The organism is Flavobacterium sp. ZT3R18, from assembly GCF_007097385.1.
Lineage (GTDB): Bacteria > Bacteroidota > Bacteroidia > Flavobacteriales > Flavobacteriaceae > Flavobacterium.
Genome location: NZ_VJZS01000006.1, coordinates 1 through 57671, shown reverse-complemented (window position 1 = coordinate 57671; position 57671 = coordinate 1). Strand labels below are relative to the sequence as shown.

Genomic DNA, 57671 nt, shown 5'->3' with positions numbered 1-57671 from the left:
ACTAAAATGACCATTCATTTTTTTACGAAAGTATTTATCTTTTAAATCAACCAACACTATTTCTGGCAAACTTACACTCCCAAAACGTTCTGAAATTTCGACGAAACCATATTTATCCGATGTTGCATTAAAATAGGTTTCTATACTTGGTGTTGCAGAACCTAGCAACACTTTGGCTTGATGTCCATTTGCCAAAACTACAGCTGCATCACGTGCATGGTAGCGAGGTGCAGGATCTGATTGCTTAAAAGTTTGTTCGTGCTCCTCATCAATAATGATAAAACCTAAATCATAAAATGGCAAAAACAAGGCTGATCTTGCTCCTATTACAATTTGAGCTTTATCCGCATTTCGCAAAACTTGATTCCAAACTTCTACCCTTTCATTATTATTATATTTAGAATGAAAAACAGCCACTTTATTTCCAAAATGAGCTCTTAATCTAGAAACCAATTGAGTGGTCAAGGCAATTTCTGGCAACAAATACAAGACTTGTTTTCCTGTTGCCAAATATTCCTCTATCAGTTTAATGTAAATTTCAGTCTTGCCACTTGATGTAATTCCATGCAAAAGACAAACTGCTTTATGTTCGAAATTTTCTTTAATGGAATCAAACGCCTTTTGTTGGGCTGTACTTAATAGAAGCTCCCCTTCTCTACTATTTCCTGCAAAATTGATTCGGTCTTCTTGCAAAAAATATTCTTCGAAAATTTCTTTTTCAATTAATACTTTAACTATTGCCGCTGAAGAATTAGCCGCTTCAATGAGTTTTTTAACTGTAATTGGTTTTTTTTCAGTAGCACTTAATTGAAAATAATTAAGGACTATTTCCTTTTGTTTGTTGGCACTTTTTAGAATATCAAGTAATTCTTTTAACCCGTCATTAGTATCATATTTTGTATGCAAACGAACGTACCGTACTAATTTAGGTTTGTAAGTTTCCTGAACTTCTTCCTGAAGCACCAGAATATTTTTATCCACCAATTTTTGAATAACGGGGAAAATATTATTTCTGTTTAAAATAGCAATAATATCTTGTACTTTTAGAGAACTTTGTTGTTGCAAAGCTTCATAAACCAAAAATTCATCATCCGAAAGCAAACTTTCATCTACAAACAAATCATTCAATTTTGTAATTATAGTTTCACTTTCCAGCAACAATGCGCTAGGCATGGCACCACGGTACACATCTCCAATAGCGCACATATAGTAGTCCGCGATCCAAAGCCAATGATTGATTTGGGATTCGGTTACTATAGGAGATTCGTCTAATATTTGATGAATTTCTTTGGCATCGTACAACGTCGGTTTGTTATTGTGTATTTCAATTACTAAAGCCGTATAGATTTTACTTTTACCGAAAGGTACAGCCACTCTCATCCCTTTTTTCATAAAAAGAAACTCAGCTTCCGAAACACTGTAGGTAAAGGTTTTGGCAAGAGAAAGTGGTAAAACAACTTCGACGAAATACATTAAATAAGTTTAGATTTTAGATTTTAGATTGCAGATTTTAGATTTACATTCTAAAATCTATTTTATCCTAGACCAGTATTGAGTGCGTCCAAACAAAGAAACACCAATATAACCTCTTAGTTTTAATTTATCATTTCCTTCAAGCGTGATGACACATTTGTATGATTTTCCGTTTTTGGGATCCAAAATTTGTCCGTCATTATACTCATTACCCTCTTTACGCAATCCTTTTATAATTGTCATTCCAAGAATTGGTTTGTTTTTATCTTCTCCCGAACATTCAGAACAAACTTTATTCTTCTTATCTGCTTCAAGAATATCAACTATTTTACCATAAATTTTTCCAGACTTCTCATAGATTTCAACTACTGATTTGGGCTTACCCGTTTCATCGTCAACTGTTTTCCATTTCCCGATTACACTTTGGCTTTGAACATTGCAAATTATTGCAAAAAAGACAACTAAACTAAATACGGCACTTTTTTTCATTTCTTTTTAACTTATTAATTTATATTTATAAAATCAGATCACAGTTACTACTTGCGTCGGGGGAGTTGAGTACGAATACGAAATTCATTTTTTATACTCTTATTCGTTAACTAAACTTTTTTATTATGATTATTCTTTTTTCGCAGTTTATGAATTGTTGCATTCAATTCGAATCCCAATAACAAAATCATGCAGTTTATCCAGATGTAGAACATCATAATCAGCAATGTCCCAATAGATCCGTAAAGCTCATTATACTTCGAAAAGCGTATTACCCATATTCCGAAAAAGTAGGACGAAATTATAATTAATATCGTCGTAAATACAGAACCAATACTTATAAAAGGAGGCTTATGCGATTGTTTTGTTCCATATCGCAATAATACAGAAGAAGTTATCAAAATCATTAATATCACAAATATATAGCGCCCTAGAATAATCAACGGAATCCGATCACTCAATACGTCTTGAATGATTGTTTTTTGAATAAAAACCTCAAAAACAACAATAATAGCAACCGTTAAAAGCAAAAGAATAGAAAGCAACAATGATATCCCTAATGCCACAAAATATTGATGTAAAAACCCCCTTTTTTCTAAAACATGTCGAGAGGATTCAAAACCACCAAGAATTCCATTTATACCATTTGCCATCAAGAAAATAGACAGCAAAAAACCCGAAGACATTAATCCTGAATGGCTATTGTTAAGAATGTCATTTATAATATTTGCAATAGCATCGTAGGTATTTGGCGGCACTCCTTCTTTTACAAATTGAAGGAAATCTTCTTGAAAACCTTCAATTGGAATAAAAGGAATTAAGTTTAAAATAAACAAAGCAAAAGGAAACAACGCCATAAAAAAGCTAAACGCAACTGCACTAGCGTGGTACGAAAAGGCTCCATCTACTATTCCTTCAATATACATTTCGAGTAAATCATAAAAAGACAAACCTCCAAAACCAGGTATTTTTATCCTTTTCAAAACGTGCATCAAGTTCCTAATTACAGGGATTTTTTCGAGTTTTTCTTCTATAATTAGACTCATCGTATTAAATTGCTTTTAAACTCAAATCCATATTATAAACTGAATGCGTTAATGCTCCAGACGAAATATAATTCACTCCACAGTCCGCATAATTTCGCATCGTGCTTTCATTGATATTCCCTGAAGATTCAGTTTGGCATTTGGTTCCAATTAAGACCACTGCTTTACGAGTATCCTCATAATTAAAATTGTCAATCAAGATTCTATATACCCCTTCGCATTTCAAAATCTCAATAATTTCTTTTAAATCCCTTGCCTCAACAATGATTTTTAAATCCAGATTATTTTCTTTTAGATACGCTTGAGTTTTGGCTATTGCCAAAGTAATACCACCTGCAAAATCGATATGATTGTCTTTTAACATCACCATGTCATATAAAGCGAAACGGTGATTTTCTCCCCCTCCAATTTTTACAGCCCATTTCTCGGCAGCGCGAAAACCGGGAGTTGTTTTACGAGTATCTAGTATTTTTGTTTTTGTACCTTCTAATAATTGCACAAAACTGTTTGTTTTCGTAGCTATGGCACTCATTCGTTGCATGGAATTCAGCACTACTCTTTCGGCTTTCAAAATCGATTGAGAACTTCCGGAAACATGAAAAACTACATCGCCAAACTTTACAGGAGTTCCGTCCTCAATAAAAGTTTCTATTTGCAAAGTAGGATCTACATATTCGAAAATCATTTTGGCCAAAGCCACACCTGCAATAATACCGTCTTCTTTTACCAGTAACTTCGCTTTTCCCAAAGCAGCTGCAGGAATACAGGCTAATGAACTATAATCTCCAGAGCCCACATCTTCTCTAATGGCATTTGCAATCAGTATTTGTAACTCCTTTTGAAACTGTGCTTCACTTATCATTTTCAGTATTTTTTTAAAGAATGCTAAAGTAGGATTTATTTTGTGGATTTAAAAGTTAAGAAAGTTTTAAAATTTAGAATTCCTACTTTATTACAACTAAGTACGCTCGTTATCCAATTTTTAGCACAATTACGGTCAATTTTGAATACTCATTAAATACTAAAAACTCATTCAATATCAATTCATTTCATCTATTTCAAACAACACAACTTCTTTAAAATAAAAAAAACCTAAACCGGCTAAAATTGATATTTCAGTAGGTTTAGGTTGTTTCTAAATTATATGCTATTGTAATTACCTTTTTTAAGGATTTTGCTTTACAATCCCGTTTTGGTCTATCATGTATAACAAAGCAGCCATAGTTCCAGCACCAAGTTCTAATTCTCTTTTATCAACAGCGTCAAATGTATCATTTGCGGCATGGTGGTAATCAAAATAACGTTGTGAATCCGGTTTCAAGCCTGCTTTTACAAGTGTTTGCCCCGTTAATGGCCCGATGTCTGATCCTGCATGTCCTTTCACAAAACTATGAATCAAATAAGGCTCAAATACATTTTTCCAACCTGCAATTTTAGCAAAATTCGCATCGTCACATTCTAAAGAAAAGCCCCTAGGGGTAAATCCTCCTGAATCACTTTCTAAAGCAAAAATGTGATTTTCTTTATTCGCTAAAGACAACTCTTCGTATTTACTTCCGCCTCTTAACCCATTTTCTTCATTCATAAAAAGAACAACACGAAGCGTATTTTTGGGTTTATAATTTATGTTATTAAAAGTATTCATCACCTCCATACTTTGTACCACTCCTGCACCATCATCATGAGAACCATCAGCTAAGTCCCATGAATCCAGATGTCCGCCTACTACCATTATATTTTCAGGATGTTCGCTCCCTTTGATTTCCCCTACCACATTATAAGACAAAACATCATCAAATTGCAGACAACTTTGCTTAAAATAAAATTTCAATTTTGGATTGCTTTTTAAAGTCTTGCTTAATAATTCGGCTCCATTGGTACTGATTGCAGCCGTTGGAATGTATTGTGATTTTGGAATATCGCCATAACTTTGTGCTCCTGTATGTGGAAAGTCATCTAATCGCAAGTTCATAGAACGAACAATTGTGGCTACAGCTCCCATTTTTGAAGCTTCTTTTGCTCCTGCATATCTTTGGTTATTCGCTCCTGAATAGGCTTCAAAAGATTCAATTGCGGCATTATCCATCGGACGATTATAAAAAACAATCTTTCCTTTAATTTTATCAACACCCAAAGTTTTCAGTTCTTCAAAACTGTGAACCTCTATTACTTCGGCAGTTAAACCATTTTTGGGTGTGGCAATTGAACCACCCAAAGCACAAATTGGCACTTTTATTTTAGTTGAATTATCTTGAATATAGGCTGTTTCTTTCTCGCCACGAACCCATTTAGGCACCATTACTTCTTGTAAATATACTTTATCAAAACCCAATGTTTCCATTTGTTGTTTGGTATATTGAACCGCTTTTTCAGCACCAGCTGAACCCGACAATCTAGATCCAATATCGTTAGAAAGATGATCTAACCACGAATAACATTTAGAATTTGTAAGTGCTGATTTGTAAATTTCCTTAAAAATTTGCTCGTCTTTCGCTTGGGCAAATACAGCAACACTATTTATAAAAAGCAGGGAAAGCAATAGATTCTTTTTCATTTTTGATTTAGTCTAAAATTAATTTTGGTTTATTGGTGCTGCAATTTCGGCATTCTAAAATAAAATCAAAGTTAAAAACAAAAAAAATCCTGTTCATTTTTGAATGCTTGCAAGATCTAATTGAATAATAGTGTTCATTTGAGTTACTGTGACTGTTTGTGTATTAGCTTAAGCCTTTAAGCCACATATTGTTTGAAAAAACACAATAGTTAAGGAGTCTAAGTAAAAACTTAAATATCACTAAAAGTGGGTATTGTTTTGTATTATTAAACGAGTTAGGTTTGTAAAAAATAAATTATATAGTTTAATATTAAAACAATACTTAACCTACAAGCCTATGAGTAATTTTGCGCAGCAAGTCCATTTAGATATTAGCGGTTTCGCTCATAATGTCGTTTATTATGATTTGAAGTTAGAACAAAAGATGGCAGACCACCATCATTTTTCGTTTGTATGGCAATACACCGCCTCACCTATTATAGAACCTAGCGCACAAGCCCAAGCCATAAGTGATTATCATGGTAATGAGGTAATCTTTACTTTCACAGGTCTTGATGGAAATAAGCTAATGGCTAAAGGTGTTATCAACACGTTAAAATCGGTTGATTTGCATGGTTGTCCAGCGGGATTGCACGTAACAGGAATAAGTCACACGATTTTTCTTGATGATATGAAACGTTCACGAACTTTTATGGAGCAAGATCTCGAAACCATTGTTAAGAAAGTACTTGCCGAAGGCCCAACAGATTTTTTTAACCGTGATGCCATCGTTCCTACCTACGACCCCAACCTAGATTATATGCCGCAATTCAACGAAACCAATTTTAAATTCCTAAAACGACTTGCCAAGCGTTACGGACAATGGTTTTACTCGGATGGTATGCGCATGCAATTTGGACAGCTAAAACCCAGTAAAATAAAACTAATAAACGGCGGGTCATTGCATCATTTTAAAATAGAAACCTCGATATTCTCGCACAAAGAATCATTGGGTGGTTATGACTATAATAGTGCATCCCAGATCAAGAATTCATCATTAAAAACCACCACAGGCAGTGGCGATAGGTTTGCAACAATAGTAGGCTACAGACAAGGCGCAGTAAGACAACCCGACCTAGAAGTAGGAGCCTATACGGCACAAGCCCCCGATTCTAGCACCCTTGCCGAAATGGTCAAACTACAAACCAATGGCAAAGATGCCAAGAGTGTTATTTACAGCGGTTTGTCCTATCTTCCGCTTGGAATTGGTCAAAAATTCACCATAGAAAACAAAACCGTAGAACACAACTTGGTCGTTATAGAAGTTACACATAACTCCGAAGTTCACGGGAATTACAGTTGCAATTTTAGAGCCATTCCTTCGGATGTTGGCGCGCCACATTACACCAATGTACACGCTTATGCGAAAGCTAAATCTCAATCTGCCAAAGTAATAGACAACAACGACCCCGAGGGTATGGGGCGTGTAAAAGTAGAATTTCACTGGGCTGGTGGCAACATGAAGAGCGACTGGATGCGACAACTGCAACCCTACGCGGGGGAGGGAAGAGGATTTTATATGACTCCAGAAATAGGAGACGAAGTCCTAGTAGATTTTGTAGGCGGCAGTGCCGAGAGACCGTATGTTGTGGGATCGCATTATAATGGAAAGAACAAAAGCGGGTACGACACGGCAAAGAATGATATGAAAGTCATACATACCCGAAGCGGAAACCGTATTATTTCTAATGATGACACAGGCGATATTACCATAGAAAGCCAAAAAGGAAAAACAATAGCCGTAGTTCATGGTGATGGAAACATAAGATTTAAAGCGCCCAAGAATATAGAATTTGAAGCTGGGGAGGATATTGTTTTCAGTGCTGGAAAAGACATTAGGACTACTGCTGTAATGAATATTGTAGAAAGTGCAGGAGTTGATAAATCTACCACTGTTGGAGCAATACTCCATACAACTGTAGGTGGAGATAGTATGCTGAATGTGACAGGGAAATTACATGAAATTATTGAGGGTGATGTACATAGTGAGAGTAAACAAGGACACACAACCATTAGTGAGAAAAAAGTAAGTAATCATAGCGAAGACAACCATGAGTTTCATTCTAAAACAGAGTTGAAAAATAATAGCGCAGAGAAAACAAAACAAAATTAAGACAAAAGTCTGTTAGTAAAACGGCAACTGCTTGAGAGTATAGTTTTTGCCGTTCGCGATTGCTGAATTGCAAACGAAAATATCTTTCACTACTAAATAACCAAATATAAAAATGACAAAACTTAGATATGTAAAAGGAAATATTGTCAATATTGTTGGAGGAAAAACGAAAATCTTTGCCAATGAAATAGAAATTAGCTCCAATAAAAATATTATTTATAATGCCCCAAAACACTCCCATGGAGAGCCCGAAGATCCGCCAAAGAAAGTGTCAAAAACCAGAGTAAAAGAAATTGAACTCTTAACCTCACTCGATGATGGCTCTAAAAATGACAAAAGCGGAGGATTGCAAAAAGGATTTGTTTTTGATAAAACCTACGAGTTTAAAGTTAAGAGTTATTCAAATGGCGCACCTGTAGCTACTAGTTTGATAAAATGGTTGATAAAATACCATAGCCCCGCACAAAACAAATGGATAGAAACACCTTTAAACGTAAAAGGAGATAACGTAAAAATAACACTGAATGAAAAAGAGATGTGTGGGCGTATTGTTTCTGTAAGAGCCTACATAGATGATCCAGAAACCGAAGGAGAATTAAAAAAATGGAAACATAATAGGTTTAGATGGTTTGATAGAATGCTAGTTGAGGATGAAATAAATGAAAGGACAGATAATAGAAAACCATGGTTGGTAAACCAATCCGGTACTTCGCTTTGTGGCATGGCTTGTATCTTTTATTTATTTGCAAAAGATCAACCAAAAGCATATAGTAAATTTGCAAAAGAACTTTTTAGAAAGGGAGAAGCTACTTTTAATAAATATACCGTTAAGCCAAGTATTGAAGTTTTGGAGAAAAATATTGGAACATTAAAGAAAAAAGTGGTTGCCATAAATACGGGCGGTATGCCATTGGTTGATTTTCTAACAATGGCAGGAACTAGAAATACAGACAATCCTAAATATAAAGGAGGAGAGGAAGAATTTCAAGCTATAAACTGGCCTCCATTAATGACTGATTTATGTGAAAAATTATTGGGTTATAAAGATGTTTCATCTAAAGGAATTTATAATCCTGTGAAATCATTAGTATATACGGATTTTGATATTGAATCCAAAATTGAAGACATTAATAAACAGATAGTAAATGGTTATAAACTTATTTTGATGATAGATTCTGATTTAATTGCTGACCATTGGGATGTTTCCTCATTAGATTTACACTGGGTAGTTTTAGAAAGTGAAATCAAAGAAGTTGAAATGTTAGATGAAAATGGGAGAACGGTTCATCGATTAGATTTTAGAGTTTATTCTTGGGGGACAAATCCAAATGGCGATAAAGCATTAATTTTAAACACTAAAACAGGTAAAATGGAAGAGAATGTAGAATATCGTTATTTGAAAAGGCCAATTACTAAAACACATTTTATGAATAATTATAATGGGTATATTAAAATAAAGTAAAATGAGACAAAAAACTAAAAGCTATTTCATTATTTTTTTTATATTTTTTTTAATAATTATATTAGTTATTGGATGGTTTTATTATAAAATGACTACTAGTCGAGAGAGGCAAAATAATGATATCAACGAATGTGAAAAAACAATAGTGATTACCGAGAAGCCTTCATTTTGTTTGAAAAAGGAATCAAATGGAAAAATATTAGAACTAAATATTTATTTGCTAAGAAATAATAAAAAAATAAAAGATACCATACTGGTAAATAATATCCAAAATACAAATGAATATTTTATTTTTAATATCCCTTTTGATGAATTTTTTAAAACAGATATTGTAATAGTAAAAGCTAAAAATTTAACCTATAAAATTTCTGATTTTGGGTATTCTTCAGATGGTGGACACTGGGGAATGTTTGGGTATTTAGGAGATAATAATTGTTATCTTGATTATGATGAAATAAGAATAAATGGCAAAAAATACGAAGGAATTAAATAAAAACCCGCTCAAAACAAATGGATAGAAACACCTTTAAAAGTAAAAGGAGATAACGTAAAAATAACACTGAATGAAAAAGAGATGTGTGGTCGTTTTGTTTCTGTAAAAGCCTACATAGATGATTCAGAAACCGAAGGTGTACTTAAAATATGGAAACATAATCGATTTAGATGGTTTGATAGAATGCTTGTTGAGGAAGAAATAAAAGAGCGAACAGATGACAAGAAACCTTGGCGTGTAAACCAATCAGGGACTTCGCTCTGCGGCATGACCTGTATCTTTTATTTATTTGCAAAAGATCAACCTCAAGCATATAAAAAATTCGCAAAAGAACTTTTTAGAACGGGCGAAGCTACTTTTAATAAATATACCGTTAAACCTAGTATTGAAGTTTTGGAGAAAAAACCTAATACAAAAGGATTTCCAATTAATGGTGGTATTTACATGCCATTAGTTGATTATATCACAATGGCTGGAACAAGAAATACTGATAATCCAAGCTACAAAGGAGGAGAAGAGGAGTTTCAAGCCATAAACTGGCCTCCGTTAATGACTAGTTTATCGGAAGATTTATTAGGCTATAAAGAAGTATCATCAAAAGGAGTGTATACCCCCATTTCACCTATTGTTTATACAAGTATAGAAACACAAAATAAAATTGAAGATATAAATAAACAAATAAGGGCTGGTTATAAATTGATATTAATGATTGACTCCGACTTAATAGAAAATGTTTGGGATGTTAATAGCTTAGATTTGCACTGGATTGTTTTAGAAAGTGAAATAATAGAAGTTAAAATGCTTAATCAAAAAGGTCAAACAGAAGAATTATTAGATTTTAGAGTTTATTCTTACGGCACAAATCCTTTTGATACTTCTAGGTATTTAAAAAGACCTATAAATGTAAATCATTTCATGAATAATTATAATGGTTATGTCAAAGTTAAATAAAAAAAATATAACCGTATTAATTTTAATATTAATAGGTGCCTTATCTGTGATGTATTTGGGGCTTTATAGACAAAATCAAAAAGACATTATTGACAATGCAGAGTGTGAAAATAGTCCTTTTCTAGCTAAGAAATACTTTAAAATATTGCTTTATCAATATACTTTAAAGGAATTAATAAATTTACAAGTAAATATTATTCGTAAAGGAAAAACTATAAAAACATTCAACAAGGAAGATAACAAAGAAGATTATTTTTCTTTCGAATATGATAATTTAATGAAATCGGATTCTATGGAGGTAAACATTAAAAATGATGTTTATTATATTCATAGTTTTGAAAATGATTATTGGCTAAAATGTAAACCATATCAATGTTATTTGAGTGCATATAAGATAAATAACACTACTATTTCGGGCCCACAGCAAGAAGGTTTTTTTCTAAAAAAAGAGGATTTAAATTAACGGTATAGATATTACTTTTTAGCTGTACGTTTTACTTTTGCTTATATCCCGATAGCGCGGATTTGCAATCCATGCCCACACAGTAAATCGATAAAGTGAGAAAGGAATAAAAAAAATAAATTGGGTTTGATAATTGGAATGGGCACGGGTTTTTCTTTTTGACATTCTATATAAATTAAAAAAATCATGGTTAAAACAACCTCAGAAATAACAATTATAGACAACGATGTAACCTTAATGCTCCATAATAAAAAAAATAAAGCATTATACACTTGCAATAAAGAGCAAAACAGAATAAGTTTCAGTGATTCAAACGGGAATAAAACATTCAATTACTCCGTTACTGCTAGAGTTAATTTCGAGATGTTTGAATTGTCTCAAATAGGAGAAACTATAAATTTTAAGGATGGTAAAATAATTGCTTATTTATCTACAAAGGACGTACAAGAACTAGCGCAAAAAACATTCTATGAAGATGGACAAACCCGTATTTATGACTTTATCGACCAAACATTTACTATAGAATTATGAAAATCAAAAGAACTAATGACGTAGTTATATCGAAAGATATTATAGAGAGTTGTGTGTGCTAAAAAAAAATCCTGCACATTTTTAAATGTATGCAGGATTTAATTCAACCTTAATTAGAATCTTTACTTAATCGGTTCAAAACTAATGGCCGTTCCTCCGCCTGGAGCCAAAGCCAGGTTTATTTTTGATTTACTGGTAACCTCGACTGTTTTTATCTTGTACGCCATTGGGTTGTTTTTCCAATCGGCATCTTTGGCATCTTCATAAATAATGGCTTTGTACTTTTGCCCTTTGGTAAGAAAATCTAATTTTATTTCTGATTTTCTGGCACTTTCATCTGTGATTGCCCCTAGAAACCACAATTCCTTTCCTTTTGCTTTTCTGACAATGGTTAAATAATCCCCAGGCTCTGCTTCCAGAATTTTAGTGTCATCCCAATCTAAAGCCACATCTTTTATAAATTGAAAAGCATCAGCACGTTTTTCATAATTCTCTAATAAATCTGCAGCCATTTGCAAAGGAGAGTACATCGTTACATACAATGCCAATTGTTTGGTCAGTGTAGTATGAACTTGTTCTTTTTTGCTTTTGTCATAATAGCTCATTTTGATTTCAAAAATTCCCGGTGTATAATCCATTGGTCCACCAAGAAGTCTCGTAAACGGTAATATTGTTTCGTGGCTTGGCGGATTCCCAACACTCCAAGCGTTGAATTCGTTACCACGAGCGGCTTCGGCAGCTATGTAGTTCGGATACGTACGGCTGTACCCAGTAGGACGGGAAGATTCGTGTGAATTGATCATTATTTTATAATCGGCAGCACGTCTTGCTACAAAGTTGAAATGATTTACCATCGTTTGTCCGTCATGAAACTCGCCCCGTGGAATAATTTTCCCCACGTAACCCGATTTTACGGCTGAATAATCGTATTTTTTCATCAAATCGAAAGCACGATCCAAATGACGCTCGTAATTGGCAACAGATCCTGAAGTTTCATGATGCATGATCATTTTCACGTTTTTTTCTTTGGCGTAAGCCGAAACTTCGGCAATATTAAAGTCTGAATAAGGAGTTGTAAAATCAAAAACTTCTTCTTTCCAATTGCCAAACCAATCTTCCCAACCAGTATTCCATCCTTCTACCAAAACGCCATCAAAACCATTTTTAGCAGCAAAATCAATGTATCTTTTGGTGTTTTCTGTAGTTGCTCCGTGCGGTTTTTTGCCCTCACTCTTTTGGGAAGCATCTTGTGTTCCGCTTAAATCCCAAGTTGATTTCCCTACGTGCATTTCCCACCAAATTCCAACATATTTCATTGGTTTTATATACGAAACATCATCTATTTTACAAGGTTCGTTTAAGTTCAAAATCATTTGTGAACCCACAATATCTCTGGCATCATCACTAATCATAATGGTTCTCCAAGGCGATACGCAAGGTGTTTGCAAATATGCTTTATCCCCTATTGCATTTGGAACCAATTGAGAAGATAATTTAAAATTGGCTCTATCAACATTCAAATGCATTACGGGATAATTGACTACCGCAGCTTCAAAAATATTGACATATAAAGCTGTTGGTGATTTCATCATCAATGGTGATTGAACCGCATATTTACTAGGAATAGATTTTACTCCTATTCCGTTATTTAAGTCCAATTTAGAATTGTCAATTTCAGAAAGTTTGGTCTCATTATACACATATTCGTTACTGTCAAAATCGCCAGGAATCCAAAATGTTTTATAATCCTCGGTTAAATTAAATTGAGACACCTCATCCGAAATAATGAAATAATTTAGATTTTCTTGTTTTGGAAAATCATATCTAAAAGCAATTCCTTCATTATACAATTTAAAAATGACATTCATTTTTACATTCGTTTCCTTTTGCTGTAAAGAAATCGTAAGCTCATTATACTGATTTAGAATATTGGCTTTTTCCCCTAAAACGGGTTTCCAAGACTCACTAAAAACAGTTACTTTTGAAGATAGGATTTCAAAATTAGCATCTAAGGCTGGTTTCTCTTTGAGTTTTATACCCAAAGCACTTTCTAGAATAACGGGTTTACCATTATAATTTACCGTATAAGATGGTTGTCCACTCGGTAGTAATTTAAAATTTACTACAATTTTATTGGAAGGAGATTGTGCGCTCTGTGCATGGAGCAATGCCGTCGCAAAAACGAAAAAAATAGAAAATAAATACTTCATTTGGTTATTTGTTAATTTATTAAATCAAAACTAATTATTAATCTAATACTATTTTATTAAAAAAAAACTACAACCTTGTAGTTGTAATAAATTGTTTTTAATTTCAAGAATTAACTTATTAAAACATTAATTTAATCGCATAAAAAAAGCTCCTCACTGAAGGAGCTCTCAAATATATTGTTCTAGTTTTAACTCAAAAGCAACTCATACACCTGATTCGCAATTTCTATTTCTTCGTTGGTAGGAATCACTAAAATCTTAGTTTTTGAATTTGGAGTGTTTATTTCTCGTATTTCTTTGGAACGAATTTCATTTTTGGCTTGATCCAATTCCAAACCAAAATAATCCATATCGGTACACACTAATTTTCTGATGTAGGACGAATTCTCTCCTATTCCCGCTGTAAAAACAATAGCATCCAAACCATTCAGTACCGCTGTATAAGAGCCTATATATTTCTTAATTCGGTACGCATTCATGGCTAAAGCCAACTGACATTCGGTATTTCCTTTCTCAGCATTGGCTTCTATATCCCTCAAATCACTATAACCGGTCAGGCCAAGCATGCCACTTTGCTTTTGCAACATGGTATTGACTTCATCTACTGTATAACCTAAAGTTTTTACAAGATAGAAAATTACTGATTGATCTACATCTCCACAACGAGTTCCCATAATCAATCCATTCATAGGACCAAATCCAAGAGTATGATCAATACTTTTTCCATCTTTTACGGCAGTCATACTGCAACCATTCCCAAGATGTATGGTAATGATTTTTGAAGACGTATTTAACGAATTGGTTTTTAAAAATTGAATCGCATTCTCCGACACGTATTTATGGCTGGTTCCATGAAAACCATACAAGCGTATTTTATTTTCTGTCAAAAGGTAATTGGGCAAGGCATATTTGTGGGCCACAACCGGTATAGTTTGATGAAAAGCGGTATCAAAAACAGCGATTTGTTGAGCCGCATTAAAAATTTCTTCGGCAACCTTTATCCCTTCCAAGTTGGCAGGATTATGCAAAGGAGCCAATTCAAATAGTTCTTTAATTTTAGCTTTTACCTCTTGGTTAATAATAACCGTATCCGTAAAAGCGCTTCCGCCATGTACCACGCGATGGCCTACGGCTTCTATTTCTTGTGTACTTTTGATAACCCCAACTTTTTCATCCATTAGCAATTGGGCTATTTTTTCCAGCCCAATTTTATGGTTTGCAATAGGCAATGATTCTTCCAGCTTAACCAAATTCGTCACATAACTAAGATTTGAAATCTCTAGGCCTATTCTATCGATCATACCACTACAAATTACTTCATTGGCAGGCATATCAATCAATTGATATTTTATGGATGAGCTTCCCGAGTTTATTATTACTATTTTCATTTATTTTGTGGATTTTGCTCTCCCCGACCCTCTCCAAAGGAGAGGGAGACTGGACGGATATGCTTTGTGTTTATTTTTTTTACCTCTTTTAAGCTTAAACTTTTAAACCTCTAAACATCCTAAACTTTTAAACTTTTAAACTTTTAAACTTCCTTTACAATCCCTGTGCTTGAATCGCCGTAATCACAACTGTGTTAATAATATCGTCAACGGTACAACCACGACTTAAGTCATTTACGGGCTTATTTAGACCTTGCAACATTGGACCTATAGCCAATGCTCCCGTTTCTCTTTGAACCGCTTTGTAGGTATTATTTCCCGTATTTAAATCCGGGAAAATCAAAACACTGGCATGACCTGCTACTTCAGAATTTGGCATTTTACTTTGTCCGACTTCCAAATCAACTGCTGCATCGTACTGTATAGGTCCCTCGATTTTAAGGTCAGGGCGTTTTTGTTTCACTATTTCGGTCGCCGCTCTCACTTTATCTACTTCATCTCCTTTTCCGGACGAACCCGAAGAATAAGAAAGCATGGCTATTTTTGGTTCTATTCCGAAAGCTAAACTTGAATCGGCTGATGATATAGCAATTTCTGCCAATTGTTCTGCGGTAGGATTAGGATTAATGGCACAATCTCCGAAAACAGAAACTCTATCCTCTAAACACATAAAAAATACGGATGACACAACAGAGCAATTGGGTTTGGTTTTAATGAACTGCAAAGCGGGCAAAATAGTATGTTGGGTAGTGTGTGCCGCTCCCGAAACCATTCCGTCAGCATGTCCTTTATACACCATCATAGTCCCAAAATAAGAGACATCTTCCATTAGATCTTTGGCCATTCCTAGCGTTACGTTTTTGGCTTTTCGTAATTCATAATAGGTGTTTACATAATCATCATAATGCTCCGAATCTATAGGACTAATAATAGGCACTTTAGAAAAATCAAAATCCAGACCTAATTCGGCTACTTTATTTTCAATTTGTTTTTTATTTCCGATTATTGAAATATCAACTACGTCCATTGCTAGTAAACGGGAGGCTGCAATAATGATTCTTTCATCACTGCCTTCGGGTAAAACGATATGCTTTCTATGTTCTTTGGCTCTTTTTACCAAATTGTATTGAAACATTTTAGGAGTCATTCCTTCCGCTTCAAAAGCGTTAAATTTATTTGTTAATGCGTCAATATCAACGTATTTATCGAACGTATTTATTGAAGTTTCAATTTTTTGCAAATTAGTGGCATATATTTTTGATTTTATACTTCCAATTTTATTTGCAATATGATAGGTTCCACCTTCTACTGTAATTATGGGAACTACAGTGGAAAGACCTTCAATTAATTTTAAGATACTATCCTCTGGAATTATATCTCCTGTTAAAACAATTCCTGAAACCGAAGGATAATTAGCGGATTCATTGGCTTGTAATGCTCCAAGAATAATATCGGCTCTATCTCCCGGGGTAATGATAAGTCCATTCTCTTTTAGATGCAACAAATAGTTACACAATTGCATCGCACCAATACTATAACTACCCGTTTGATTGTTTAAATATCCATGTCCAAATAGAACTTTGGCATCCAACACTTCTACAATTTCTTGAATCGTTGGATTATTCAAGCTAGGAATTAAAGGAATTGAATTGATCAGAATGGATTCTGGTAAGTTTTTTTGTAATCCAGTCGTTACCAAATCTAAATTTTCTGGTTGCACTTTATTGGCTATTACGGCTAATACTTCGACCTCTTTTACTTTAAATGAATTATACGCTAAACTTAAATTATCTATTAATTCGTCTAAGGTTTTCCCCACTCCTGAACCCAGAATAATTGTCGGTATCCCTAGGTTTTTGGCAATAAGCACATTCATATCTAGTTCGATAACAGTACCCTCGCCCGAAAAACTGGTTCCTTCAACCAAAACAAAATCAAAGCGTTCCTCTAATTTTTTGAACTTTTCAATAATTAAATCGATTACCTCTCCTAGTTTTCCTTTATTCTTTTTCTTGATTAACTTACTTTTTGTAATAGCATAAGCATCTTCATATTGAATATCTAGACCAAAATGCGAAATTACCATATCGATATGAGTATCCTTTCTCCCCTCTTCTACATCCTCTATTATTGGTCTAAAATAACCTACTTTGGCAGTTTTTCCCAAAAGCGTACTCATTAAACCCAAAGTAATTATTGTTTTACCGCAATTTCCTTCAATAGTTGCAATATATATAGCTTTATTCATATGTACCCTTTTAAAATTTAATCACTCATACTTTTTATGCAAAATTATATATTTAATTTTCTTTTAAATATGACCAAAATCAGCTTAGAAAATAAACTTGCTTTTATACTTCTAAAAATCAAAACCATCTTCGCCTTTTAAAATAAAAAACCATCCCAATTACCACCAAAAACATAATTGCCACTACAGTATAATATCCATTTTTATACCTCAGTTCAGGCATATTATCAAAATTCATTCCGTAAACTCCCACAATAAAAGTAAGTGGAATGAATATAACCGAAATAATGGTCAGCGTTTTCATAATCTCATTCATCTTATGCGTTTGCGCCGCAAAAAAGAAATTAGACGCACTTTCCAGAGAACCCATATCCGATTCTATTTGTTCCAAAAGCTCTAAACATTTTTGATGCAAACGGGTAAAAAAACTAAAATTATCCGATTCTATTTCATTAAACACATCATCCTCTTTTATACTTTTGATGTCATATAAAGAATCCCGAAGCGGAATGATAGAACGTTTTAAGAAATTAAAATTATCCCTATGTTTTTCTATTTTCTCCAAAATAATGGGATCGGCACTATTTTTGGTGAAATCTATCAATTCTTCTATTTTATCCTCCTCGTTTTCAAGTGTTATATAAAAATTACCAATAATTGCATCTAGCAAAATATACAATAGATAATCTGCTTTCTTGGTTCTTACAATTCCAGAATTAGTTCGAATACGTTCGCGTATGTGGGTAAAAAAATCACTCCTTTTTTCTTGAAACGAAATTAAAATTCCTTTTTTTATCAAAAAACTAATTTGCTCGACCTTGATATCATCGGAGTTTTCAGCAGGCAGCATTGATTTTATATTAAAAAACAGAACGTCTTTTTCCTCTTCGAGTTTGGTTCTCTTGGTGGTATTTAAAATATCAGCCAACATAAAATTGTCAATATTAAAATGGCTTGCCACTTCTTTAAGCAAATCAAGGTCATTCAATCCGTGAATGTTTAACCAATTGGTCTTTTCTAAATCTATATGTTTTTCTAGATTTGCAATAGAACCATTCTCATGCTCAATGACCGTATAATTATCATATACAAACAATTGCATTTCAATTTCTTTGTTTCTATGCAAACCTGTATATTCTAAACTATAAGGCTGTAATCGTTTCCCTTTCTTGTATTTAATCTTTCTCATAAAATAATTTGTACAGTAATATTACGAAAAATTTATTATTTTAGACCTGTCGGGTTTTAAAAACCCGACAGGTCTAAAATAATAAATTAGAACCCATGCAAATAATCGAACCTTTAGAATTTGGAAATTATTACCACATCTATAACCGTGGTAACAATAGCGAAACTGTTTTCAAAGAAACCCGAAACTATGAACATTTTCTAAATCTATACAGTACTCATATAGAACCAATCACTGACACTTATGCTTGGAGCTTGATGAAAAACCATTTCCATCTATTGGTCCGAATCAAAACTATTGAGGAAATAGTCTTGCTTCAAGAATCCAAAAATCCTCCTGTAACAAAGAAAATAATTGCACCACATCAATCATTTGGCAATTTGTTCAATGCCTATTCCAAAGCAATAAATAAAGGATATGACCGACATGGAGCTCTTTTTGAGAGACCTTTCAAAAGAAAATTGATTGATAATAACACCTATTTACAGAACGTCATAAAATACATTCACTACAATCCTGTTAAACACGGTATCTGTGACCATCCCATAGAATACCCTTGGAGTTCCTATCTGACATGTGTCTCTCATAAGCCTACCAAATTGAGAAGGAATGAAGTGATTTCTATTTTTGGTAATTTAGAAAACTTCAAACAGGTTCATAGTCAGAATGAGGATTTTTCTGATTTAGAGAAATCCTTAAACCTATAAGCGTGTTTCATTTTAGACCTGTCGGTTTTTAAAAACCCGACAGGTCTAAAATGAAAAAACCGAGCCATTGCTAGCTCGGATTTTCATTTATTATGTTGTAGAGACGCGATAAATCGCGTCTGTACGAGAAATAATTATTTTACTTCTTCGAATTCAACGTCTTCAACATTGTCTCCTTGCGCTTGAGCTTGTGGCTCAGCAGCTTGTTGACCTTGTTCTCCTTGAGAGTACATTGCTTCAGTAGCTGTTTTCCAAGCTGCATTGATGTTGTCAAGAGCAGTTTGAATTGCAGGAATGTCTTGAGATTGGTGAGCCATTCTCAATTCAGTTAATGCATATTCTACAGCAACTTTATGATCATCAGCTAATTTAGCTCCAAGTTCTTTCAATTGAGTTTCAGTTTGGAAGATCATTCCGTCTGCTTCGTTCAATTTTTCAGCTCTTTCTTTAGCTATTTTGTCGTACTCAGCATTAGCTTCAGCATCTTTAATCATTCTTTCGATTTCTTCAGAAGTCAATCCAGAAGAAGCTTCGATACGAATATCGTGAGATTTACCAGTTCCTTTATCAGTTGCAGAAACTTTGATGATACCATTAGCATCAATATCAAAAGTTACTTCAATTTGTGGAACACCTCTTGGTGCTGGTGGAATACCGTCTAAGTTGAAACGACCGATAGTTTTGTTATCAGCAGCCATTGCTCTAGCACCTTGTAAAACGTGTAGTTCAACAGTTGGTTGAGAATCAGCAGCTGTAGAGAAAACTTGAGATTTTTTTGTTGGGATAGTTGTGTTAGACTCAATTAATGTAGTCATAACTCCACCCATAGTTTCGATACCTAAAGATAAAGGTGTAACGTCAAGTAACAATACATCTTTTACATCTCCAGAAAGAACTCCACCTTGAATAGCTGCTCCAATTGCAACAACCTCATCAGGGTTAACTCCTTTAGACGCTTTTTTACCAAAGAATTTCTCCACTTCGTCAGCAATTCTTGGCATACGAGTAGAACCTCCTACAAGGATCACTTCGTCAATATCATTTACAGTTAAACCTGCATCTTTCAACGCTTTAGCAACTGGTGCCATAGAACGTTTTACTAAAGAGTCAGTTAATTTTTCAAATTGAGCTCTCGTTAATTTTTTAACTAAGTGTTTTGGTCCTGAAGCTGTAGCAGTTACGTAAGGTAAGTTGATTTCAGTTTCAGCAGAAGAAGACAATTCAATTTTTGCTTTCTCAGCAGCTTCTTTCAAACGTTGCAATGACATTGGGTCAAGACGCAAGTCAATACCTTCTTCAGCTTTGAATTCGTCAGCTAACCAGTCAATAATTTCGTGGTCAAAATCATCTCCACCTAAGTGAGTATCTCCATTTGTAGATAATACTTCAAAAACTCCGTCTCCTAATTCAAGAACAGAGATATCAAAAGTACCTCCACCTAAATCGTAAACAGCAATTTTTTGATCAGTACCTTTTTTATCCAAACCATAAGCCAAAGCCGCAGCTGTTGGTTCGTTGATAATACGCATTACTTTAAGACCTGCAATTTCTCCAGCTTCTTTTGTAGCTTGACGTTGTGCATCATTAAAGTAAGCAGGAACAGTAATAACCGCTTCTGTAACAGTTTGACCTAAATAGTCTTCAGCTGTTTTTTTCATTTTTTGAAGTGTCATAGCTGACAATTCTTGAGCAGAGTATAAACGACCGTCAATATCCACACGTGGTGTATTGTTGTCCCCTTTTACTACTGAATAAGAAACTCTTTTTGCTTCATTTGTAATTTCAGCAAAAGAATGACCCATAAAACGTTTGATAGAAGCAATAGTCTTAGTTGGATTAGTTACCGCTTGTCTTTTTGCAGGATCTCCTACTTTAATTTCTCCACCTTCAACAAAAGCGATGATAGATGGTGTTGTTCTTTTTCCTTCAGCATTAGGGATTACTACTGCTTCATTACCTTCCATTACAGAAACACAAGAGTTTGTTGTACCTAAATCAATTCCGATTATTTTACCCATTTTTAATATATTTAATTTTATTGTATACTTGTTTTAACGACTCGAAGACTCTAAGGCAATCTTTGTGCCAATACAAAAAACCGAGTAAATTGTCAGTTTCCGTTATAATTGGCACAAAATAATATGACAAACTGACATTTTAGGATGTCATTTAGATTTTAGATTGCAATTTTGGTATAGAATGGCTACTTTTAAACCTTAAAAACAATTCCTTTTGAACAAAACCCTACAAAAAATCATAAGCTTTTTTAGATGGACAGTAGCTACCATGATAGTTTTGTTGATACTGTTACTAATTCTTGTTCATATTCCCAGCGTTCAAAATTTCACTAAAGAAAAAGTAGTCAACTATTTACAGGATAAAATTCAAACCAAAGTTTCTATTGACTCCCTTTCCTTTGGAATCACAAAAAAAATAATACTCAAGGGCGTTTACTTTGAAGACCGAAAAAAAGACACCTTATTATCTTCCGAAAAACTGGCTATTGACATTAGTTTATTGCAATTGCTAAATAACAAAATTGAGATTAATTCGGTAGAGCTGGAAGGCGCCACTGCAACTATAAAGAAGGACAAAAACGCTGTTTATAATTTTGATTACATTATTAAAGCTTTCGATACGGGTGAAAAACCAAAAGATGACAGTAAGCCAATGGTATTTTCTCTCGAAGAAATAGACCTCAACCGCATCCATTTAAAATACTCCGATGCAATAGCACAAAATGATGTTTCTTTTGGGTTAAAACATTTGGGTACCCATATAACAAACTTTGATTTGGAGCAAATGAGCTTTGAAATTCCAAAAATAAAAGTGAATGGATTGCAATTGAAAATCAAACAAGGAATAGCTAAGACCCCAATTAAAACCAACAAAACTACTTCTGTAAACCCAACAACACCAGACTTAAAACTAAAACTAGGAGAAATTGATCTCTCAAAATTACTGATTGATTATACCGCCGAAAATTCAAAAGTGGTCTCTTCTCTTTCGATGAAAAAAATGCTTGTAAAGTTTAATGCCATTAATCTAAGCAGTCATTTCATAGCTATAGAGAATCTTGATTTGAGCGACACTAAAGGCGCGTTGACTTTAGGCAAAATCACAAAAACAACAACCAAAAAAGCAACGGTGGCTAGCACGCCAAACAATTGGGAAGTAAAAATAAACAAAACATATATCAAAGAGGTCGGTTTTAAATTTGACAACAATAATGTAGTTCATTTGACAAAAGGAATTGATTACAATCACTTAAACGTAGAACATTTCAATCTACGCGCCGAAACACTCAATTACACTCCTGAATCTACGGCTGTCACTATTCTTTCATTATCTACAAAAGAACAAAGCGGTTTGAATATTGAATCTTTCAAAACTGATTTCTTTTACGGTCAAAAAGTGACGTTCCTTAAAAATTTGTATTTAAAAACACCGCAAACTTTAATCAAAGACAAACTTATTTTAGAATATCCTTCTATTTCATCGATTACTGAAAATCCAGGGGAAGTGAACATCAAGACATCTTTAAAACAAAGCCGATTGGGATTCAAAGATATACTGCTTTTTGCCCCAACCTTAGCAAATAGCAATCCTTTCAAAAGTAATCCCAATGCAATACTACTAATCAACAGTAAAATTTCAGGGAAATTAAAAAATATTGAAATCCCAAATTTAGAAGTCAGTGGATTGGGAAAAACAAAGATTCATGCCAGTGGAAAAATTGTCGGTTTACCTGACATGAAGAAAGCTCGTTTTGATATAAAGCTAAAAGAATTTAAATCAAGTTCAAAAGACATCAATTCGTTTGTGCCAAAAGGAACGATTCCAAATTCGTTTGTGATACCTTCTCAATTAAGCGCTAGTGGAACTTTTAAAGGAACACTGACGAATTTCTATACCAATGTAAATCTATTGAGTAGTTTGGGCAATGCCAAAGTCAAAGCCTCTTTTGACCAGACCCGAAAAAACAGGGAGAAATATGACGCTCAAGCCGAATTGACCAATTTTGATCTAGGGAAATTTATAAAAAATGACTCCATCGGGAAAATCACTTTGAAAGCAAATGTAAAAGGAATTGGGTTGAATCCTAAAACGGCCATTGCAGATTTTAATGGATCTATCGAAAAAGCGTATTTTAACAAATACACGTATCAAAATCTAAACTTAAAAGGAAATCTAAACAAAGGAAATTTCAATGGTACCGCTGACGCAAAAGACCCTAATTTGACTTTCAACTTAGAAAGTAACGGCGCATTAGGCGATAAATACCCAAAAGCAAACATCAAATTGAACGTGGATATTGCTGATTTGGAAAAATTGAATCTCCATGCAGGACCTTTGAAATTAAGAGGCGAAGTACTGGCGGATATACAAACGGCCGATATTGATTATCCAAATGGCAAAATCTTATTCTCTAACATACAGATCGAAAATGAAAAAGAATCCTTTACGCTAGATTCAATTCAAGTAACAGCAATAACGTCATCCGAAAAAAACGAAATAAAACTATATTCCCCATTATTGGATGCTGAAATAAACGGCCATTACAAACTCTCCAAATTAGCCGCTGCATTGTCACATACTGTCGCAAACTATTATGACACCACTCCGGCCACAAAAAAAGAAAGAGTAGCCAATCAGAAAGTAAACTTCAACCTTGACGTAAAAAACAGCCTTTTATTTTCGAAATTTATTCCTGAACTCAAAAGCATAGATCCTTTTACCATAACTGGTCGTTATAATTCCGAAAACGATTCTATTGTTATAAATGGAACGATTCCGAAAATAATTTATAAAAATAACACGATCAGCAATGTCATTCTAAAAGTGGACACTCAAGATAAGGCTTTGGTTTATAACCTTAACATTGATGATATCGAAAGTCCCAATTACAAATTGCCTTATACCTCCTTAACCGGAAAAGTGAAAGACAATACGATTGATTATCATTTGTTGTTAAAAGACCTAAACGACAAAGACAGATACACCATTGCAGGAACATTAAAAACCGAAAAAGGCGATTCCGAAATTAGTTTGAATCCCGAAAACCTACTCCTTAATTATGAGAAGTGGAAAATAACGCCCGACAACCTAATCCGTTTGGACAAAAATGGCATCTATGCCAATAACTTTGAATTGAGAAATAATGGAAATCGTTTAAAATTACAATCCGAATCTGAAGCTCCAAATGCGCCTTTGTCCGTAAATTTTGAAAATTTCGAAATCGAAACTATCTCAAATATGCTCGGACAAAGTGATTTACAGATGGGCGGAAAAATTAATGGAAACGCCTTATTGAAAGACTTGAATAAAAGACCAGTATTTACCTCCGATTTAACAATTGAAGATTTTAGTTTTAAAAAGGATACTGTGGGTACCATTAGCATAAAAGTCAATAATGAAATCGCTAATCAATATGACGCTACCGTTTCGATTACGGGTCAAGGCAATCAAGTAAATTTAGAGGGAAATTACAAACCTCTGGATAACAGTCTTGACATGAATCTTATCGTAGAAAAGCTAAACATGAAAAGCATTCAAGGTTTCTCGATGAATCATTTAACGGAAAGCACTGGTTTTTTGAACGGAACCATTTCAATTACAGGAGATGCAAGCCAACCAAAAGTTGTTGGCGAATTGAAATTTAATGACGTTGGTTTTAAGGTAAAAGAACTAAACTCCAAATTTAAATCCATCAACGATACAATTGAATTTAACAACAATACTATCGCTTTCGATCATTTTACCATTAAAGACGAAAAAGACAACGATCTTGTGATCAACGGAATCATTGACAGTAAAAATTTCAGGAATTTGGAATTTGATTTAACCGTAGATGCCGATAATTTTATGGCCATGAATTCAAAAGCCAAAGACAATGATTTGTATTATGGAGTATTGTTTATAGACAATCATTTAAAAATAAAAGGCACTTTGGATAATCCTGTAGTGGAAGGAAATATCAAAATAAACAAAGACACTAAATTAACGATGGTACTGCCCCAATCCGATCCTTCGGTTGCCAGTCGAGAGGGAATTGTTGAATTTATCGATCAAGATCAAATACAAATTATAAAAACTGTTGAAGCAGAGGAACCCAAAATAAAATCGACTATTAAAGGCCTTAATGCATCGGTAAATATAGAAATAGACAAAGACGCCGAATTCTTTATCATTATAGACAAATCAAGTGGAGACTACATTCGATTTAAAGGAAATGCGTTTCTAAATGGAGGTATAGACCCGTCAGGAAAAACTACCTTAACCGGGAAATTTGAATTTGACGAAGGGGCTTATGAAATGACATTTAGCACCATTAAACGAAAATTTGACATCAAAAAAGGAAGTTACATTCAATGGAACGGCGAACCAACATCAGCAGACATCAATATTACAGCAATATATAAAACAACTACCGCCCCTATTGATTTGTTACAAAAACAATTGGCGAATTTTTCAGATGAAGTAAAAAACACTTTTAAGGAAAAAATACCTTTTGAAACTAAATTGATAATAAAAGGCGAATTAATGAAACCCGACATTACTTTTGACATCATTTTGCCAACAGAAAACAGCAATACGATCTCCTCTGATGTTATGAATAGAACACAAAAAAGACTATCAGAATTGCGCCAAGATCCAAATGAACTGAATAAGCAAGTTTTATCATTGTTATTAATGAATCGCTTTATTGGTGAAGATCCATTCAGCTCCGAAGCAGGAGGAACTTCGGTATCGGCTATGGCAAAATCGAGTGCCAGCCAAATACTGACCAATCAAATGAATAATCTAACCAAGGATTTAATTCAAGGGGTTGAACTTAATTTTGATTTAAAGTCAACCGAAGTGTATTCCAGCGGACAAAGAGAAGATAAAACAGATTTGAATGTTGGGGTTACAAAAAAGTTACTGAATGACAGACTAAAAGTTACAGTAGGAAGCAGTTTTGGATTGGAAGGACCTCAACACCCCAATCAACAATCCACTAATTTTGCTGGAGATGTGACATTGGATTATCTACTCTCAAAAGACGGAAAATACAAGCTAAAAGCTTACCGTGTCAATAAATACCAAGTGGCGCTACAGGGAGAGGTTATGGAAACAGGAATAGGTTTTACCATTACTATGGATTATAACCATTTCAAAGAACTGTTTCAAAAAAAGAAAGACAAAAAAGAAAGATTAAAAGTTTCAAAAAAGAAAAAGGATGAATAAGACGTATTTATTATATTTCCTTATTTCGGCACTATTTATCTCCTCCTGCAGCAATCTCAACTATTTGCAGGAAGGCGAAATGCTCTATACAGGTGCCAAAGTCAAAATAGAAGATAAAGATACCCTCACAAAAGAATACAGACAGTTAAAAACAGAATTGGAAAAACTCTTACGCCCAAAACCCAATACTGTCATTCTAGGTATGAGACCCAGTTTGTATATCTATAATATCGTTGGCCCCGTAAAAAAAGAAAAAGGATTTAAGCATTGGCTGAAAACAAAGATCGGAGAACCACCTGTTTTGGCAAGTCAACTTGATCTGAAACACAACAAAGACTTACTTCAAAATTATTCCGAAAACGAAGGCTATTTCAATACGACAACAATGGCAGACTCCATTCATAAAGAAAAAACAGTTAAAGCAATTTACACCCTGAAACCAAGGAGGCAATACACCATCAGAACCGTTAAATTTCCTATTGATTCATCGGCACTTTCAACTGCTATTCGCAACTTGATTCCGAAAAGTTTGCTACAAGTAAATGAGGGGTACAGTTTTGATAAAATAAAAGAGGAACGCATTCGGATTGACAATTACCTTAAAGAAAACGGATTCTTTTATTTTAGCCCCGATTATCTAAAAATACAAGTAGACAGCACCGTTTCGGATCATCAAGTAGATCTTATTGTAAAAGTAAAAAACGATGCACCAACTGAATCAAAAAATCAGTATAAAATAAACAATATTATTATTTATCCCAATTTCACAGTTGGCTCCGACACGGCAAAAGCAACTATTGATGCTGTTATAAAACACCATGATTTTACCATTTATGATTCAGAAAAGCTTTTTAAACCCGAAATTTTCGATCGGGCTTTGACTTTCAAAAAAGGAGATTTATACAATAGAACCAATCATAATTTGTCCCTAAAAAATTTAGAAAACTTAGGCGCATTTAAATTTGTAAAAAACAAATTCGTGGCAGCTGATACTATTGGTAATTATTTAGACACCTACTACTATTTAACACCATTGGATAAAAAATCAGTCCGATTGGAACTCTTAGCCAAAACCAATTCGGCCAATTATAATGGAACCGAACTGAATCTAAACTGGAGTAATCGAAATGCTTTTGGAGGAGCCGAATTGTTGAATATTTCTATTTATGGAGGTTTCGAAGTGCAAGTTTCGGGACAAAACACGGGTTACAATGTCTACACAGCAGGTACCGAAGCCAATTTGTTATGGCCAAAAATTCTATCTCCTTTTAAAACAAAACCTTTTAGTGGATATATGTCCAAAACAAAAGTAACTGCAGGATATGAATACCAAAACAGGACACAATTGTATTCCCTGCAAACCATGAAAGCCGCTTTTGGTTATTTATGGAAATCAAATGAACGAAAAGAACACCAATTAAACATCGCCGAAATTACTTTTGCCAGACCCAAAGACGTTACGGCATTGTATCAAGAAGAAGTAGATAAAAACCCTTCTCTAGCAAATGTAGTAGAGCAACAGTTAGTTTTTGGCCCTACCTATTCTTATATCTATAGTAATACCATGAAAAAAGAGAAGAGAAACACCATATACTACAAAGGATCAATCAGTCTTTCAGGTAATCTTGCGGGTTTAATTACTTCGGCCGATATAAAAAAGAAAGACACCGTTGAAGTATTTGGCGTTCCTTTTAGTCAATTTATTCGATTAGAAAATGAATTTAAACATTATTTAAAGTTAGGAAAAGATTCCCAACTCGCCAGTAGAATCATTGTTGGAACTGGATTTGCTTATGGAAATTCAAATGAAATGCCCTTTATCTCTCAATTTTTCATTGCCGGAACAAACAGTATCAGAGGGTTTAGAGCACGCTCTATCGGTCCAGGAATCTATTATGATCCCGCAATCAATACCGATGACTACACCCAAGACCAATCCGGTGACATCAAATTAGAAATGAATACCGAGTACAGAAGCAAAATATATAGAATGGTAAAGGGAGCCGTATTTGTCGATGCTGGAAATATATGGTTACTAAATGACAATCCGAACAAACCGGGTGCCAAATTCACCTCGGATTTCATGAACGAATTAGCTGTTGGAGTTGGTGCAGGATTACGCTTTGATTTAGCTGTTTTGGTCTTTAGAACTGATTTAGCTTTTCCTATCCGAAAACCATATTTGCCCGCTGGAAATCGCTGGGTAATTGACGCTATTGATTTTGGAAGCGGAAGTTGGCGAAATGAAAATTTGATTTTTAATATCGCTATTGGGTATCCTTTTTAAATGGAGAAACTGTATTCCAATACATACTTATCGTGTTAGTCGTTCAGGGTGTAGCAAATTAATTTTAGCAACTTCATCTTTTCCGTAAAAACGAATAATTTCATCTTGTTCGGTTTTATTCCCGTAAGCAAAAACTCTTTTCACTATTGAAATCTTCATTAATTTCCAATCAATTTTATCAAAAGTAGTATCCCAAAATACACCTTTTCTAAATTTTGACAAATCTGGTTTATAATTAGAATCCTTCTTAGCTTCTTTAATGTCGTAAAAAACTTGGAGCGTCATCAAAAAACCCTCTTCCATTTCTAACTCCTTTTCTATTTTAAGAGACAAATCTACATTCATCCTTCTATTCCCTTTTATGATAGCACCCAAAGTTTGAGGATACTCATCAATCAAAAGAGCAAATTGCCTTTGGTTAATGTTCCTTTTCTTCAATTCTCTTTCTACCATTTTACCAGGATGAACTCCTTTTACGATGTCTAGTGTTTTCATATGAAGATAATATTTGTTTTTTATTGAAATATGGAATTCGCATATCTTCATTGATGTTTGCGACCAATTTACGGTCATGCTCATTTCATAATACAAATACAAACAATTTTGTTTACATAACTTATCGAAAACAATCACTATTTGAACGTACCATTCAATCCATAAATAATATCTTTACCTTCAAATTAACTCAATCAAAAAGTGGATCAATTCAAATCTTTTTTACAGAATATTGCATCTATAACCGATACCGAATTTGAGGAAGCACGAATTTATTTCAAAGAACTCAAGCTTAAAAAAGGAGATTGCTTCATAGAGCAAGGTAAGATTTGTAAACACATTGCTTTTATCAAAAAAGGAATCTTAAAAACATTTTATAGTAATGACAAATCCTCAGAAACAACCTCATGCTTCTGTGTAGAGAATAATTTTACAACCGCATACAAAAGTTTTATTTTGCAAACCCCTTCATCTCAAACTATTCAAGCCATTGAAGAAACAGAACTATTAGTCATTGATTTCGAGAGTTTACAAAAATTATATACCAAAAGTATCGTTTGGCAAAACATAGGAAGAGCTTTTGCCGAAAGGGAATATTTAGTAATGGAACAATACGCCTCAACGCTTAACAACGAAACTGCCAAAGAAAAGTATTTGAGATTATTAAAAGAACAACCTATCATTATACAAAAAGCGGCTATCAAAGACATTGCTTCCTATCTTGGGGTTACCACTAGAACTTTAAGTAGAATTAGACTGGAAATCATAAAATGATTTTAAGGACATTTGTCCTTTCTATAAAAGTGAAATCTCCATAATTTAGCAGTGCCTTTTAAACCTAAATTCACTTTACATTATGGAAATCGCTTTTGTCATTTTATCAATTTTATTAGTATTATTTGCTTTGTTAGCTTTATATGATGGTTTTTATCTTCATATTTTTAAATACCAATTGCAAAATCAAGTTCAAAGTAAAAACGAACATCTTACTCACACCATAAGAGCCGTTTTATTCCCCGCAATAGTCTATTTCTTGTTTCTAAAACAAGACTGTATCATTAGTTTCTATTTAGGATTGGCAATTGTATTAATTGATCTGACTGTATTAGGTATAGATGCTTATATAGAAAAAGACAGCCGTGTTTTTATGGGTGGTTTGCCTCGTTGGGAGTATATTTTACATCTCTTTGTAAATGGATTTCATTTTGCCGCTGTAGCCGTTTTTATGGCACTAAAATTACGACTTACTAAAGAGGGAATAACCATAGTGCCCAATTTCTACGGTTATCAAAATTTTTATATTTTCAAATTAATTGCGCTCAATATCCTACCAGGTGCCATTTTAATAGGATTAATTCATATTCTGGTAATTATTCCCAAAACAGCAGTTGTTTGGAACAAATGGAGAGAAAAAATAAGTTGCTGCTAAAAATTGCAATACTTACCTTAAATTTTTCTCCATTTAAACAATTTAAAAAGGCTCCCTCAATAAGAGGAGGGCACTAAAAAAGTCCCCCCTAGAAAAAATTGAGACAAAATCTTGATAGAAAAACGGAATAAACGCTCTGAGAATCACTTAATTGAGTTTAAAAACTTTTAAGTTTGAAAATATAGCAAAGAGAAGGGCTTAAACTGATTTAAAGTTTAAGCCCTTTTATTTACAGGTAGTTTTTCAGTGCCCTCAATAAGAGGCAGCCTTTTTTTATATCAAAATTTCTATACTAAAATCATTTAAGCAACCAACTTGAACCCCGCGTAAAATAACATTATCGCAATAGCATTTCTAAGAAACAAATCAGGTACTTTTCCGCTCAACATACTACCAACATAAATACCCGGAAGAGAACCCATCAATAACTGCCCTAACAAAGCCAAATCCAAATTCCCCATTGTGGCGTGTCCTAATCCTGCAACAAGCGTAAGCGGCACAGCATGGGCAATTTCAGTCCCTACCAAACGTGGTGTCGGTAAAAGAGGATACAAAAAGAAAAGCGTAACCGTTCCTAACGCTCCAGCTCCAATCGAGGTAAGTGTTACAGTCACTCCCAATAGAACCCCAATGGCAACTGTTAGTAAATTTTGGGTTTTACTTTCGCTGTGAAATTTATCTCCAGCGTGTTTTTGTGAAAACACCAAGAGTTTCTTTTTGAATATAACAGCAACCGAGGTAAAAAGTAGCGCCCAACCCAAACTAAACTTTATAATAGCGTTCAGAGCCGTAACATCGGTATCTAAACTATGAAGTCCCCATAATGTTAGTAAAGCCGCTGGAATACTCCCAAGAGAAAGCCAACCTGTAATGCTCCAATTGATATTCTTTTTCTTGTTATGAACATAGATACCTCCCATTTTGGTAAAAGCAGCATACAATAAATCAGTACCAACGGCAGTTGTTGGAGGAATCCCAAACCACAATAAAATAGGAGTCATCAAAGAACCTCCTCCTACTCCAGTCATCCCAACTATAAAACCTACCACTAAACCCGCAACTATTAATCCTATTTGAAAATCCATAAAAAGATACTTTGATTTTTTTAGACAAAAATAAAGAAAACCACTAATACTACAGCCATCTTACCACCTCAACAATTACTATTCAGCTGCTTAACTTGGCTGTTTTAGCATAAAATAACAGCCGTAAAAATTCATCATTATACCTTTAAAAAGCAATTCATTATTAAAAAAGTTTTAAATTCGACTAAAATCGTAGAATTTCATTTTTTTTTCTAAAAAAACATAAAAATTCAACAATTACCCTATAGGCTCAATAGATTATATAGAATTAATGAAAAAATATAAAATAAAATAAATAAAATAAGAATTTACCTCTAAACTAAACACGGAAAAAGTTCGGCAGAATCTAAAATAGAACGATAAAACCTATTAAAAACAAACAAAACCGTCAGCATAAATAGCAATTATCGTTTCGATAAGCGAAGTAATGGTATAGAAAGTAAAGTCCTTTTTTGTAACTTTGCAGTTTTGAAACCCTACCAAGATGAATATCAAACTTATCGCCATCGGTAAAACCGACAATAAATCATTACAAACTTTGATTGACGATTATACCAAGCGATTGTCTTTTTATATCAAATTTGATTTGGAGATTATCCCAGATATTAAAAATGTAAAAAACTTATCCGAAAGTCAACAAAAAGAAAAAGAAGGCGAACTTATTTTATCTAAAATCACTCCAACAGACCAGCTTATTTTATTGGACGAAAACGGAAACACCTTTTCTAGTGTTGCCTTTTCATCCGAATTGCAAAAGAAGATGAACTCGGGTGTAAAAACATTGGTTTTCGTCATAGGCGGTCCTTATGGTTTTTCGGATACGGTTTATGCTAAAGCAAATGGAAAAATATCGCTTTCGGTAATGACTTTTTCGCATCAAATGGTGCGCTTGTTTTTTATCGAACAGTTATATCGTGGGTTTACTATTTTAAGAAACGAACCATATCATCATCAGTAAATAGTGTTCAGTCGCAGTTTTCAGTTTTCAGTCATACGTTATATTGATAATTTATCCTGTTTAAAAATTCTATTCTCCGCACTCAAAACACGCATACAAGACTTAAAATCAATTATTTACAACATAAAAAAACCAACAGTCAAAAAAAAAATAGTAACTTTACTATATTTTTATTAAATCAAGATACCATTTAATAATTATATTTTTTAATCGTTTATTAACTCAAGAAATATATAATTATGAAACCACTACTTCCATTTTTAGCTATTTTATGCGTGTTTTTTGGCGTCATTTCTTGTTCCAAAGATGATGACCCTGCTCCAGTTCCTACCCCAGTTATAGTAACTTTTACTACGGCATTAACGCCCGTTGCTGGTACTGGTTCAGCGGCATATGGTGATGCAAAACTCGAATTTAATCAGACTGCTAAAACATTTGAAATTACCGTAAACTTTTCAGGACTAACGGCTACAGCTGCCCATATACATGGAGCTGACGGAGCACCTGTATTTCCTTTAACTAACACAACTCCTCTAACTTCACCAATTAAGCTCTCTACTACAATAAATGATGCTCAAATAGTGGAACTTATGGCCAACCATTATTATGTAAATGTACACAGTGTTGCATTTCCAAATGGAGAAATAAGCGGAACACTTATCAAAACCGGAACCTCTGGCGGGGGCGGAGGCGGTGGTGGCTATTAATACCAAAAAAACCCGCAAAAAAAATGCCTTTCTAATCAAATAGAAAGGCATTAATTATTTAAAATAAAATCAATAGACAAACTCTTTATTATGATTTATCCAAATCCCTTTCTTTTTTACAACTAATTTTTTAATTAAAATTTTGTCTTGAATATATTCCCCGTAAGATAAATCCCTCGAAAAACAAAAAAAATAATTTTCTGACTTTATATCAATAAATTCAGTAATAAAATTTTCTAACTCATCATTCTTGATCATTAAACCTCTTACCCAAATTTTATTTTCTTTATCAAAATAGATTTTAACATCAAACTTCGGCTTTTCCATTTTATAATACACTTCCGTAAAAGGGATAAAGGCTAGATTTTTGCCAATACTGTCTGCATACGAATAATAATTGAGTGCCAATTCGTTTCGGTGTTCTTTTTCCTCCCGCTTCTTTTGTTGTAGTTTCATCACTTCTGGAATCACCAAACGCAAAGGCAAACGCTTGTCAATATTCAAAATCCAATTCGTGGTAATAATGCTGTTTTTTCTATTGACTTCGGCCAAAGTATCTTTGCCTTTTACTCTAAAAAAAATATAAATAGGCGAAAGATCAACCACCTCTTTTACAATAGTAGTATTCGACTTTGGCAATAAAACATCTTCCTTATTTCCACAAGAAACACATATCAACAGTACAATTCTAAGTAAATATTTTATCATTATAATTCCATTTTATTAAATAAACGAACACATTCTACCGCTTCTTTCACATCATGAACCCTAAGGATTTTTGCTCCCTTGGTCAAAGCAATCGTGTTCAAAACTGTGGTACCGTTCAAAGCCATTTCTGCATTCACTTCCAATGTTTTATATATCATCGATTTTCGCGAAATACCCGCCAATAAAGGCAATTCCAGCATTTGAAACAATTCTAATTTTTGCATGACTTCAAAATTTTGTTCCAATGTTTTGGCAAAACCAAAACCAGGATCTACAATTAAGTCATTTATTCCAAACGCTCTTGCAGCAGCAATGCGTTCCGAGAAATAGAAAATCATTTCTTTGATTATATCCTCGTACTGAGTAAACGTTTGCATGGTTTGTGGAGTACCTTTCATGTGCATCATGATATACGGAACTTTACATTCTGCAACGGTTTCCAGCATTTTATCATCTAAAATTCCTGCCGAAATATCATTGATAATGGCAGCTCCGTTTTCTATACAACGCTTTGCCACTGCCGCCCGAAAGGTATCTATAGACAATATAATATCTAGAAAATTCTTTTGTAGCAAATTCACAACGGGGACAATTCTCGAGATCTCCTCTTCTTCTGATACAAACTCGGCGTTGGGTTTGCTCGAATAGGCTCCCACATCAATAAAAGTAGCCCCTTCGGTTAGCATTTTTTCTACACGCTCCAGGAGTTCGGTTTCGTTGTTGTACTTCCCACCATCAAAAAAAGAATTGGGCGTTACATTCAAAATCCCCATTACTTTTGGCGTTGATAGATCTATGAGTTGTCCTTTACAGTTTATAGTCATATTTTTTAAATTTTTAATCGCAGTTTTTTGTAGCACTGTCAATCCTTATTCGATAATTTTAAATCTGCGTGAAAAAATAGGCACACAGATTTCGCAGGTTTACGCAGAAAATAATAAATTGAATTCCTGAAGATAGCTATACTTAAACGTTTTTACTCTGTCTTAAATTCAAGCTTCAATTTAAATCAAAAAAAAATCTTATTTTTGATGCAATTTTATACAAATATACACCAATAATGAAGAATACTTCGCAAGAATATGACAACGTGATTGCCCTTTGTCGCTCACTATTTATCAACAAAATGAAAGACTACGGTAGTGCTTGGCGCATTTTGAGGCTTCCGTCCCTAACCGATCAGATTTTCATAAAAGCCCAAAGAATTAGAAGTTTACAAGAGAATGAAATCCGTAAAATCGATGAAGACGAAACTGGCGAATTCATTGGCATCATCAATTATTCGATTATGGCGCTGATTCAATTGGAATTAGGCGTGGTCGATCAACCCGATTTAGATACCGAAAAAGCGACTCAATTATACGATGCTAAAGTTACTTTGACCAAGGAATTAATGGAAAACAAAAACCATGATTACGGGGAAGCTTGGCGCGAAATGCGAGTAAGTTCACTCACCGATTTGATCTTGCAAAAACTACTTCGTGTGAAACAAATCGAAGACAATAAAGGAAAAACCATTGTGTCAGAAGGAATTGATGCCAATTACCAGGATATGATTAATTACTCGATTTTCGCTTTGATTTTAATGGAGTTTAAGAAATAACAACTCATTAACAAAAATAAAAACACCTACATATATCTTTGTTTAAAATATAAAAAAATGAAAAACATCATTACCCAATTCTCCCGAATCTTTGTTGGTGTCCTATTTATAATCTCTGGATTAATCAAATTAAATGACCCAGTGGGATTCTCCTATAAACTAGCCGAATATTTTAGTGAGCCCGTATTCAATATGCCTTTTTTTGTTCCTTATTCCTTGGCTATAGCCTTATTTATAGTAATTCTAGAGGTAGTTTTGGGGGTGATGCTACTCATTGGTTATAAATCAAAACTAACAATTTGGCTGCTACTTTTATTAATTGTGAAGTTCACCTTTTTAACCTTCTATTCCGCTTATTTTGATGTGGTAAAAGACTGCGGTTGTTTTGGAGATGCTTTGCACCTTACGCCTTGGCAATCCTTTACCAAAGACCTTATTTTATTGTTTTTCATATTGATTCTCTTTATTAATATGAAATTGGTAAAGCCTCTTTTTTCTAGTAAAATTCAAAATAGTCTGGCAATACTAACTGTATTTCTTTGTGCTTTTATGGGGTATTGGGTAATAAACCATTTACCACTAAAAGATTTTCGCGCTTTCAAAGTGGGGAATAACATCCAGAAAGGGATGAGAATTCCTGACAATGCTCCAAAATCGGTAGTCGAAATGATTTTTATCTACAAAGTAAATGGTGTTGACAAAGAATTTACAGAGAAAAATTTGGCAAACATTCCAGCTGGCGCCACTTTTGTAGATCGAAAAGACAAAGTAATCACCGAAGGCTACGTCCCTCCTATTCATGATTTTGTAATGGAAAAAGACGGATCCGATTATAAAGAAGAGCTACTTGATGAACCTAAATTATTGATGGTGGTTGCCTATGATTTGGCTCTTGCCAATGTTGATGGTCTTGCAAAGATGGAGAAAATCAATAAAAACGCTTCCGCAAAAGGATATAAAGTGATCGGAATGACGGCTTCGGCACCAGAGGAAATCGCAAAAATAAAAAAACAATACGGACTAACTTTCAATTTTTATTTCTGTGATGCTATTCCGCTAAAAACAATCGAAAGAGCCAATCCTAGTTTTGTCATTCTAGAAAAAGGTACTGTAAAACAAAAAGTGCATTACAATGATGTTGATGACTTAGTTTTTGAGTAAACTGGTTTTCTATTAAAAAAAATAATTCAACCTTGCAGCAATCACATATTTCTGCAAGGTTTTTTTTATTCCTTAATGCTAATTGAATTTTTCTTTTTTTAATTTTGTAAAAAAAATAGTAACTATAACGATATTGCTAATACATTTAATGATTTTGACGTCAAAATTCTTAATTACACCTCTCCCTTTGTCAATTCTTTGGTTAACTTTGTGTAAATTATATATTAAATGAAAAAAACTGCCTTATTAATTATTGCTTTTGTAACATTTTCTTGTACTAATGCTCAGAAAACAGCGTTTTCTAAAAAAGCACTTTCCGAAACTTTGCTAACCACTGCTGGAAAACAAACCTCTTTTCAAAATATTCTAAAAAATTATAAAGGTAAAACTACCGTCATAGAAGTTTGGGCTTCATGGTGTGGCGATTGTGTAAAAGCAATGCCAAAAATAAAAGAATTGCAAGAACAAAATAAAAATGTTTCTTTTGTATTTCTCTCTATGGACAAAACTGCAGACAAGTGGAAAGAAGGAATTCAAAAGCATGAACTCAAAGGAGATCATTATATGGCCAATGATGGTATGAAAGGAGTTTTTGGACAAGCTATAGATCTTGATTGGGTTCCAAGATACATTATCATTGATCAAACTGGAAAAATTGCACTCTATCGCGCTATAGAAACTGATTTTGATCAAATAAATGCAACGCTAAAACAATTTCAATAGCAATGGGAATTTCAATGACAATTCCAATGGCAATGAAATTTGGAATTCTATTATTGCTTTTTTAAAACAATTATACAAATTTAAACACTACTAAAAACAACTAAAAAATGAGAAAGAAGATTGTAGCAGGAAACTGGAAAATGCATAAAAATGCAGCACAAACTAAAGAATTATTAAACGAATTATTATCTCAAATTCCAGCGGAAACCTCTGCACAAGTAATCGTTGCGCCAACATTTGTAAACTTGGCTTCGGCAGTCGAAAACTTAACACACTCTAATATATTTGTTGCTGCACAAAATGTACACCAAGCAGAAAGTGGTGCTTTTACAGGTGAAATCTCTGCGGAAATGCTTAAAAGCGTTGGAGTAAGCAATGTAATTTTAGGTCACTCAGAACGTAGAGCTATATTTCACGAAACAGATGCATTGATTGCAAGCAAAGTAAATACTGCTTTGCAACATGACATGACCGTTATTTTCTGTTTTGGAGAAGAGCTAAAAGATCGTCAATCTGGAAATCATTTTAATATTGTTGAGAACCAATTGAAAGACGGTTTATTTCATATAGAAGCCAAAGATTGGGAGAAAATTGTTTTAGCTTATGAGCCTGTTTGGGCTATTGGTACAGGAGAAACGGCTTCGCCAGATCAAGCACAAGAAATGCACCTATTTATAAGAGAAACGGTTCGTAAAGCTTTTGGAAGCGATATTGCAGAAGATGTTTCTATCATTTACGGTGGAAGTGTAAAACCAGACAATGCCAAAGAAATCTTCTCTAAACCAGATGTAGATGGTGGTCTTATTGGTGGTGCAGCTCTTAATGCAAAAGATTTTATTGCAATTGTAACTTCAATCTAAATAATAGTTTCTATTATTTTAAATTTACTTTTTAAGTAAACAACTAAATGAACCTGTTCTATAAATGAATAGGTTTTTTTTATTTTGCCTTACTTCAAAAATAGCTTTGCAAAACCTGAATTAAACGGAAACAATAAATTTGAATTTCATAGATAAATCCCGAAATTTGCCGAAAATAAATCCCTGTCATAAATCATAAAAACAGAACAAAAAACAACAATAAAAAATTTATGAAAGTCCCAAAAACGATTAAAAAAAAGTCCAATAAAATATGGCAAAAATGGTCTATTGCATTCCGAATCATTCCTATAATTCTATCAATTGCTGTTTTAAAAATTTTATCCCATAAGTTTGGCTTCGAGCTAATCGAATTAAACGCACTATTTACCAGTTTAATAGCGGGTACCATTTTCCTAATTGGGTTTCTTATCAGCGGTGTTCTTTCAGATTACAAGGAAAGTGAAAAATTACCTAGTGAACTTTCGGCTTCCATAAAAACACTATATGATGATGCCTATACCGTTTACAAAGGCAAAAACTCTCAAAATGCATTAGAATTTATCGAATTCCAAAAACAATTTATTCATTCTTTGATGGACTGGTTTTACAAAAGAGAAACAACAGTATCCGTTCTGGAAAAGATAAGCCAAATAAACGATTTTCTAATCGAATTAGATAACGAAGGCATTCAAGCAGGTTATGTTATCAAAATGAAAAATGAACAAAATAACATCCGAAAAATGGTTTTGAGAATTGATACCATCAGGGAAACCGACTTTATCGGATCGGCTTACGCCATTTTAGAAGCCATGGGGTTCCTAATTGCATTTTGCTTAATCATCATCAAAATCGACCCTTTTTATGCTTCCTTATTTTTTACCTTACTGGTTACCTTTTTAATCTCCTACATGTTTTTATTAATCAAAGATCTTGACAATCCTTTTGATTACGCCGAAAATGGTGAAAGTGGTACAGAGATTTCACTAAAACCCATTCACGACCTCATAAAAGTATTTGATAATCTCAAAAACAATTAGAACACAAAAAGCGGTATGAAATCATTTCTACCGCTTTTTTTATATATCAGAATCGCCTATCTCTAATAAGGTCTTACCACTTACGTTACTTTGATTACTTGCCTCTATATCAACACCATATAAGTTATAAATTCGTCAGTTCGATTCCGACAGTTATCGGAAGAGTAATAATTTGCGATAGAAAATTATTACGAAGTATCGAGAACCTTACGTTTCGAAGGCTTCTCGATACAATTTTAAACATTAAAGCTATCGCATTAATGTACAAAATCACTCGAAGTGACGATTGAAACAGCTCAACTTAATGACGTTTGTTTTTATCCCTCTTGCGAACACAACTCCTTTAGCTCTACACGATAAAATTCTTTATAAAATAGACTATTTAATATTAATAAAATCCTGCAACAAAGGGCAATTGTATTTCTTAAAAGTTTGGGTATTCCTATAAATAGAATTAAAACTATAAATCTCTTTTCCGTGATTAAAATTAGCATTTTCAACACCTAATAAATTGGTCGTTGTAGCAAAACTCACATAATCACATTCAAAAATCATTAAACTCGCCAAGGCTTTCTCTTCTTTACTTTTAGAAAGAAACAATACTTTTTGATAGTAACTTTTAGCCAAATTACAATTGAAATAATTCCCGTTTTGATACTTCTTTTCGCGTTCCGATCGATTACCTCCAAAAATATAATCCGAATATTCATCACCAAAACTACTCGTCCAACCATACGAAGTCATCATCCAGGCATTTCCCCAATACGAAACATTAAAAAAAGCATGAGCCAATTTTAGGTTACTTTCTGCCGTGTTTTTCTTTTTAAGTTCCAAGAGTGTTTTTACAAATTCGGCTTTATTAAAAACATAATCAAACTTCCTTTCTTTGGTGCTGACCAGTATTTTAGGAAAAAACGGATCCTCGTTCAAAAAGTTTTTAAACTCATAATTTCGAATCCAAAAATTCTTCGGCATTTCCGCAAAAGTTTTGTACGCCAATTCCAAATTAGAATCCCTAAAAGCAATCGTACCTTTCAAATCTCGATATACATTGATATCGGCAGTCGTCGTTCCTGTACAAATGTAGTTTTCAAAAGGCGTTTTGTCCTTTTTTGTAATCAGAGCCATCAAATTATCCATGTCTTTTATCGTAGCAAAACGATCAAAATAGCCCAAATAATTATAGAAATAGGGATAAAACCCCCAACCATCCTCGTCATTCGCTTTCTTAGTATTCGATTTTAGAAATAACAATCCAGCAGTGGCTTCATCTCCTTTTTTGGCATATTCCACAGCTACAATTCTATAAAAACTATACATACTTTTAAAAAGGCCGTGATCTAGATCTACCGCATTTTCAATCGAATTAAAACAGTCAAACAACAGTTTTTTTGTCCCCTCACTCTGAATATCATTTTGTTTCAAAGCCACCAAAGCCAACTGGATTTTAGACTGCAACGCAATAGAAGCATTGGCCTCTTTTGAAATCATATTCACGTATTTCTTCCCCAAATCTACTTGGTCCTCAATAAAACATAACTGCGCAATAGCCGAATAAAGGTAATCCTGCTGCTCCCCCTTAGCCGAAGTCGCAATTTCTGTAAAAAATAGTCTCAGCTCTTTTAAATACCCCATATCCTTGGCGTAATTTTTGGCTTTCGCTTTCTCATAATCTTGATACCATTCCTCATTATCCAAAACAACCGAAGGGCTGCTTTGAGTGTATTTGGGAGTAAAAATCCAATCTTCCAGTTTATTGACCTCTCTCCCTACCAAAAAACTAAAATAAACCGAATCGGGATTGTACCCATAAATCTGTTTCAAAGTTTCCAGTTGTGGCGCGGGATTACGCATACATTCGAGCGCAAGAATATTTCCTTTTTCGGTATCGTTTTGAGCATAACTCAAAGTTTGCGCAGTCAAAGTACGATCATAATGTTGCATCACAGCGTTGGTTTTCTCATCGCAGGAAACAAAAACTTGACTCAAATAATAGTTTTGTAACGCTTGGTTATCTGCACACAACGCTCTAAAATACAAAGCCCAAGGTGTCAAAATAGTATTGGGTTTAGTCGCAAAATAAGTCTCGTACAACCGAGTCACTTCTTGTGGCTTTCCATCGTAATAACTCATTCGAAGCAACAAAAAAGCATAACGCTGCTTCAAGAACCCATCCTTGGTCGAGCTTAGTTTTTTATCATAATCCCCCAAAGTGGCTACGAATTTATTTTCCGAATCGTATCCGTAATTCAGATTATTCCAAGTTTCCCATTTGTACCCGCCCATATTGTTGTACTCTAGTTTTTTGGCAAAAACCAAATAGTCTAGAAACTTTTTGTTTTTAGATAGTAAAAGTTTCCCAACAAAAGTATTCTTTGCAAAAACAGTGGCAAGCGATTTCGATTGATACGCCGACTGAAATACCTCCGAATCCGTTTCGTACAGAATCGCGTACACATCATCTGGATTGATGTCTAGACTCAATTGCTTTTGCCATTCAAGACAATTTTGCTTTTGATCTAGTGTCGAAAAAACATTGGGAGTCGCATAACTATCTGCCGAATACGTCAAAAACCGAAGTTTCAAAAAATCGTTCCGTTCCGCACGGAATAATGCCAATCGCGAAATCTCGGGACTTTCAGACCAACCGCAAGCCAGAGCACCATTAAACCCTAATAAAAAAAATAAAAGGCTAAAAAAGCGAATAATAGTTGGATATATTTTCAATTCCATAATCGTTAATGTATTTTTTATCAAATGAAAAAAAGGTCACTTTGGTTTGATCGGTAATCGTAATTTTAGATTTCAAGACTCCAATCATCTTTTTGATTTCGACATCCGAGATTTTCTCAATCCGAATCTCGTCTCCATTTCTAAAATAAGAATCGCCAATCAAAATATCATCTTGAAACACGTAGCGACTCGCACTCACTTTCTTAAAACGAAGCGTATCTGTCACAAAAGCATCATAATCAGACAAAATCCCCTTAAACTGATTCCCTCTAAAAACCACCGACCAACTGTACAACGGCAATGCCAAATCCAACGGCAATGCATACCCATCCTGAGTAATATAATCCTCGACTTCTTTGCTCGTGCCAATAGAATTTTCGGTGGTATGATCCGTAGGACTCGTCAAGTTATAACACATCAGCAAGCCTTTATCCACAGGCGGAATCCCCGCTTTCTCCCTGTATTTGTACTGCCAAAGCCGTACCGTAGCCGAAAGTGCATACTGCGGAAAACTCAATTTCAGCCTTTGCAAGAGATAGAAATAGTTCTTCTTCGACTTTTCAGACCAATCACAATCGATTAAAATCTCCTTGCAATTCAGCTTTATTTTCCCCTTCTCGATTTTAGCAATAGAATCCGTATTGAGCCAAACTTTATGATTAGCAGCCCCCGAATCATATTTTTCATGGGCTATTTTATACGCCTTTTCACGAGCCTGTTCCGTTTGATATTCTTCCATCACAGTTGCAACCCTGTTTTTTATGCGATCAGCCAGCGAGTCCAGCTGCTTTTTACTGGCTAGAAGCACCACCTCATTCGTCACAAAAATACTAGGCGTAATCTCCAGTTGCTCCACATCCCAATTCACAGAACGTACCGTCGCCACGGGTTGCGGTTCGCTGGCATAAGGATTCCAATCCACATCAAAAAACCGAACATACAGGTGTTTTACCCGCATCGATTTTACCAAGGAATCATCCGTTGAATTTGCATCGTGAGTGGTTTTCCAGTAACAAAAAGACCGCACCACCTCTGGTTTCACCCCTCTACCACTCACTAAAATCACAAACAAAAAAGAGATCAAAATTGCTTTTTTCATAAGTTACTATAACTGTTTATACCAAGGCGAAATTAATACTAATTCCTTTATATTTCACCCCCAATCCCTAAAAATTAAAAGCCTTTTCCGACCATTTTCAATCCAAATTCACATCATCTTTTGGGCAAGACTTCGGTAGCTAGCTTCTATCCCTCTTGCGAGCACAACAACCTCATTACTAAATAAGAAAACCTAAAATTTACATCAACATTACCAAACAAAAAAGAATGTTTTTTTTTAATGCAAAATAGCTTGACATTCTTATTGGTAAGTAAAATCATTGGTTATAAATAAAAATTGATTCCTTAAATAAAAACTATTTTATACATTTACACGCAACCTTACTTTATAAGTGAGAAATATCATTCTATCACAAAATCACCTAAAACAAGGTAGATCTATGCTATTTTGTGACGGGTACCAGACCTATACGAGTTAGCAATAATTATTAACAAAAAACGAATTAAATTAAAATGAATAATTGTAGAAAATGTGATACTAAAATACTCGAAAACTACTGTTCCAATTGTGGACAGTCAGCTATAGTAAAGAAATTGGACTTCCATTACATTTCTCACGAAATTCAACATTTATTTCATCTTGAAAAAGGTTTTTTTCTTATAACAAAAGAATTATTAATTAGACCGGGTAAAGTCGTAAGAGAATACATTCTTGAAGACAGAGTCAAGCAGGTTAAACCGGTAATTTTTCTGATTTTTGCTTCACTGATTTTTACAATTGTCGTGCATTATTTTCACCTTAGCTATCAATATCTCAGTATAAATGATATGCAGTTAAAAGAAAAAAATATTGATTTGACATTCGTAGATAATTGGTTATAAGCACATCTAGGCTATACAAATTTAATCTTAGGACTTTTCATTGCATTATGGGTTAAACCTATTTTTAGAAAGCCAAAATACAATATTGTTGAAATCACAGTTTTATTATGCTATGTTATAGGCGAAGGAATGCTTATATCATCAGTATTTTTAATTGGAATGGGTATAACCAAAAATTTTACTATTGGAAATTTGGTTGGGCCTACTTTAATTATTTACACTATCTGGGCAATTGGACAATTTTATGGGGAACGAAAAATAATTAATTATATTAAATCGGGTATCGCTATTGTTTTAGGTTTTTTATCATTCATAACAACACTATTGATTATCGGAACGTTAATAGTGAAAATTAGCCATCACTAATCAAGTAGATGGTTCCTCCAAAAACTAACGGACGGAGCCCTTTCACAACACCATAACAGCTCTTCAAAGAAGGTAACATATCCTTCATATTCCAAAGCCCATTACAAGCAGTCCTAAAATAGTTGAAAAAATTCAAAAAAGGATTGCATCCTATTGTTACCTTTGCAAAAAAATTTAAACATGTCAAACATTTATATCGGGTATCATTTTACCATAGAACCAAAAGAGTTGGGTTCGGAAATTTTAATTGCAGAGTTGGGCGAAAAAGCTTTTGAAAGTTTTACTGAAACCGAAACTGGAATTTCTGCTTTTGTACAAAAAGACCTTTGGGACGAAATGATATTGGATGGTATTCAAATTTTAGATTCAGAAGAATTCAAAATCGATTATACTTTTGAAGAAATCGAGCAAGTAAACTGGAATGAAGAATGGGAAAAAAACTTTGAGCCGATAGATGTAGAGGGAAATTGTCATGTACGCGCCCCTTTCCATCCGAAAACCAATGCCGAATTTGATATTATAATCGAACCAAAGATGAGTTTTGGCACAGGACATCACGAGACGACACACATGATGATCCAACATTTATTAGAAATAGATGTTACTGGCATGAAAACACTAGACATGGGTTGCGGAACTGCGATTCTTGCCATTCTTGCCGAAATGAAAGGAGCTCAACCTATAGACGCTATTGATATTGACAACTGGTGTTATTTGAACTCTATAGAAAATGCCGAACGCAATAATTGCAAGCACATTACCGTTTATGAAGGTGATGCCGCTTTACTGAAAGACAAAAAATACGATTTAATCATAGCCAACATCAACAGAAACATTTTGCTAAACGATATGCAAAGTTATGTAGATTGTCTAAATCCAAAAGGAACCATACTCTTTAGCGGTTTTTACGAAGAAGACATTCCGTATATCGATGCATCTTGCACCGAAAAAGGATTAACCTATGTTAAAAAATTTCAAAGAAACAACTGGGTATCATTAAAATACGTAAATTAGACATAGTTTTTTTATTATCAACAGAAGTACAAAACCTAAAAACATGAGTACCAAAGAAAAAATAAGAGAAAGAGTAAAAGTAGAAGATGTAACTACTATCAATAACGAAATAATAGTGTACAATGATGATGTGAATACTTTTGACCACGTTATCGACACTTTAATTCGGGTTTGTGGTCACACCGCCATTCAAGCAGAACAATGTTCGCTAATAGTACATTACAACGGAAAATGTACCGTAAAAACAGGCGAATACGATAAGTTAAAAGCACAATGCACCAGATTACTGGCTGCTGGCTTAAATGCCGAAATAATATAAGTTATACCATTTCCAAAAAATGAGTTTTTGATGAAACCTATTTAAGATATCACCAATCTTAAATAGGTTTTTTTTTATTGTTTGTCAGTATCAAAACTGAAAAATATTTCCGACAATGGCTACAAACAAAAAAATATCATTATTAAATACACAAAACAAAATGTAAATATTAATCAAACCTCATAACAATACCAACAATTATTTTATATTTGAAAAAAAATATCCCAAAAATGGAAGAATACGGTAAAATTTTAGTTTTTGTTATGCCTATTTTTTTGATCTTAATTGTAATCGAAAAAATATACGGTCATTATAAAGGAGAAGACACAGCTCCAACTATGGATTCAGTATCAAGTGTAAGCTCTGGAATGGTTAATTCTGTAAAAGATGTTTTAGGTCTTAGCATTACTCTTATTTCTTATCAATGGTTTGAAAGTAAGTTTGCCATAATGCATTTGGAATCCAACCTTTTGGCCTATATCATCGGATTTATAGTTATTGATTTTTATGGTTATTGGAGTCATCGCTTGTCCCACCAAATTAATTTTTTATGGAACAAACACGCCATTCACCACAGCAGCGAAGAATTTAATCTGGCTTGTGCTTTGCGCCAAACGGTTTCCAGTTTTGTCAATCTATTTACTTTTTTATTGATTCCTGCAGCACTATTGGGTGTACCGCCAAAAGTAATTGCCATTATACTTCCTATCCATTTATTTTTACAGTTTTGGTACCATACCAAGCACATCAAAAAAATGGGTTTTCTGGAAAAAATACTCGTTACTCCCTCCCACCACCGCGTGCATCATGCCATCAATCCCATTTATATGGACAGAAACCATTCGCAAATATTCATTATTTGGGATAAAATCTTCGGTACTTTTCAAGAAGAATTAGATACTGTCCCTCCAGTTTTTGGCATTACGAGACCCGCTCAAACGTGGAATCCCTTCCGCATTAATTTCCAACACCTCTGGTTATTGATTACCGATGCCTGGCGAGCCGAAAAATGGAAAGACAAACTCACCATTTGGTTCAAACCTACAGGTTGGAGACCTGAAAACTTTGAAGAAAAATACCCAGTAAACAAAATTACCAATGTTTATGCGTTTGAAAAATACGGCGCACAACATTCTAATAAATTAATGTATTGGTCTTTATTCCAAGTCATAACCACATTATTATTCATTACCTATATGTACAAATCAATAGCAATTATTGGTTTACCCAACGTATTTATTTATGGTGCCTTTATTTTCTTAACCGTTTACAGCTATACCGAATTGATGGATACTCGAAAAATAGCAGTATTTTGGGAAGGGATTCGGTTTCTATTTGGCATCGCTATTATCGTTTATCTTGGTGATTGGTTTGGAATGAACACACTATTTCCTTTTGCTAGTTCGATTATAATAGGTTACCTTGTTCTGTCATTGTTCATTACCATTTACTTTGTAAACAGCAATTTTAAAACAAAAAAAATTGCAATACCAATCTCATAAATAACTGCATGAAAACATCTTTACTTCTCAAAACTTATATTGGTTTTACCGTTCTTTATCTTATTATCCTTTTCCTCAATTTAGAGGGATTCGATTGGTATATGAAGCCTCTTTTGCTTCCTATTTTACTAGTGGCTGTTGCTGTTGCTGAAAGTTTTCCCACCAAAAAAATTCTGTTAATGGCATTGACTTTTTCCTGGATAGGCGACATTATTCTATTATTTACAGACAAAGGTGAACTGTATTTCATCTTCGGACTAGTGGCTTTCCTCCTATCCCATGTGGTTTATATTGTACTTTTTAGCAAACAACAAAACACGAGAACCAACGATAAAAAAGAGGTGTTCTGGTTGGGAAGTCTAGCCATACTGACCTATTTCTTTATCATGATCAACACTTTATTTCCTAAACTGGGTGCTCTAAAAATTCCCGTTTTGGTCTATGCCCTTGTGATTACCACGATGCTTTTCTTTGCTTTCAAAGGCAGTTTAAAATGGTCCATACCCGCAAATAATTACATTCTTATCGGAGCCATTGTATTTGTGAGTTCGGATAGTATTTTGGCTTTCAATAAGTTTTATGCTCCTATAACACATGCTTCGTTTTTCATTATGGCTACCTATTGCATGGCGCAATATTTAATCGTGAAAGGGATTTTAAAGTTGAATGGGGTGAAATAAAAATGTCATTTAGGGCGTGCCACCATTAAGAAAAGAGGCCAACTATAGATACCGCTTATTCGGCCTCTTTCCTTAATGCTGTCGAGCTATCCGCGCTACTTCGGTAGCTAGCTTCTATCTCTCACGCTCACGTAGAACAAGACATTCATTCAAATAACACAACTCCCAAAAAAAAGCATTTTCCGATTAGAAAATGCTTTTTTCATAAAAGATTGTTAGGATTAATGAGGTAATTTACTTCTCAAAGCGCCATAAATAACAGTACCAATCAATGCACCAATAAGTACAATAATTACAGGCAGAAATCCTGCTCCAATCAATATAAAAATAGGTCCGGGACAAGAACCTACCAATGCCCAACCCAATCCAAAGGAAATCCCTCCTACCAAATATCTGATAGAACTATTTTCTTTATCCAAAATTTCAATAGGCAGGCCATTTATATCTTTGATGTTTTTCCTTTTGATGATTTGAACACCAATAACCCCTGTTGCAACGGCAACCCCAATGATTCCGTACATGTGAAAGGATTGAAATTGAAACATTTCGTAAATACGGTACCAAGAAACCGCTTCGGATTTTGTGAGAACAATTCCAAAAAGGAATCCAACGAGAAAATATTTTAATACATTCATAGTCTAAAAAAGTAAGGGTAATAAAAAATGAGCCATAATCAATCCGCCAATAAAGAAACCAATAACCGCTTTCAAAGAAGGCAATTGCAAATTACTTAACCCCGAAATGGCATGTCCCGATGTACATCCGCCAGCATAACGCGTTCCGAAACCAATTAAAACCCCACCAATAAGAAGGATGAAAATACTTTTGGGTGATTGCCAAACTTGGCTTCCAAATAAGGCGTCGGGCATTAATTGACCATTGGGAGCATCGATACCCATCTGGGATAATTGCACTATCGTTTTGGGATTGATACTAACATTAGAAGGATCCCCCATAAAATGAACGGCCACAAACCCTCCTGCCATAGCGCCTAGCACTACTAGAAAATTCCAGCGATTGGCTTTCCAATCAAAATTAAAATAGTCAATCCGTTTTCCCAATCCCGTCATGGAGCATAACGATTGAAGATTGGTTGACATACCAAAATTCTTTCCGAAATAAATGAGAGACAGCATTACCATCCCGATTAAAAACCCCGATACATACCAAGGCCATGTTTGAAAAATAATATTCATAGTGTTTCTTTTTGAACAAAGATAAAAAGGATAAAGCAATCCTAATGTGAGAAATGTTACATTTGTAAAAACAATAAGATTCTAACACGAATTCAATGGGAGAAAAATTTTGCCACGTCCCGATGGTTATCGCGATTCACGAATTGTCACAAATTATATTCAATTTTAAAATTGAATTGCACAAATTTTATCTGGTTTAAAGAAATTTGTAAAATTAAAACACTCCGTTTTTCGTGTAAATTAGCGCATCCCGATAACCATCGTGGCTACCTTGTTTTTTAATAATTTCCAAAACTAACTCAATTCGTGGTAATAGTAATAATATCAATCATAAAGTTCAATATCCAACTAAATGATACTTACCATTTGATTAATTTTGGAATAGCAACTAAACCTTTAAATTAGAATAATAATAATAATAATCAACTCTAAACACATGAAAAAAACAGTTCTTTTTATTGCTTTACTACTTATTATAACTTCATGCGGAAGTATTAAATCTTCTTTAAAAAACATAGACAATAGTGCTCCTGAGCCTGTTGTGGGTAAAAACAATTCCTTTATTATTACACAATACAGCAAAGACAAAAAATACGGTTATGATAAAGATTACCCGATCAATATCTACTACAGAGGTACCAAAAATGACACGATCAACCAAAAGTATTTCTTGAATGCTTTGGCTGGACCAAAAGGAGAAAAAATTACCTATACCAAAATGGAAAACTGTTGCCCATTCCCAACCAAAAACAGTGACATGGGAGCAGGTTTTCTGGATGTGTACGAGTTGAACTGGGAAGGCTTGAAAAAACCAGTGATTTTATATTTGAACATCTACGAAAGAGGATTGTTGATGATTCCGGTTGGTCTTAGTTTGAAGAAAATATAATTGAAATTTAAAGATTGAAGATTAACGATTTTTGATTTCAGATTTGGTGTTGGTGAAAATTAAGATTTTCGATTTTACAAGGTTTACCCCATCTTAAATCAAAAATCGTTAATCAAAAATCAGCAATCATTTTGTCAATTAATCCTTAACCTTAATGACATTGAGCGATAGCAAACTGGCGAAGTAATCATTCAAAAAATATTTACAAAAAGTAATTAGGAAATCGTAATTCCTAACTACCTTTGCACTTTCAAAAAAACACACCTTATGAACATACATCATATTCCACAAATCAAACATACTGAGAGCGGTAACTTCTTTTTACTGGCTGGCCCATGTGCTATTGAAGGCGAAGAAATGGCGATGCGAATTGCAGAAAAATTAGTAGGCATTACCGATAAATTACAAATTCCTTATGTTTTTAAGGGGTCATTTAAGAAAGCAAATCGTTCTAGAATAGATAGTTTCTCTGGAATTGGAGACGAAAAAGCACTTAAAATACTAGAAAAAGTTTCTAAAACTTTTGGTGTACCAACTGTTACCGATATTCATACTAATGAAGATGCGGTTATGGCTGCAGAATACGTAGATGTGTTGCAAATTCCAGCATTTCTTGTTCGACAAACGGATTTAGTGGTGGCTGCTGCCAATACCGGAAAAATAGTGAACCTGAAAAAAGGGCAATTCATGAGTCCAGAAAGCATGAAACATGCGGTTCAAAAAGTATTGGATTGCAACAATCAAAACGTGATGGTTACGGATCGCGGGACTATGTTTGGCTACCAAGACATGATTGTAGATTACCGTGGGATTCCTACTATGCAGCAATATGCTACAACGGTTCTAGATGTTACCCATTCGTTACAACAACCCAACCAAACGGCAGGTGTAACTGGCGGAAGACCCGATATGATTGAGACTGTTGCCAAAGCTGGTATTGCTGTAGGTGTAGATGGAATCTTTATAGAAACTCATTTTGACCCAGCAAATGCTAAAAGTGATGGTGCCAATATGTTACATTTAGATTACTTTGAAGCGCTAATGACCAAATTGGTTGCTATTAGACAAACCATAAATCAATTTTAAATTTAAACAGAATACATTGAAAACAAGCTTTTTACACATTGCCTTTTTAGCTCTTTTTACATCTATTAGCGCTTTTGCCCAAGAGGACATATCGACTACTGAAAGATACACTGCACACAACAAAGGGAAGTTATTTGCACATTGGGGAGGAAATAGAAGTTATTACACCACTTCTGATTTACATTTTGAAGGAGAGGGATACAATTTTACAGTAGAAAATGCACAATCTCATGATTTACCAAAAGGTTGGAATATCGATTATATTAAGCCTGGAAAGTTAACTTCATCACAGACCAATTGGAAAATCGGGTATTTTTTCCACGACAAATTTAATGTTTCTATTGGGGTTGATCACATGAAATATGTGATGACTCAAAATCAAACAGCGATGATTAATGGAACTATTAATTTGCCTTTGGCTGAAGTCGGTTCTCAATTTAACGGAACTTACAATAACAAACCAATAGATTTAACTGACGGTAAATTTTTAAAGTTTGAACATACAAATGGATTAAATTATGTCTTTACTGAAGTAGCTTATTACACAGATATCTCTTCAATTTTTGGCATTTCAAATACCGATATCTTTCAACTAAATTTGACACAAGGAGTAGGAATGGGATTATTGATTCCGAGAACAGACGCTACAGTTTTACAAAAACCAAGACACGATGAGTTTCATATTTCAGGATACGGTTTTTCTGCTGATGCTGGTTTAAATTTTACTTTCTTCAAACATTTTTACATGCAAACCGAATTAAAAGGTGGTTATATTAACATGACAGATGTAAGAACAACTTATGAAAATGATCATGCTCAACACCATTTTTGGTACGGAGAAACTATCGTTTCTTTTGGAGGCATCTTTAGACTATAATTCTTTTAATACCTGAAATCAAAATCTCCTTCGGGGGATTTTTTTATTTATACAAAGTTGCTGCTTCTCGTATCACATCTTCCAATACAGTATTATCTATCTCCTCTAAACCAAAATAACGAAGTGACTTTACGGTATTCCTTTTTTCGTCAACAAGGCAATCTTGATTTCTATTTAATTGAAATCCGCGAGCAAAACCAGCATCTACAAAACCTTTTTTATGATTGGGAGCCAAATAACAAAAAGGCTTTTTCTTATAATAAAAATATGGAATTCCCCATTTGAATAACAGTTCCAATTCAGGAATAGCCCGTTCAAACACACTTATTAAGTGTAAAACTATTGATTGATACTTTTCGGGTTGGCGGTAGATGTATTCGTCTGTTATTTTCATTATATAAAAATAATTAAAAAATATTGGTATTCTTAAATATTATCCTTTACTTTGCAATTCAAAGTACTTTATAAATGGAAGATAAATATTTACAAGACATTAGCGACATCAAAAACATGATGAACAAATCCTCACAGTTTATCTCATTGAGTGGTTTGGCTGGGGTAATGGCTGGCGTATATGCTTTGATTGGCGCCTATATTGCCCATGAATTGATTCAGAATAATAACAATGGTTACGATAATTACAGCAATACAGACGCTATCATTACTTTAGAAAGCACCACTTTCAAGCTTATTATTTTAACAGCTTTTGTTGTATTACTTTTGTCGATCACTACTGCTGCATTACTAACCTTTAATAAAGCAAAAAGAGAAGGAGAAACAGTATGGAATACCGCTTCAAAAAGGCTCTTGGCCAACTTTATGATCCCACTAGTTACTGGAGGGATTTTTGGTTTGTTATTGTTACGAAACGGAAGCTATGGTTTAATAGCGCCAGTCACTTTAATTTTTTACGGATTGTCTTGTGTAAACGCCAGTAAATACACGCTCAGAGATGTTCGCTATCTAGGAATTACAATTATCATTCTTGGTCTTATTGCTACCGAATTATCTGGTTATGCCTTAGAATTTTGGGCTTTGGGTTTTGGAATTTGTCATATCCTTTATGGTAGTATGATGTATTTTAAGTACGACAGAGAGTGATTTTAGATTTTAGATTTTAGATTGCAGATTTTAGATTTTGGATTTTGGAAGTAGAATTCAACAAGAACAAATATGAAAAAGACAAAGTATATTTTTGCGACAGTTACCTTTCTGATGAGTTTTGGATGTGCTTTATTCATTGCCAATTCGATGTTTGGGAACATTCTTTTTGGCACTCGAGCCGTTAGCGTATTAGATAAAATACAAGAGGGCGATATGATTTTTCAAACTTCTCAATCCAAACAGTGTGAAGCGATTCGGATTGCAACGAACTCCAAATTTTCTCACTGTGGTATTGTCCTTATTGCGAAGGGCAAAAAATATGTTTTTGAAGCCGTACAACCCATAAAATATACTCCGCTCGAAGCCTGGATTACCCACGGAAAAGAGAACCATTTTGTGGTAACAAGACTAAAAAATGCATCGGTAGTTTTGAATCCTGAAACGATTCAAAAAATGAAGACCTACGGAAACCAATTGAAAAATAAAGATTACGATCTGTATTTTGAATGGTCTGACGATAAAATATATTGTTCCGAATTGATCTGGAAAATATACAAAAACGGAGCTGGAATCGAATTGTGTCCACTCCAAAAATTAAAAGATTTTAATCTAAAAGACACTAGAGTTCAAGCTATATTAGCCGAAAGATATGGAAATAATATTCCACTTGAAGAAAGCGTAGTTGCGCCATCAAGCCTTGAAAACTCTAAAATAGTAACCACCATAATTGATACTTACTAAGATTTGAAAAACATTATTCAAAATATAAATAAAGCTTTTGATCATCGCATACGACTTGGAATCATGTCGGTTTTGATGGTCAATGAATCGGCCGATTTTAGTACTTTGAAAGAATTACTGGGCGTTACTGACGGCAATCTGGCCAGTCACACCAAAGCCTTAGAACTGGAAAATTACATTGCCATTGAAAAACAATTCATAGGTAAAAAACCAAATACAAGCTACAGAACAACCAAAGATGGCCGCAAAGCCTTCCAAGATCACATTACAGCACTCGAAAAATTAATACAGAAACGATAACCTATTTTTTTAATCATTTACTTTGAAATTCAAAGTACTTTTAAAATCTAAAATCATGCAAACCACCCTAACCCAAGAAGAACCTTTTGAAGCCAGAACTGCTACAGAACTTGCTGTTGGCTGCTTTACCATTGGCACACTATTTTTCACTCTTTTTCTAACGCTGCAGGACACTTCTTTTATTTTTATCATTGGGTGCATCTTTATTATTCTGGCTTTACCGCTCAATGCCATAATGCTCACTCATCTACTATACTCTTTTTACATTTTACCTCAACGGCGGAAATACATTAGAGTAAAAATTATAATTCTATTGAGCAACGTTCCCATCGCATTCGTATACTTCAATATTCTAAAAACACTTCAACTATTATAATTCTTAACTGTAAAAATCCAAATATGGAAACACCAAACCGAACAAAATCCTATTACAAATGGGCTTTTTCTAATGAATTGGCTATCGGTTCATTTGCCATTGGAACTTTACTGCTTCTTGCATACAAAGCCATACCTAATAAGAACATGATCTTTATGATCGGTTTATGTTATGTCTTTTTTGCAATCGTCATTAATTCTATAATGCTACTTTATCTCATTTTCCTTTGTATCATTTTACCTGATGAACGAGAAAATTTAGCGCTAAAAATCATCCTTTTATTGTGCAATATTCCTGTTGCAACACTATACCTCTATAGCATTATCACTAATTACTAAACAACAAAAAACATGGAAACACCAGAAAATCAAAATCCCACTCCAACCCCTTTTTTTCAATCGAATACTGCCAAAATGATCATGGTAGGATTGCTAACACTCCTTTTGCTTATTCCTCTGGAATTTGTCAAAAGCTTGATATTCGAACGCTCCAATCGTCAGGAAGAAGTCATCACCGAAATCAATGACAAATGGGGCGAAAGCGTCTTTTTCTACGGCCCAATATTAAAAGTCCCTTACACTACTTTTGATGAAACGCTATCCATCAACCAAAAAACGAATGAAACGGTAAAACAACGAAAAGCCATTACCAAATACGCCTATTTCTTCCCAGAAGATTTGAAAGCCAAATCTAATGTTACGACCAAAGTGCTCAATCGAAATAACTATGAATCGGTGGTGTACAGCTCCAAAATGAATTTTGAAGGTCATTACATTCAGCCCGACTTTAGCAGCAAAAATATCCCAACCGAAAATATTCAATGGAACAAAGCTACTATTTTGATAAAAACCACTAATCTGAAAAGCATCAAAGACGAAGTGAAAATCAATCTTGGCGGAAACAAATTCACTTTTGAACCCGTTTACAGCACCAACTTAAACGATACTACACAAGCCTTAGAAACGGGTTTTATCGACTTGAAAACTGTTTTAAAAACCGACAAAACCAACTTTGGTTTTGACATTACCTACAATGGAAGCAAACAAATAAAAATAGTTCCTATTGGCAAAACCACACAGCTAAACATGCAATCCAACTGGAGTTCACCGAGTTTTACTGGCAATTTCCTTCCCGATGATAAAACAAAAAAAATAGATGCCAACGGTTTTATGGCCAATTGGAAAATCCTTCACATCAACAGAGCCTTTTCGCAACAATTCTTTGAAATTTTACCCGATTTAGGCACCTATGCTTTTGGAGTCGATTTTGTGATTCCCGTAAACCAATACCAACAAAACGAAAGAGCCGCAAAATATGGCTTTCTAGTAATTGGCTTAACGTTTTTGATTTTCTTCCTAATCCAATCGATTAGCAAAATCAGGATTCATATTTTTCAATATTCAATGATTGGGTTGGCACTGATTTTATTTTACACCTTACTAATTTCCATCACCGAGCACAGCAGTTTCATGAAAGCCTACTTAATCGCGGCAACGGCAGTCATCACATTGATATCGCTATACTCCGTTTCGATCCTAAAAGGCCGTAAATTCCCCATGTTTATTGCCGCATCGCTCACAGGATTATACACCTTTATCTATGTCATTATTCAACTGGAAAACTATGCCCTATTGGTGGGAAGCATCGGTTTATTTGGTATACTCGCAGCCGTAATGTATTTCTCCAGAAAAATTGATTGGAATAAATAAAGGGGAATAAATAAATTTTTATCCTGAGCATAGCCGAAGGGAGGAGCTATTCCTGCTATCCGCTTGTATCTTTTTGTCTCGTAAAAAAACGAGACAAAAAGAATACCGCTGCAAACGAAGTTCACTGAACTCCAATTAAAATAAAAGTGTAGTGAAGTAATCAGGGCTAGGGGCATTCCGTTTTTCAACAATATTATTTTTAAAATAGATTAATTAATTCGGCATGCATTCTCTACAAAGTTTATCGAAGTATTAGGAGGATGTTACAAGAAACGTGGAATTTTATTGTTACAATTGTTTATTTTGCATTAAATACCCAGTTAGCTGTTTGATTTTATCTCCTTCAAAATGAAATACATCACAAAACATAGCATCCAAGAGTTCACCGTTTTTCATTTGGCAGGTTACTGAACCTTCGGCAACTACAATATTGCCTTCTTCAACCATTCGAATTAATGTAATTTTAGGTTTACCTGTAAAAGCATCGTTTTCTATTTCTTTATCAAATGCCTCCTTACCTACTTTATAGAAAAGTCCCGACATTTCCCAAACCACATTGTCTGTCAAACAGGATAAAATTTGACCATGATCGCCTTTTCTAAAACCTTCCATATAGTTTTCTATTACTTTTTTATTGCTCATGTTGCTGTCTTTTGAATGGTTGGACATTCTTTACTATTGATTTTTTTAACCCAAACATTTTTTATTGTTTTATAAAATTACCAATTTTATGTTATACCTAACCCGTTGGGTGTAATTCTGTTTAAATAAAAAATGAACCACATAGACACATAGATTTATATGACTGTCCGTAACTCATACCAAGAGTCTAAATATTGAAAATATACTTTACGTCTCTGCGACTTTACGTGAAATTGGGCTCGCAAAGTCGCAGAGACGCAAAGAACAGAAAGGATAAAGTTTGTGAAAAACATTCAACAACTAATTTATTCTGTGAAATGGTACTAGTCACGAATAGTCATATAGATTTATAACTAATAATTAAAGAATGAATAGAAAATAATACTTTTTTCACATAGATTGACTATGTAAAAAGTAAAACATCTATCAAACTCTTTTCAAATACTATAAATTATGTGTTCCTATGTGGTAAAAAAACAAACTGCTTATCCCCTTTACACATGTAGCTCTGTTTTTTCTTTGGTTAGCTCATTAATTGGGGTAGGATTCGTTGAAAC

At 34.1% G+C, this 57671-nt stretch carries 53 protein-coding genes (1 of these 53 running past the window's edge); 32 read left to right on the top strand and 21 right to left on the bottom strand.

Annotation, left to right across the window (positions count from 1 at the left end; genetic code table 11):
* From priA to FNW52_RS08530, 5 genes are all read right to left on the bottom strand, one after another.
* Positions 1–1473, bottom strand: the 5' portion of a protein-coding gene (priA, locus tag FNW52_RS08550) for a primosomal protein N' (protein ID WP_143377044.1). The gene continues 978 nt to the left of window position 1, outside the view; only the first 1473 of its 2451 coding nucleotides appear in the window; it begins with the start codon at positions 1471–1473; the stop codon falls past the left edge of the window.
* Between the two features lie 57 nt (positions 1474–1530).
* Entirely contained in the window at positions 1531–1962 is a 432-nt protein-coding gene (locus FNW52_RS08545; protein ID WP_143377043.1) for a DUF2147 domain-containing protein, read from the bottom strand.
* A 110-nt stretch (positions 1963–2072) separates the two neighbouring features.
* Positions 2073–3008 carry a YihY/virulence factor BrkB family protein gene (locus FNW52_RS08540; RefSeq protein ID WP_143377042.1) on the bottom strand — a complete coding sequence of 312 codons (936 nt, stop codon included), beginning with the start codon at positions 3006–3008 and terminating at the stop codon, positions 2073–2075.
* Between the two features lie 4 nt (positions 3009–3012).
* On the bottom strand, positions 3013–3870 hold the full coding sequence (nadC, locus tag FNW52_RS08535; protein WP_143377041.1) for a carboxylating nicotinate-nucleotide diphosphorylase: 858 nt from the start codon (positions 3868–3870) through the stop codon (positions 3013–3015).
* A gap of 303 nt (positions 3871–4173) precedes the next feature.
* Complete coding sequence (locus FNW52_RS08530) at positions 4174–5562, bottom strand: M28 family peptidase (RefSeq protein ID WP_143377040.1); 1389 nt, start codon at positions 5560–5562, stop codon at positions 4174–4176.
* 337 nt (positions 5563–5899) lie between these two features.
* Here FNW52_RS08530 and FNW52_RS08525 point away from each other — a divergent pair, with 337 nt between their 5' ends.
* From FNW52_RS08525 to FNW52_RS08500, 6 genes are all read left to right on the top strand, one after another.
* Complete coding sequence (locus tag FNW52_RS08525) at positions 5900–7714, top strand: type VI secretion system Vgr family protein (protein WP_143377039.1); 1815 nt, start codon at positions 5900–5902, stop codon at positions 7712–7714.
* Between the two features lie 112 nt (positions 7715–7826).
* The gene (locus tag FNW52_RS08520; RefSeq protein ID WP_143377038.1) at positions 7827–9176 is read left to right on the top strand and encodes a hypothetical protein; all 1350 of its coding nucleotides are present in this window, start codon (positions 7827–7829) and stop codon (positions 9174–9176) included.
* 1 nt (position 9177) lies between these two features.
* Entirely contained in the window at positions 9178–9669 is a 492-nt protein-coding gene (locus tag FNW52_RS08515) for a hypothetical protein (protein ID WP_143377037.1), read from the top strand.
* An 81-nt stretch (positions 9670–9750) separates the two neighbouring features.
* Complete coding sequence (locus FNW52_RS08510; RefSeq protein WP_143377036.1) at positions 9751–10620, top strand: hypothetical protein; 870 nt, start codon at positions 9751–9753, stop codon at positions 10618–10620.
* The gene (locus FNW52_RS08505) at positions 10604–11083 is read left to right on the top strand and encodes a hypothetical protein (RefSeq protein ID WP_143377035.1); all 480 of its coding nucleotides are present in this window, start codon (positions 10604–10606) and stop codon (positions 11081–11083) included. Before FNW52_RS08510 ends, FNW52_RS08505 begins: the two co-directional genes overlap by 17 nt.
* 186 nt (positions 11084–11269) lie before the next feature.
* Positions 11270–11614, top strand: coding sequence for a hypothetical protein (locus FNW52_RS08500; protein WP_143377034.1), 345 nt, complete (start codon positions 11270–11272; stop codon positions 11612–11614).
* 122 nt (positions 11615–11736) lie between these two features.
* Here the strand turns inward: FNW52_RS08500 and FNW52_RS08495 are convergent, their stop codons facing one another.
* From FNW52_RS08495 to corA, 4 genes are all read right to left on the bottom strand, one after another.
* Complete coding sequence (locus tag FNW52_RS08495) at positions 11737–13824, bottom strand: glycoside hydrolase family 97 protein (protein ID WP_143377033.1); 2088 nt, start codon at positions 13822–13824, stop codon at positions 11737–11739.
* Between the two features lie 188 nt (positions 13825–14012).
* Positions 14013–15212: an acetate/propionate family kinase gene (locus FNW52_RS08490; protein WP_143377032.1), complete on the bottom strand. Its 1200-nt coding sequence runs from the start codon at positions 15210–15212 to the stop codon at positions 14013–14015.
* A gap of 154 nt (positions 15213–15366) precedes the next feature.
* Positions 15367–17460, bottom strand: coding sequence for a phosphate acetyltransferase (pta, locus tag FNW52_RS08485; protein ID WP_143377031.1), 2094 nt, complete (start codon positions 17458–17460; stop codon positions 15367–15369).
* Between the two features lie 118 nt (positions 17461–17578).
* Positions 17579–18649: a magnesium/cobalt transporter CorA gene (gene corA, locus FNW52_RS08480; RefSeq protein WP_143377030.1), complete on the bottom strand. Its 1071-nt coding sequence runs from the start codon at positions 18647–18649 to the stop codon at positions 17579–17581.
* Between the two features lie 95 nt (positions 18650–18744).
* Here corA and FNW52_RS08475 point away from each other — a divergent pair, with 95 nt between their 5' ends.
* Entirely contained in the window at positions 18745–19356 is a 612-nt protein-coding gene (locus FNW52_RS08475; RefSeq protein WP_143377029.1) for a hypothetical protein, read from the top strand.
* 134 nt (positions 19357–19490) lie between these two features.
* Here the strand turns inward: FNW52_RS08475 and dnaK are convergent, their stop codons facing one another.
* Positions 19491–21374, bottom strand: coding sequence for a molecular chaperone DnaK (gene dnaK, locus FNW52_RS08470; protein ID WP_143377028.1), 1884 nt, complete (start codon positions 21372–21374; stop codon positions 19491–19493).
* Between the two features lie 214 nt (positions 21375–21588).
* Here dnaK and FNW52_RS08465 point away from each other — a divergent pair, with 214 nt between their 5' ends.
* Positions 21589–26586, top strand: coding sequence for a translocation/assembly module TamB (locus FNW52_RS08465; RefSeq protein ID WP_143377027.1), 4998 nt, complete (start codon positions 21589–21591; stop codon positions 26584–26586).
* A complete protein-coding gene (locus tag FNW52_RS08460) occupies positions 26579–28873 on the top strand; it encodes a BamA/TamA family outer membrane protein (RefSeq protein ID WP_143377026.1) in 2295 nt (764 codons plus the stop codon). The genes FNW52_RS08465 and FNW52_RS08460 overlap by 8 nt, the downstream gene beginning before the upstream one ends.
* Before the next feature lie 27 nt (positions 28874–28900).
* On the opposite strand, the gene FNW52_RS08455 is transcribed toward FNW52_RS08460, so the two are convergent.
* On the bottom strand, positions 28901–29368 hold the full coding sequence (locus FNW52_RS08455; RefSeq protein ID WP_143377025.1) for a plasmid maintenance system antidote protein: 468 nt from the start codon (positions 29366–29368) through the stop codon (positions 28901–28903).
* A gap of 201 nt (positions 29369–29569) precedes the next feature.
* On the opposite strand from FNW52_RS08455, the gene FNW52_RS08450 reads away from it, so the two are divergent.
* Positions 29570–30142 (top strand): Crp/Fnr family transcriptional regulator, encoded by a 573-nt coding sequence (locus tag FNW52_RS08450; RefSeq protein WP_143377024.1) that lies wholly within the window; start codon positions 29570–29572, stop codon positions 30140–30142.
* Positions 30143–30224: 82 nt separating this feature from the next.
* Positions 30225–30797 (top strand): hypothetical protein, encoded by a 573-nt coding sequence (locus FNW52_RS08445; RefSeq protein WP_143377023.1) that lies wholly within the window; start codon positions 30225–30227, stop codon positions 30795–30797.
* 302 nt (positions 30798–31099) lie between these two features.
* Here FNW52_RS08445 and FNW52_RS08440 read toward each other — a convergent pair whose 3' ends face one another.
* Positions 31100–31882, bottom strand: coding sequence for a sulfite exporter TauE/SafE family protein (locus FNW52_RS08440; RefSeq protein ID WP_143377022.1), 783 nt, complete (start codon positions 31880–31882; stop codon positions 31100–31102).
* A 484-nt stretch (positions 31883–32366) separates the two neighbouring features.
* Here FNW52_RS08440 and rlmH point away from each other — a divergent pair, with 484 nt between their 5' ends.
* Positions 32367–32840, top strand: coding sequence for a 23S rRNA (pseudouridine(1915)-N(3))-methyltransferase RlmH (rlmH, locus tag FNW52_RS08435; RefSeq protein WP_143377021.1), 474 nt, complete (start codon positions 32367–32369; stop codon positions 32838–32840).
* Positions 32841–33079: 239 nt separating this feature from the next.
* A complete protein-coding gene (locus FNW52_RS08430) occupies positions 33080–33547 on the top strand; it encodes a CHRD domain-containing protein (RefSeq protein WP_143377020.1) in 468 nt (155 codons plus the stop codon).
* A gap of 69 nt (positions 33548–33616) precedes the next feature.
* Here FNW52_RS08430 and FNW52_RS08425 read toward each other — a convergent pair whose 3' ends face one another.
* Positions 33617–34255, bottom strand: coding sequence for a hypothetical protein (locus tag FNW52_RS08425; RefSeq protein ID WP_255515528.1), 639 nt, complete (start codon positions 34253–34255; stop codon positions 33617–33619).
* Positions 34255–35079: a dihydropteroate synthase gene (folP, locus tag FNW52_RS08420; protein ID WP_143377019.1), complete on the bottom strand. Its 825-nt coding sequence runs from the start codon at positions 35077–35079 to the stop codon at positions 34255–34257. The genes FNW52_RS08425 and folP overlap by 1 nt, the downstream gene beginning before the upstream one ends.
* A 236-nt stretch (positions 35080–35315) precedes the next feature.
* Between folP and FNW52_RS08415 the strand changes: the two genes are divergently transcribed.
* The 5 genes from FNW52_RS08415 to FNW52_RS08395 all read left to right on the top strand — a co-directional run bounded on the left by FNW52_RS08415 (position 35316) and on the right by FNW52_RS08395 (position 39639).
* Positions 35316–35858, top strand: coding sequence for a DUF1599 domain-containing protein (locus FNW52_RS08415; RefSeq protein WP_143377018.1), 543 nt, complete (start codon positions 35316–35318; stop codon positions 35856–35858).
* Between the two features lie 57 nt (positions 35859–35915).
* Positions 35916–37019, top strand: a complete 1104-nt coding sequence (locus tag FNW52_RS08410; protein ID WP_143377017.1) for a BT_3928 family protein — start codon at positions 35916–35918, stop codon at positions 37017–37019.
* Between the two features lie 228 nt (positions 37020–37247).
* On the top strand, positions 37248–37742 hold the full coding sequence (locus tag FNW52_RS08405) for a TlpA disulfide reductase family protein (protein ID WP_143377016.1): 495 nt from the start codon (positions 37248–37250) through the stop codon (positions 37740–37742).
* Positions 37743–37849: 107 nt separating this feature from the next.
* Positions 37850–38602 carry a triose-phosphate isomerase gene (gene tpiA, locus FNW52_RS08400; protein ID WP_143377015.1) on the top strand — a complete coding sequence of 251 codons (753 nt, stop codon included), beginning with the start codon at positions 37850–37852 and terminating at the stop codon, positions 38600–38602.
* Positions 38603–38832: 230 nt separating this feature from the next.
* Positions 38833–39639 (top strand): hypothetical protein, encoded by an 807-nt coding sequence (locus FNW52_RS08395; protein WP_143377014.1) that lies wholly within the window; start codon positions 38833–38835, stop codon positions 39637–39639.
* Between the two features lie 378 nt (positions 39640–40017).
* Here FNW52_RS08395 and FNW52_RS08390 read toward each other — a convergent pair whose 3' ends face one another.
* Complete coding sequence (locus FNW52_RS08390; protein WP_143377013.1) at positions 40018–42372, bottom strand: hypothetical protein; 2355 nt, start codon at positions 42370–42372, stop codon at positions 40018–40020.
* Positions 42332–43471 carry a hypothetical protein gene (locus FNW52_RS08385; RefSeq protein ID WP_143377012.1) on the bottom strand — a complete coding sequence of 380 codons (1140 nt, stop codon included), beginning with the start codon at positions 43469–43471 and terminating at the stop codon, positions 42332–42334. Before FNW52_RS08385 ends, FNW52_RS08390 begins: the two co-directional genes overlap by 41 nt.
* 473 nt (positions 43472–43944) lie before the next feature.
* On the opposite strand from FNW52_RS08385, the gene FNW52_RS21285 reads away from it, so the two are divergent.
* The 6 genes from FNW52_RS21285 to FNW52_RS08355 all read left to right on the top strand — a co-directional run bounded on the left by FNW52_RS21285 (position 43945) and on the right by FNW52_RS08355 (position 48194).
* Positions 43945–44313: a DUF3667 domain-containing protein gene (locus FNW52_RS21285; protein WP_143377011.1), complete on the top strand. Its 369-nt coding sequence runs from the start codon at positions 43945–43947 to the stop codon at positions 44311–44313.
* 129 nt (positions 44314–44442) lie between these two features.
* On the top strand, positions 44443–44679 hold the full coding sequence (locus FNW52_RS08375) for a hypothetical protein (protein ID WP_143377010.1): 237 nt from the start codon (positions 44443–44445) through the stop codon (positions 44677–44679).
* Positions 44680–44859: 180 nt separating this feature from the next.
* Complete coding sequence (prmA, locus tag FNW52_RS08370) at positions 44860–45693, top strand: 50S ribosomal protein L11 methyltransferase (protein WP_143377009.1); 834 nt, start codon at positions 44860–44862, stop codon at positions 45691–45693.
* A 43-nt stretch (positions 45694–45736) separates the two neighbouring features.
* Positions 45737–46012: an ATP-dependent Clp protease adaptor ClpS gene (locus FNW52_RS08365; protein ID WP_143377008.1), complete on the top strand. Its 276-nt coding sequence runs from the start codon at positions 45737–45739 to the stop codon at positions 46010–46012.
* A gap of 230 nt (positions 46013–46242) precedes the next feature.
* On the top strand, positions 46243–47514 hold the full coding sequence (locus FNW52_RS08360; RefSeq protein ID WP_143377207.1) for a sterol desaturase family protein: 1272 nt from the start codon (positions 46243–46245) through the stop codon (positions 47512–47514).
* Between the two features lie 8 nt (positions 47515–47522).
* The gene (locus FNW52_RS08355; RefSeq protein WP_143377007.1) at positions 47523–48194 is read left to right on the top strand and encodes a lysoplasmalogenase; all 672 of its coding nucleotides are present in this window, start codon (positions 47523–47525) and stop codon (positions 48192–48194) included.
* Positions 48195–48415: 221 nt separating this feature from the next.
* Here FNW52_RS08355 and FNW52_RS08350 read toward each other — a convergent pair whose 3' ends face one another.
* Positions 48416–48829, bottom strand: a complete 414-nt coding sequence (locus tag FNW52_RS08350) for a DUF6691 family protein (protein ID WP_143377006.1) — start codon at positions 48827–48829, stop codon at positions 48416–48418.
* A 3-nt stretch (positions 48830–48832) separates the two neighbouring features.
* Entirely contained in the window at positions 48833–49390 is a 558-nt protein-coding gene (locus FNW52_RS08345; RefSeq protein WP_143377005.1) for a YeeE/YedE family protein, read from the bottom strand.
* Positions 49391–49826: 436 nt separating this feature from the next.
* On the opposite strand from FNW52_RS08345, the gene FNW52_RS08340 reads away from it, so the two are divergent.
* From FNW52_RS08340 to FNW52_RS08330, 3 genes are all read left to right on the top strand, one after another.
* Positions 49827–50279: a 2-dehydro-3-deoxyphosphooctonate aldolase gene (locus FNW52_RS08340; protein WP_143377004.1), complete on the top strand. Its 453-nt coding sequence runs from the start codon at positions 49827–49829 to the stop codon at positions 50277–50279.
* A 267-nt stretch (positions 50280–50546) separates the two neighbouring features.
* Positions 50547–51365 carry a 3-deoxy-8-phosphooctulonate synthase gene (kdsA, locus tag FNW52_RS08335; protein WP_143377003.1) on the top strand — a complete coding sequence of 273 codons (819 nt, stop codon included), beginning with the start codon at positions 50547–50549 and terminating at the stop codon, positions 51363–51365.
* 16 nt (positions 51366–51381) lie between these two features.
* The gene (locus FNW52_RS08330; protein ID WP_143377002.1) at positions 51382–52242 is read left to right on the top strand and encodes a hypothetical protein; all 861 of its coding nucleotides are present in this window, start codon (positions 51382–51384) and stop codon (positions 52240–52242) included.
* A gap of 43 nt (positions 52243–52285) precedes the next feature.
* Here the strand turns inward: FNW52_RS08330 and FNW52_RS08325 are convergent, their stop codons facing one another.
* The gene (locus FNW52_RS08325; protein ID WP_143377001.1) at positions 52286–52636 is read right to left on the bottom strand and encodes a DUF1801 domain-containing protein; all 351 of its coding nucleotides are present in this window, start codon (positions 52634–52636) and stop codon (positions 52286–52288) included.
* 74 nt (positions 52637–52710) lie between these two features.
* Between FNW52_RS08325 and FNW52_RS08320 the strand changes: the two genes are divergently transcribed.
* From FNW52_RS08320 to FNW52_RS08310, 3 genes are all read left to right on the top strand, one after another.
* Entirely contained in the window at positions 52711–53343 is a 633-nt protein-coding gene (locus FNW52_RS08320; protein ID WP_143377000.1) for a hypothetical protein, read from the top strand.
* A 72-nt stretch (positions 53344–53415) separates the two neighbouring features.
* A complete protein-coding gene (locus FNW52_RS08315) occupies positions 53416–54087 on the top strand; it encodes a YiiX family permuted papain-like enzyme (RefSeq protein WP_143376999.1) in 672 nt (223 codons plus the stop codon).
* Between the two features lie 3 nt (positions 54088–54090).
* Entirely contained in the window at positions 54091–54387 is a 297-nt protein-coding gene (locus FNW52_RS08310) for a transcriptional regulator (RefSeq protein ID WP_143376998.1), read from the top strand.
* A gap of 9 nt (positions 54388–54396) precedes the next feature.
* Here the strand turns inward: FNW52_RS08310 and FNW52_RS08305 are convergent, their stop codons facing one another.
* Positions 54397–54579 (bottom strand): hypothetical protein, encoded by a 183-nt coding sequence (locus tag FNW52_RS08305; protein ID WP_143376997.1) that lies wholly within the window; start codon positions 54577–54579, stop codon positions 54397–54399.
* 207 nt (positions 54580–54786) lie between these two features.
* Here FNW52_RS08305 and FNW52_RS08300 point away from each other — a divergent pair, with 207 nt between their 5' ends.
* Together FNW52_RS08300 and creD are read left to right on the top strand one after the other, a co-directional pair.
* Complete coding sequence (locus tag FNW52_RS08300) at positions 54787–55101, top strand: hypothetical protein (RefSeq protein WP_143376996.1); 315 nt, start codon at positions 54787–54789, stop codon at positions 55099–55101.
* A 12-nt stretch (positions 55102–55113) separates the two neighbouring features.
* Positions 55114–56472 carry a cell envelope integrity protein CreD gene (gene creD, locus FNW52_RS08295; RefSeq protein WP_143376995.1) on the top strand — a complete coding sequence of 453 codons (1359 nt, stop codon included), beginning with the start codon at positions 55114–55116 and terminating at the stop codon, positions 56470–56472.
* A gap of 288 nt (positions 56473–56760) precedes the next feature.
* On the opposite strand, the gene FNW52_RS08290 is transcribed toward creD, so the two are convergent.
* Positions 56761–57114 carry a nuclear transport factor 2 family protein gene (locus FNW52_RS08290; RefSeq protein WP_221933391.1) on the bottom strand — a complete coding sequence of 118 codons (354 nt, stop codon included), beginning with the start codon at positions 57112–57114 and terminating at the stop codon, positions 56761–56763.
* Positions 57115–57671: the final 557 nt, after the last annotated feature.

What these genes read in the sequence shown, in the direction of transcription:
- FNW52_RS08545 (WP_143377043.1), bottom strand. Translation starts at nt 1,962, where the DNA reads ATGAAAAAAAGTGCCGTATTTAGTTTAGTTGTCTTTTTTGCAATAATT.
- FNW52_RS08540 (WP_143377042.1), bottom strand. Translation starts at nt 3,008, where the DNA reads ATGAGTCTAATTATAGAAGAAAAACTCGAAAAAATCCCTGTAATTAGG.
- nadC (WP_143377041.1), bottom strand. Translation starts at nt 3,870, where the DNA reads ATGATAAGTGAAGCACAGTTTCAAAAGGAGTTACAAATACTGATTGCA.
- FNW52_RS08530 (WP_143377040.1), bottom strand. Translation starts at nt 5,562, where the DNA reads ATGAAAAAGAATCTATTGCTTTCCCTGCTTTTTATAAATAGTGTTGCT.
- FNW52_RS08525 (WP_143377039.1), top strand. Translation starts at nt 5,900, where the DNA reads ATGAGTAATTTTGCGCAGCAAGTCCATTTAGATATTAGCGGTTTCGCT.
- FNW52_RS08520 (WP_143377038.1), top strand. Translation starts at nt 7,827, where the DNA reads ATGACAAAACTTAGATATGTAAAAGGAAATATTGTCAATATTGTTGGA.
- FNW52_RS08515 (WP_143377037.1), top strand. Translation starts at nt 9,178, where the DNA reads ATGAGACAAAAAACTAAAAGCTATTTCATTATTTTTTTTATATTTTTT.
- FNW52_RS08510 (WP_143377036.1), top strand. Translation starts at nt 9,751, where the DNA reads ATGTGTGGTCGTTTTGTTTCTGTAAAAGCCTACATAGATGATTCAGAA.
- FNW52_RS08505 (WP_143377035.1), top strand. Translation starts at nt 10,604, where the DNA reads ATGTCAAAGTTAAATAAAAAAAATATAACCGTATTAATTTTAATATTA.
- FNW52_RS08500 (WP_143377034.1), top strand. Translation starts at nt 11,270, where the DNA reads ATGGTTAAAACAACCTCAGAAATAACAATTATAGACAACGATGTAACC.
- FNW52_RS08495 (WP_143377033.1), bottom strand. Translation starts at nt 13,824, where the DNA reads ATGAAGTATTTATTTTCTATTTTTTTCGTTTTTGCGACGGCATTGCTC.
- FNW52_RS08490 (WP_143377032.1), bottom strand. Translation starts at nt 15,212, where the DNA reads ATGAAAATAGTAATAATAAACTCGGGAAGCTCATCCATAAAATATCAA.
- pta (WP_143377031.1), bottom strand. Translation starts at nt 17,460, where the DNA reads ATGAATAAAGCTATATATATTGCAACTATTGAAGGAAATTGCGGTAAA.
- corA (WP_143377030.1), bottom strand. Translation starts at nt 18,649, where the DNA reads ATGAGAAAGATTAAATACAAGAAAGGGAAACGATTACAGCCTTATAGT.
- FNW52_RS08475 (WP_143377029.1), top strand. Translation starts at nt 18,745, where the DNA reads ATGCAAATAATCGAACCTTTAGAATTTGGAAATTATTACCACATCTAT.
- dnaK (WP_143377028.1), bottom strand. Translation starts at nt 21,374, where the DNA reads ATGGGTAAAATAATCGGAATTGATTTAGGTACAACAAACTCTTGTGTT.
- FNW52_RS08460 (WP_143377026.1), top strand. Translation starts at nt 26,579, where the DNA reads ATGAATAAGACGTATTTATTATATTTCCTTATTTCGGCACTATTTATC.
- FNW52_RS08455 (WP_143377025.1), bottom strand. Translation starts at nt 29,368, where the DNA reads ATGAAAACACTAGACATCGTAAAAGGAGTTCATCCTGGTAAAATGGTA.
- FNW52_RS08445 (WP_143377023.1), top strand. Translation starts at nt 30,225, where the DNA reads ATGGAAATCGCTTTTGTCATTTTATCAATTTTATTAGTATTATTTGCT.
- FNW52_RS08440 (WP_143377022.1), bottom strand. Translation starts at nt 31,882, where the DNA reads ATGGATTTTCAAATAGGATTAATAGTTGCGGGTTTAGTGGTAGGTTTT.
- rlmH (WP_143377021.1), top strand. Translation starts at nt 32,367, where the DNA reads ATGAATATCAAACTTATCGCCATCGGTAAAACCGACAATAAATCATTA.
- FNW52_RS08430 (WP_143377020.1), top strand. Translation starts at nt 33,080, where the DNA reads ATGAAACCACTACTTCCATTTTTAGCTATTTTATGCGTGTTTTTTGGC.
- FNW52_RS08425 (WP_255515528.1), bottom strand. Translation starts at nt 34,255, where the DNA reads ATGATAAAATATTTACTTAGAATTGTACTGTTGATATGTGTTTCTTGT.
- folP (WP_143377019.1), bottom strand. Translation starts at nt 35,079, where the DNA reads ATGACTATAAACTGTAAAGGACAACTCATAGATCTATCAACGCCAAAA.
- FNW52_RS08415 (WP_143377018.1), top strand. Translation starts at nt 35,316, where the DNA reads ATGAAGAATACTTCGCAAGAATATGACAACGTGATTGCCCTTTGTCGC.
- FNW52_RS08410 (WP_143377017.1), top strand. Translation starts at nt 35,916, where the DNA reads ATGAAAAACATCATTACCCAATTCTCCCGAATCTTTGTTGGTGTCCTA.
- FNW52_RS08405 (WP_143377016.1), top strand. Translation starts at nt 37,248, where the DNA reads ATGAAAAAAACTGCCTTATTAATTATTGCTTTTGTAACATTTTCTTGT.
- tpiA (WP_143377015.1), top strand. Translation starts at nt 37,850, where the DNA reads ATGAGAAAGAAGATTGTAGCAGGAAACTGGAAAATGCATAAAAATGCA.
- FNW52_RS08395 (WP_143377014.1), top strand. Translation starts at nt 38,833, where the DNA reads ATGAAAGTCCCAAAAACGATTAAAAAAAAGTCCAATAAAATATGGCAA.
- FNW52_RS08390 (WP_143377013.1), bottom strand. Translation starts at nt 42,372, where the DNA reads ATGGAATTGAAAATATATCCAACTATTATTCGCTTTTTTAGCCTTTTA.
- FNW52_RS08385 (WP_143377012.1), bottom strand. Translation starts at nt 43,471, where the DNA reads ATGAAAAAAGCAATTTTGATCTCTTTTTTGTTTGTGATTTTAGTGAGT.
- FNW52_RS21285 (WP_143377011.1), top strand. Translation starts at nt 43,945, where the DNA reads ATGAATAATTGTAGAAAATGTGATACTAAAATACTCGAAAACTACTGT.
- FNW52_RS08375 (WP_143377010.1), top strand. Translation starts at nt 44,443, where the DNA reads ATGCTTATATCATCAGTATTTTTAATTGGAATGGGTATAACCAAAAAT.
- prmA (WP_143377009.1), top strand. Translation starts at nt 44,860, where the DNA reads ATGTCAAACATTTATATCGGGTATCATTTTACCATAGAACCAAAAGAG.
- FNW52_RS08365 (WP_143377008.1), top strand. Translation starts at nt 45,737, where the DNA reads ATGAGTACCAAAGAAAAAATAAGAGAAAGAGTAAAAGTAGAAGATGTA.
- FNW52_RS08360 (WP_143377207.1), top strand. Translation starts at nt 46,243, where the DNA reads ATGGAAGAATACGGTAAAATTTTAGTTTTTGTTATGCCTATTTTTTTG.
- FNW52_RS08355 (WP_143377007.1), top strand. Translation starts at nt 47,523, where the DNA reads ATGAAAACATCTTTACTTCTCAAAACTTATATTGGTTTTACCGTTCTT.
- FNW52_RS08350 (WP_143377006.1), bottom strand. Translation starts at nt 48,829, where the DNA reads ATGAATGTATTAAAATATTTTCTCGTTGGATTCCTTTTTGGAATTGTT.
- FNW52_RS08345 (WP_143377005.1), bottom strand. Translation starts at nt 49,390, where the DNA reads ATGAATATTATTTTTCAAACATGGCCTTGGTATGTATCGGGGTTTTTA.
- FNW52_RS08340 (WP_143377004.1), top strand. Translation starts at nt 49,827, where the DNA reads ATGAAAAAAACAGTTCTTTTTATTGCTTTACTACTTATTATAACTTCA.
- kdsA (WP_143377003.1), top strand. Translation starts at nt 50,547, where the DNA reads ATGAACATACATCATATTCCACAAATCAAACATACTGAGAGCGGTAAC.
- FNW52_RS08325 (WP_143377001.1), bottom strand. Translation starts at nt 52,636, where the DNA reads ATGAAAATAACAGACGAATACATCTACCGCCAACCCGAAAAGTATCAA.
- FNW52_RS08320 (WP_143377000.1), top strand. Translation starts at nt 52,711, where the DNA reads ATGGAAGATAAATATTTACAAGACATTAGCGACATCAAAAACATGATG.
- FNW52_RS08315 (WP_143376999.1), top strand. Translation starts at nt 53,416, where the DNA reads ATGAAAAAGACAAAGTATATTTTTGCGACAGTTACCTTTCTGATGAGT.
- FNW52_RS08305 (WP_143376997.1), bottom strand. Translation starts at nt 54,579, where the DNA reads ATGATAAAAATAAAAGAAGTGTCCTGCAGCGTTAGAAAAAGAGTGAAA.
- FNW52_RS08300 (WP_143376996.1), top strand. Translation starts at nt 54,787, where the DNA reads ATGGAAACACCAAACCGAACAAAATCCTATTACAAATGGGCTTTTTCT.
- creD (WP_143376995.1), top strand. Translation starts at nt 55,114, where the DNA reads ATGGAAACACCAGAAAATCAAAATCCCACTCCAACCCCTTTTTTTCAA.
- FNW52_RS08290 (WP_221933391.1), bottom strand. Translation starts at nt 57,114, where the DNA reads ATGAGCAATAAAAAAGTAATAGAAAACTATATGGAAGGTTTTAGAAAA.